At 62.3% G+C, this 54,992-nt stretch carries 51 protein-coding genes and 1 pseudogene (1 of these 52 cut by a window edge); 22 read left to right on the forward strand and 30 right to left on the reverse strand.

The window, feature by feature from the left end:
* The 3 genes from BLV45_RS15650 to BLV45_RS15660 form a co-directional block, all read left to right on the forward strand.
* Positions 1-206, forward strand: the final stretch of a protein-coding gene (locus tag BLV45_RS15650; RefSeq protein WP_090534566.1) for a hypothetical protein. Its footprint begins 343 nt before the window's first position; 206 of the gene's 549 nt are visible here — the last part of the coding sequence; the start codon falls outside the window, past its left edge; its stop codon occupies positions 204-206.
* Positions 207-351: 145 nt separating this feature from the next.
* Positions 352-972: a LysE family translocator gene (locus tag BLV45_RS15655; RefSeq protein ID WP_090534568.1), complete on the forward strand. Its 621-nt coding sequence runs from the start codon at positions 352-354 to the stop codon at positions 970-972.
* A 241-nt stretch (positions 973-1,213) separates the two neighbouring features.
* Entirely contained in the window at positions 1,214-2,191 is a 978-nt protein-coding gene (locus tag BLV45_RS15660; protein ID WP_090534571.1) for a 2-dehydropantoate 2-reductase, read from the forward strand.
* Positions 2,192-2,285: 94 nt separating this feature from the next.
* Here BLV45_RS15660 and BLV45_RS15665 read toward each other — a convergent pair whose 3' ends face one another.
* From BLV45_RS15665 to oxlT, 3 genes are read right to left on the reverse strand one after another with little or no spacing between them, the layout of a single operon-like run.
* Positions 2,286-3,743, reverse strand: coding sequence for an aldehyde dehydrogenase family protein (locus BLV45_RS15665; RefSeq protein WP_090534572.1), 1,458 nt, complete (start codon positions 3,741-3,743; stop codon positions 2,286-2,288).
* Positions 3,744-3,801: 58 nt separating this feature from the next.
* Positions 3,802-4,791 (reverse strand): LysR family transcriptional regulator, encoded by a 990-nt coding sequence (locus tag BLV45_RS15670; RefSeq protein WP_090534574.1) that lies wholly within the window; start codon positions 4,789-4,791, stop codon positions 3,802-3,804.
* Between the two features lie 18 nt (positions 4,792-4,809).
* Positions 4,810-6,138, reverse strand: a complete 1,329-nt coding sequence (gene oxlT, locus BLV45_RS15675) for an oxalate/formate MFS antiporter (protein WP_090534576.1) — start codon at positions 6,136-6,138, stop codon at positions 4,810-4,812.
* Positions 6,139-6,496: 358 nt separating this feature from the next.
* On the opposite strand from oxlT, the gene BLV45_RS15680 reads away from it, so the two are divergent.
* Together BLV45_RS15680 and BLV45_RS15685 are read left to right on the forward strand one after the other, a co-directional pair.
* Entirely contained in the window at positions 6,497-7,444 is a 948-nt protein-coding gene (locus BLV45_RS15680) for a LysR family transcriptional regulator (RefSeq protein WP_090534578.1), read from the forward strand.
* Positions 7,445-7,543: 99 nt separating this feature from the next.
* Complete coding sequence (locus tag BLV45_RS15685) at positions 7,544-7,852, forward strand: HAD family hydrolase (protein ID WP_090534726.1); 309 nt, start codon at positions 7,544-7,546, stop codon at positions 7,850-7,852.
* Positions 7,853-7,920: 68 nt separating this feature from the next.
* Here BLV45_RS15685 and BLV45_RS15690 read toward each other — a convergent pair whose 3' ends face one another.
* The 6 genes from BLV45_RS15690 to BLV45_RS28095 form a co-directional block, all read right to left on the reverse strand.
* Positions 7,921-8,676, reverse strand: coding sequence for an NAD(P)(+) transhydrogenase (Re/Si-specific) subunit beta (locus tag BLV45_RS15690; protein WP_090534580.1), 756 nt, complete (start codon positions 8,674-8,676; stop codon positions 7,921-7,923).
* Positions 8,677-8,717: 41 nt separating this feature from the next.
* A complete protein-coding gene (locus tag BLV45_RS15695) occupies positions 8,718-9,536 on the reverse strand; it encodes a fumarylacetoacetate hydrolase family protein (protein ID WP_090534582.1) in 819 nt (272 codons plus the stop codon).
* A gap of 48 nt (positions 9,537-9,584) precedes the next feature.
* The gene (gene frc / locus BLV45_RS15700; RefSeq protein WP_090534585.1) at positions 9,585-10,832 is read right to left on the reverse strand and encodes a formyl-CoA transferase; all 1,248 of its coding nucleotides are present in this window, start codon (positions 10,830-10,832) and stop codon (positions 9,585-9,587) included.
* 441 nt (positions 10,833-11,273) lie between these two features.
* The gene (locus tag BLV45_RS15705; RefSeq protein ID WP_176954175.1) at positions 11,274-12,017 is read right to left on the reverse strand and encodes a GntR family transcriptional regulator; all 744 of its coding nucleotides are present in this window, start codon (positions 12,015-12,017) and stop codon (positions 11,274-11,276) included.
* The gene (locus BLV45_RS15710) at positions 11,995-12,210 is read right to left on the reverse strand and encodes a hypothetical protein (RefSeq protein WP_090534587.1); all 216 of its coding nucleotides are present in this window, start codon (positions 12,208-12,210) and stop codon (positions 11,995-11,997) included. The genes BLV45_RS15705 and BLV45_RS15710 overlap by 23 nt, the downstream gene beginning before the upstream one ends.
* Positions 12,211-12,429: 219 nt before the next feature.
* The gene (locus BLV45_RS28095; RefSeq protein ID WP_176954176.1) at positions 12,430-13,995 is read right to left on the reverse strand and encodes a methyl-accepting chemotaxis protein; all 1,566 of its coding nucleotides are present in this window, start codon (positions 13,993-13,995) and stop codon (positions 12,430-12,432) included.
* A 346-nt stretch (positions 13,996-14,341) separates the two neighbouring features.
* Between BLV45_RS28095 and BLV45_RS15720 the strand changes: the two genes are divergently transcribed.
* The 6 genes from BLV45_RS15720 (at position 14,342) to BLV45_RS15745 (ending at position 20,657) form a co-directional block, all read left to right on the forward strand.
* Positions 14,342-15,739, forward strand: coding sequence for an L-lactate MFS transporter (locus BLV45_RS15720; protein WP_090534591.1), 1,398 nt, complete (start codon positions 14,342-14,344; stop codon positions 15,737-15,739).
* A gap of 10 nt (positions 15,740-15,749) precedes the next feature.
* A complete protein-coding gene (locus BLV45_RS15725; protein WP_090534593.1) occupies positions 15,750-15,878 on the forward strand; it encodes an MFS transporter small subunit in 129 nt (42 codons plus the stop codon).
* Between the two features lie 580 nt (positions 15,879-16,458).
* Positions 16,459-17,220 (forward strand): hypothetical protein, encoded by a 762-nt coding sequence (locus tag BLV45_RS15730; RefSeq protein ID WP_245753294.1) that lies wholly within the window; start codon positions 16,459-16,461, stop codon positions 17,218-17,220.
* Positions 17,221-17,294: 74 nt separating this feature from the next.
* Entirely contained in the window at positions 17,295-18,686 is a 1,392-nt protein-coding gene (locus tag BLV45_RS15735) for a DUF1254 domain-containing protein (RefSeq protein WP_245753296.1), read from the forward strand.
* A gap of 111 nt (positions 18,687-18,797) precedes the next feature.
* Positions 18,798-19,781 (forward strand): SphA family protein, encoded by a 984-nt coding sequence (locus BLV45_RS15740; RefSeq protein WP_245753298.1) that lies wholly within the window; start codon positions 18,798-18,800, stop codon positions 19,779-19,781.
* Between the two features lie 9 nt (positions 19,782-19,790).
* A complete protein-coding gene (locus BLV45_RS15745) occupies positions 19,791-20,657 on the forward strand; it encodes a DUF2092 domain-containing protein (protein WP_090534597.1) in 867 nt (288 codons plus the stop codon).
* A gap of 56 nt (positions 20,658-20,713) precedes the next feature.
* On the opposite strand, the gene BLV45_RS28100 is transcribed toward BLV45_RS15745, so the two are convergent.
* Complete coding sequence (locus tag BLV45_RS28100; protein WP_281246316.1) at positions 20,714-20,839, reverse strand: hypothetical protein; 126 nt, start codon at positions 20,837-20,839, stop codon at positions 20,714-20,716.
* Between the two features lie 324 nt (positions 20,840-21,163).
* Between BLV45_RS28100 and BLV45_RS27595 the strand changes: the two genes are divergently transcribed.
* From BLV45_RS27595 to BLV45_RS15760, 3 genes are all read left to right on the forward strand, one after another.
* On the forward strand, positions 21,164-21,358 hold the full coding sequence (locus BLV45_RS27595) for a hypothetical protein (protein ID WP_176954177.1): 195 nt from the start codon (positions 21,164-21,166) through the stop codon (positions 21,356-21,358).
* Positions 21,359-21,429: 71 nt separating this feature from the next.
* Positions 21,430-22,605, forward strand: a complete 1,176-nt coding sequence (locus tag BLV45_RS15755) for a BamA/TamA family outer membrane protein (protein ID WP_407671022.1) — start codon at positions 21,430-21,432, stop codon at positions 22,603-22,605.
* Positions 22,606-22,683: 78 nt separating this feature from the next.
* Positions 22,684-23,292 (forward strand): hypothetical protein, encoded by a 609-nt coding sequence (locus tag BLV45_RS15760; RefSeq protein WP_245753302.1) that lies wholly within the window; start codon positions 22,684-22,686, stop codon positions 23,290-23,292.
* Between the two features lie 129 nt (positions 23,293-23,421).
* On the opposite strand, the gene BLV45_RS15765 is transcribed toward BLV45_RS15760, so the two are convergent.
* The 6 genes from BLV45_RS15765 to ugpQ form a co-directional block, all read right to left on the reverse strand.
* The gene (locus tag BLV45_RS15765; RefSeq protein ID WP_176954178.1) at positions 23,422-23,826 is read right to left on the reverse strand and encodes a transposase; all 405 of its coding nucleotides are present in this window, start codon (positions 23,824-23,826) and stop codon (positions 23,422-23,424) included.
* Between the two features lie 418 nt (positions 23,827-24,244).
* Positions 24,245-25,312, reverse strand: a complete 1,068-nt coding sequence (locus BLV45_RS15775) for an ABC transporter ATP-binding protein (protein WP_090534606.1) — start codon at positions 25,310-25,312, stop codon at positions 24,245-24,247.
* 18 nt (positions 25,313-25,330) lie between these two features.
* Positions 25,331-26,140 carry an ABC transporter permease gene (locus tag BLV45_RS15780; protein ID WP_090534608.1) on the reverse strand — a complete coding sequence of 270 codons (810 nt, stop codon included), beginning with the start codon at positions 26,138-26,140 and terminating at the stop codon, positions 25,331-25,333.
* The gene (locus tag BLV45_RS15785; protein ID WP_090534609.1) at positions 26,137-27,075 is read right to left on the reverse strand and encodes an ABC transporter permease; all 939 of its coding nucleotides are present in this window, start codon (positions 27,073-27,075) and stop codon (positions 26,137-26,139) included. The genes BLV45_RS15780 and BLV45_RS15785 overlap by 4 nt, the downstream gene beginning before the upstream one ends.
* A gap of 182 nt (positions 27,076-27,257) precedes the next feature.
* A complete protein-coding gene (locus BLV45_RS15790) occupies positions 27,258-28,337 on the reverse strand; it encodes an ABC transporter substrate-binding protein (protein ID WP_407671023.1) in 1,080 nt (359 codons plus the stop codon).
* A gap of 150 nt (positions 28,338-28,487) precedes the next feature.
* Complete coding sequence (gene ugpQ / locus BLV45_RS15795; protein ID WP_090534613.1) at positions 28,488-29,273, reverse strand: glycerophosphodiester phosphodiesterase; 786 nt, start codon at positions 29,271-29,273, stop codon at positions 28,488-28,490.
* 265 nt (positions 29,274-29,538) lie between these two features.
* Between ugpQ and BLV45_RS15800 the strand changes: the two genes are divergently transcribed.
* Entirely contained in the window at positions 29,539-30,309 is a 771-nt protein-coding gene (locus tag BLV45_RS15800; RefSeq protein ID WP_090534616.1) for a DeoR/GlpR family DNA-binding transcription regulator, read from the forward strand.
* An 18-nt stretch (positions 30,310-30,327) separates the two neighbouring features.
* Here the strand turns inward: BLV45_RS15800 and BLV45_RS15805 are convergent, their stop codons facing one another.
* Positions 30,328-31,998, reverse strand: a complete 1,671-nt coding sequence (locus BLV45_RS15805) for a Na/Pi cotransporter family protein (RefSeq protein ID WP_090534619.1) — start codon at positions 31,996-31,998, stop codon at positions 30,328-30,330.
* A 226-nt stretch (positions 31,999-32,224) separates the two neighbouring features.
* Here BLV45_RS15805 and BLV45_RS15810 point away from each other — a divergent pair, with 226 nt between their 5' ends.
* Complete coding sequence (locus BLV45_RS15810) at positions 32,225-32,455, forward strand: DUF3820 family protein (RefSeq protein WP_090534621.1); 231 nt, start codon at positions 32,225-32,227, stop codon at positions 32,453-32,455.
* A gap of 57 nt (positions 32,456-32,512) precedes the next feature.
* On the opposite strand, the gene BLV45_RS15815 is transcribed toward BLV45_RS15810, so the two are convergent.
* From BLV45_RS15815 to BLV45_RS15835, 5 genes are all read right to left on the reverse strand, one after another.
* Positions 32,513-33,421 (reverse strand): LysR family transcriptional regulator, encoded by a 909-nt coding sequence (locus tag BLV45_RS15815; RefSeq protein WP_090534623.1) that lies wholly within the window; start codon positions 33,419-33,421, stop codon positions 32,513-32,515.
* A gap of 77 nt (positions 33,422-33,498) precedes the next feature.
* The gene (locus BLV45_RS15820; RefSeq protein WP_090534625.1) at positions 33,499-34,260 is read right to left on the reverse strand and encodes an ABC transporter permease; all 762 of its coding nucleotides are present in this window, start codon (positions 34,258-34,260) and stop codon (positions 33,499-33,501) included.
* Positions 34,257-35,183 carry an ABC transporter ATP-binding protein gene (locus tag BLV45_RS15825; RefSeq protein ID WP_090534626.1) on the reverse strand — a complete coding sequence of 309 codons (927 nt, stop codon included), beginning with the start codon at positions 35,181-35,183 and terminating at the stop codon, positions 34,257-34,259. Before BLV45_RS15825 ends, BLV45_RS15820 begins: the two co-directional genes overlap by 4 nt.
* Positions 35,184-35,325: 142 nt before the next feature.
* On the reverse strand, positions 35,326-37,392 hold the full coding sequence (locus BLV45_RS15830; protein WP_090534628.1) for a putative bifunctional diguanylate cyclase/phosphodiesterase: 2,067 nt from the start codon (positions 37,390-37,392) through the stop codon (positions 35,326-35,328).
* 245 nt (positions 37,393-37,637) lie between these two features.
* Complete coding sequence (locus BLV45_RS15835; RefSeq protein WP_090534631.1) at positions 37,638-38,519, reverse strand: DMT family transporter; 882 nt, start codon at positions 38,517-38,519, stop codon at positions 37,638-37,640.
* A gap of 695 nt (positions 38,520-39,214) precedes the next feature.
* Between BLV45_RS15835 and BLV45_RS15840 the strand changes: the two genes are divergently transcribed.
* On the forward strand, positions 39,215-39,658 hold the full coding sequence (locus tag BLV45_RS15840) for a cupin domain-containing protein (protein ID WP_090534632.1): 444 nt from the start codon (positions 39,215-39,217) through the stop codon (positions 39,656-39,658).
* Between the two features lie 480 nt (positions 39,659-40,138).
* Here BLV45_RS15840 and BLV45_RS15845 read toward each other — a convergent pair whose 3' ends face one another.
* The 4 genes and pseudogenes from BLV45_RS15845 to ggt all read right to left on the reverse strand — a co-directional run bounded on the left by BLV45_RS15845 (position 40,139) and on the right by ggt (position 44,802).
* Positions 40,139-41,527: an L-serine ammonia-lyase gene (locus BLV45_RS15845; protein WP_090534740.1), complete on the reverse strand. Its 1,389-nt coding sequence runs from the start codon at positions 41,525-41,527 to the stop codon at positions 40,139-40,141.
* Positions 41,528-41,563: 36 nt separating this feature from the next.
* Positions 41,564-41,763 (reverse strand): annotated as a pseudogene (locus BLV45_RS28250) (hypothetical protein); the annotation flags it as partial.
* 95 nt (positions 41,764-41,858) lie between these two features.
* Positions 41,859-43,160 (reverse strand): MFS transporter, encoded by a 1,302-nt coding sequence (locus tag BLV45_RS15850; RefSeq protein ID WP_090534634.1) that lies wholly within the window; start codon positions 43,158-43,160, stop codon positions 41,859-41,861.
* A 37-nt stretch (positions 43,161-43,197) separates the two neighbouring features.
* Positions 43,198-44,802 carry a gamma-glutamyltransferase gene (gene ggt / locus BLV45_RS15855; RefSeq protein ID WP_090534636.1) on the reverse strand — a complete coding sequence of 535 codons (1,605 nt, stop codon included), beginning with the start codon at positions 44,800-44,802 and terminating at the stop codon, positions 43,198-43,200.
* A gap of 169 nt (positions 44,803-44,971) precedes the next feature.
* Here ggt and BLV45_RS15860 point away from each other — a divergent pair, with 169 nt between their 5' ends.
* Both BLV45_RS15860 and BLV45_RS15865 read left to right on the forward strand, forming a co-directional pair.
* The gene (locus BLV45_RS15860; RefSeq protein ID WP_090534638.1) at positions 44,972-45,847 is read left to right on the forward strand and encodes a LysR family transcriptional regulator; all 876 of its coding nucleotides are present in this window, start codon (positions 44,972-44,974) and stop codon (positions 45,845-45,847) included.
* Between the two features lie 45 nt (positions 45,848-45,892).
* Positions 45,893-46,198, forward strand: coding sequence for a hypothetical protein (locus BLV45_RS15865; protein ID WP_090534640.1), 306 nt, complete (start codon positions 45,893-45,895; stop codon positions 46,196-46,198).
* Positions 46,199-46,535: 337 nt separating this feature from the next.
* Here BLV45_RS15865 and BLV45_RS15870 read toward each other — a convergent pair whose 3' ends face one another.
* The 4 genes from BLV45_RS15870 to BLV45_RS15890 form a co-directional block, all read right to left on the reverse strand.
* The gene (locus BLV45_RS15870; protein WP_090534642.1) at positions 46,536-46,976 is read right to left on the reverse strand and encodes a hypothetical protein; all 441 of its coding nucleotides are present in this window, start codon (positions 46,974-46,976) and stop codon (positions 46,536-46,538) included.
* A gap of 309 nt (positions 46,977-47,285) precedes the next feature.
* Positions 47,286-48,746, reverse strand: coding sequence for a DUF1254 domain-containing protein (locus tag BLV45_RS15875; protein WP_090534643.1), 1,461 nt, complete (start codon positions 48,744-48,746; stop codon positions 47,286-47,288).
* A 445-nt stretch (positions 48,747-49,191) separates the two neighbouring features.
* Positions 49,192-50,256: a DUF1254 domain-containing protein gene (locus BLV45_RS15885; RefSeq protein ID WP_090534647.1), complete on the reverse strand. Its 1,065-nt coding sequence runs from the start codon at positions 50,254-50,256 to the stop codon at positions 49,192-49,194.
* Positions 50,257-50,771: 515 nt separating this feature from the next.
* Complete coding sequence (locus tag BLV45_RS15890) at positions 50,772-51,683, reverse strand: LysR family transcriptional regulator (RefSeq protein WP_090534649.1); 912 nt, start codon at positions 51,681-51,683, stop codon at positions 50,772-50,774.
* Between the two features lie 108 nt (positions 51,684-51,791).
* Here BLV45_RS15890 and BLV45_RS15895 point away from each other — a divergent pair, with 108 nt between their 5' ends.
* Genes BLV45_RS15895 through BLV45_RS15905 form a run of 3 tightly spaced genes read left to right on the forward strand, consistent with a single transcriptional unit; the run spans position 51,792 to position 54,950 of the window.
* On the forward strand, positions 51,792-53,042 hold the full coding sequence (locus BLV45_RS15895; protein WP_090534651.1) for a CaiB/BaiF CoA transferase family protein: 1,251 nt from the start codon (positions 51,792-51,794) through the stop codon (positions 53,040-53,042).
* Positions 53,035-54,174, forward strand: coding sequence for an acyl-CoA dehydrogenase family protein (locus tag BLV45_RS15900; protein WP_090534653.1), 1,140 nt, complete (start codon positions 53,035-53,037; stop codon positions 54,172-54,174). Before BLV45_RS15895 ends, BLV45_RS15900 begins: the two co-directional genes overlap by 8 nt.
* Before the next feature lie 26 nt (positions 54,175-54,200).
* Positions 54,201-54,950 (forward strand): electron transfer flavoprotein subunit beta/FixA family protein, encoded by a 750-nt coding sequence (locus BLV45_RS15905; RefSeq protein ID WP_090534655.1) that lies wholly within the window; start codon positions 54,201-54,203, stop codon positions 54,948-54,950.
* Positions 54,951-54,992 lie beyond the last annotated feature (42 nt).

The raw sequence follows: 54,992 nt of genomic DNA on the forward strand, positions 1-54,992 counted from the left end.
ACGCGCGCTCGCCCGCATGGTGGACGTTGAAGATGCATTACGTGCTGACCGGAACCGACTCGAAACAGGAACTCTATGCGTCGACGAAAACCGTGCGACGCCAGTTCCATACGTTCACCAGCAATACAATCGCGCTCGAGGACACGGTGGCGGCCAACGTGTCCTCGCTGCTCGGCGATCCTGATTTCGTGCGCGTGCTGCATTGATCGAACGTTGATCGCGCATTGACCACGCATTGATCACGCGCGGCTTCGCCACTTCGGTACAATCGGCGAGACCTGTCTTGTGGCCCGTTGCCGGGTCGGTTGCACGGACCGCTCAGGCAACGGGTGCTCATCCTGCGAGCCGCTCATGTCCTTTACCGCCTGGCTTTTCTTCCTGCCCGCCTGCTTTGCGCTGAACATGGCGCCCGGCCCCAACAACCTGCTGTCGATCAATGTCGCGGCGCGTCATGGCTTCTGGATGGCCGGCATCGCGGGCACGGGCCGCCTCGTCGCGTTTGCCGCGATGCTCGCGTTGACCGCCACGGGGCTTGCCGCCGTGCTGCACGCGTCGGCATGGGTGTTTCTCGGCATCAAGCTCGCCGGCGCCGGCTATCTGATCTGGCTCGCGGTCCAGTTGTGGCGCAGCAAGGCCACGACGTTCGAATCAGCAAAACACGACGACGCGTCGCTCTGGCGCCTCGCACGACGCGAATGCCTCGTCGCCGCCGGCAACCCGAAAGCGATTCTGGTGTTCACGGCGTTCCTGCCGCAATTCGTCGACATCACGCAACCGATGGTGCCGCAGTTCACCGTGCTCAGCGCGAGCTTTCTCGTGCTCGAATCGATTGCGATCGTGCTGTATTCCTGCGCGGGCATGTGGCTCGGCCGCTGGCTCACGCGCGCCGATGTGCGCCGCTGGTTCAACCGCTGCTGCGGGACGTTTCTAGGTGCGATCGGCCTCAGCTTCCTGCTCGCGCGTCACACCTGAGCGCCATGCGCGGCAGAGCGCGCGCCGGATGCACGGCACGAACCGCGCGAACCATAAGTTATTGCTAATGCATTCAGTCAATAACTTTAACTATCATCAATCGATGCATCCACTTATTCTCGAAACATCGTCCGGACTCGCCGCATGAAACGCGCAATGCCAACGTAACGGCACATCTCACGCGCGGGCACTGCACTTGCGGCAACGGACAGACAGCTTTCAATCGTCACTGGGGCAAACCATGAAGATCTGTGTCTTCGGAGCAGGTGCAATAGGCGGGCTGATGGGTGTGCAACTGGCACGGGCGGGGGCTGACGTGAGCTTCGTCGCGCGCGGTCCACATCTCGCCGCCATGCGTGAACACGGCGTGCGACTGCAGATGGACGGCGAGGAAGTCTCCGCCAGGGTCCGCTGCACGTCCGATCCGCGAGAGCTGGGCGTGCAGGACTACGTGATCATCACGCTCAAGGCGCACTCACTGCCGGGCGTCGTCGAGTCGATGCAGCCGCTCTTCGGCAAGCACACGGCCATTATCACGGGCACGAACGGCATCCCTTACTGGTACTTCTATCAACACGGCGGCCAGTTCGCGGGCACGCGCCTCGCGAGCGTCGATCCGGATGGCTCGCAATGGTCGCGGCTCGGCCCGGAGCGCGCGATTGGCTGCGTGCTGTACCCCGCCGCCGAAATCGCGGAGCCTGGCGTCATCAAGCACGTGTACGGCAAGAAATTCCCGATCGGTGAACCGAGCGGCGAACGGACCCCGCGTATCCAGCAGTTTCACGAGATGATGCAGGCCGCCGGTTTCGACGCGCCGATCCGCGAGAACATCCGCGACGAAATCTGGCTCAAGCTGTGGGGTAACCTCTGCTTCAACCCGATCAGCGCGCTCACACACGCGACGCTCGACATCATCACGAGCGATCCCGGCACGCGGGCCCTGTCGCGCGCGATGATGATCGAAGGCAAGCAGATCGCCGAACAGTTCGGCGTGCATTTTCGCGTCGACGTCGAGAAGCGGATCGATGGCGCGGGCGCGGTCGGCGCGCACAGAACGTCGATGCTGGTCGACCTGCTGCACAAGCGGCCGATGGAAATCGATCCGCTCCTGACCGTCGTGCAGGAGATGGGACGCCTCGTCAACGCGCCCACGCCGACCATCGATGTCGTGCTCGCCCTCGTCAAGCAGCGCGAAAAGATGGCGCTGCAGGGCGACTGATTTTCACGGCACGGCCTGAGTCACGAAGGGGACCGGATGCGCTGCATCCGGTCCCCTTCGCTTTTGATTCCCGCAAATCAACGCCGCGTGTCGCTCAGTGATCGATCGACAGCCACACGCTTTTCGGCTCCGTGAAGTTCTCGATCGCGACGTCGCCATGCTCGCGCCCGAAGCCCGAATCGCCCGAGCCGCCCCACGGCAGGCGCACGTCGGTATAGCCGTACGTGTTGATCCACACGGTGCCCGCTCTCAGTTCACGCGCGACGCGATGCACGCGGCCAATGTCCCTGCTCCACACGCCGGCCGCGAGGCTGTAGAGCGTGCCGTTCGCGATGCGGATCGCGTCGGCTTCGTCGTCGAAGCGGATCACGCTCGCCACCGGGCCAAAAATTTCCTCCTGCGAGATACGCATCTCATGTTCGACGTTGGCGAACACCGTCGGCTCGACGAAGAAACCGCGCTCGCCGATCCGCGCACCGCCGGTCACGAGCGAAGCGCCCTCGTTCCGGCCGATGTCGACGTAATCGAGCACCGTCTTCATCTGCGTGGCGGAAACGAGCGGGCCCATCGCTGTTTCCCGCAAGGTCGGGTCGCCGACACGGATCGCCTTTGCCCGCCCCGCGAGCCGTTCGACCACTTCGTCGTACACGTTGCGATGCGCGAGAATGCGCGAGCCCGCCGAACACACCTGCCCCGTGTTGAAGAAAATCCCCGACGCGGCGGCACGCACGGCGTTGTCGACATTCGCGTCGTCGAAGATCACGTTCGCCGACTTGCCGCCGAGTTCGAGCGTCACGCGCTTGAAGTTGCCCGCGGCGCCCTGCAGGATGCCGCGTCCCACCGAAGGCGACCCCGTGAACGTGACCTTGTCGACGCCCGGATGCGCGACGAGCGCGTCGCCCACCACGCGCCCCTTGCCCGTGACGATGTTCAGCACGCCGGGCGGCACGCCCGCTTCGAGCGCGAGTTCGCCGATCCGCAATGCCGACAGCGGCGTGATTTCAGCGGGCTTCACGATCATCGTGCAGCCGCATGCGAGCGCCGGCGCGATCTTCCACATGCCGATCATCAGCGGAAAATTCCACGGCACGATCGCGGCCACCACGCCGACCGGCTCGCGCAGCGTGTATGTCAGCGCGTCGGGACGCACCGGCACCACCTGGCCGTTGATCTTGTCGCACCAGCCGGCGTAGTACGCGAGCGTGTCGATCGCGGCGGGCACGTCCTGGCGCATCACCGAGGCGATCGGCTTGCCCGCGTCGAGGCTTTCGAGCGCGGCGATTTCATCCTGATGCGTACGCAGGAGTTCGGCGAAGCGGTTGAGGATGCGCCCGCGTTCCGCGGCGCGCAGCGCGTTCCACACCTTGAGCGCGGCGCGCGCGGCCGCGACCGCCGTGTCGACGTCCGCCGCGCTGCCCTGGGCGACGAGCGCAATCGGTTCCTCTGTGGCGGGGTTCACGTCGACGGAATATTCACCGGTACCCGGCGGCACGCGTTTGCCGCCGATCAGCAGGTCATGGCGTTTGAGGTCGGTCTTCGCTTGAGTGTCCATTGTCGTGCTCCTTGCAAAAGTCATTCATTGCGCGCCCCACAGCACAGGACCGCGCGGGCTACGGCGTTCGTAACACCGTGCCATTGCCGGGTAGCGCCGCGAGCGTGCGCGGACCGACGCCTGGCCACATCGGGGCCGTATCGCTGAGCGGGCCCTGAGGGTGCGCCTCCTTGAAGAACTGCGACCAGACCGCTTCCGCGTTCGGCCGGAGCGAGCGGTTCTTGCGACGCACGAGCATCGTCACCAGCGAGACTTCCGGGACTAGCGGCCGCGTGACGGTGCGAGCCGAATGCGCGGGCCAGTGTGCGTCGACAGGCAGAACGCCAACGCCGAGCCCGAGTTCGATCATGCGCAAAACAGCGGCCACGTGCCCCAGTTCCTGAACCGGACGCGCGCGCGGGCGCAACGCGCCAAGCGCGCGATCGACGCTCGCGCGGCTGCCGGCATCCGCGTTCAGCGTGACGAGCGGCACGTCGTCGAGCGCGTTCCATGCCAGCGTGGGGCGCAGCGCGAGCGGATGGGCCTCGGGTAATACCGCGCACAGCGGCGTGGAAAACAGCACCTGCGCATGCATGCCGGTGTACGCAGCGGGATCGAAATCGGAGACGACGCCAAAGTCGACTTCGCCATGCTCGACGCCCGCCAGCACAGCCGCCTGCGGGACGTCCTTGACGGAGATGATCAGATCGGGGAAAGCGGCCGCGCAGCGCGCGAGACCGCCGGGCAGCCAGCTCGACGACAGCACCGGATTGCTCGCGATCACCACGACGCCCGTGTGGCTCTCGTGCGCGGCACGGCCCTCGCGCAGCGTGATGTCGATTTCGTCGAGCAGACGGCCAATACGGCGCTCGAGACTGGCGCCGGCCGTCGTCAGTTCGACCTGACGCGTCGTGCGGTCGAAGAGCCGGAGCTCGATCGCTTCCTCAAGCTCGCGCACGCAGCGGCTGACCGCCGACTGCGTGAGATCGAATTCGCGCGCCGCGCGGGTAAAGCTCCGCTGGCGCGCGACCGCAACGAACACCTTCAGCTGATGCAGCGAGATATTCATGACGCGAAAGACCGTGGTTTATTCACCCGTCTGCTCCGGCCAGTGGCTCAGTCGGGAGGCACTTTTGGTCTGCACGACCGGATTTTCGCTCGCTTCCACCCAGCGGGTGCGCATCGGCGCGAGGATGAACTTCGCCGAGATGCCGGCCGCGATCGTGATGACCGCCGACACGATGAACACCAGGTTCCATCCGCCCGTCGCCGAGAGCACCGAGGCGATCGGCACGATCAGCGACGCCGTGCCCTTCGCCGTGTACAGCGTGCCCGCATTGGAAGCCGCGTACTTGCTGCCGAACGTGTCCGCGCAGATTGCCGGAAAGATCGAGAAAATCTCGCCCCAGAACAGGAAGATCAGCGCGGCGAACGTCATGAACGCATACGGGTTACTGCCGTACTGCATCAAACCGAGCAGCGCGAGCCCCTCACCGATGAAGATGAAGAACATCGTGTTTTCACGGCCGATCTTGTCGGAGATGAAGCCACAGAAAGGACGCGTGAAGCCGTTGCAGATGTTGTCGATCGAGAGCGTCATCGTGAGCAGCGGCAGCGTCATGCCGAAGAAGCTCATCGGCAGTTTCGCGAGGCCCCAGTCTTTCGCAATCGGGCCGAGCTGCGCGGTGGCCATCAGGCCGCCCGCGGCCACCGCGACGAACGACGCGTAGATCACCCAGAACACCGGCGTCTTGATCATCTGCCCCGGCGTGTAGTCGATCTTGCTCATCGCGAACTTCCTCTTCGCGGTGGACGTCGAACGCAGCGCCGGCTTGTGCAGCAGCAGCGCCAGCACGAAAATGCACACGCCCTGCAGGATGCCAAAGAACAGGAACGTATGTTCGTAACCCGTGCGCGTGATCATGTTGGCGATCGGAATCACCGTAACCGCGGCGCCCGCGCCAAAACCCGCCGCCGTCAGGCCGGCCGCGAGCCCGCGGCGGTCCGGAAACAGTTTCAGCGCATTGCCCACGCACGTGCCATACACGCCGCCCGCGCCGAGACCCGCGATCACGGCCGCCGCGTACAACTCAGGCAAGGTCGTCGCGTATGAATTCATGATCCATGCGACGCCCGCGCACAGCGCGCCGACGGCAACGACCGGTCGTGGACCGAACCTGTCGACCAGCCAGCCCTCAACGGGCACGAGCCACGTCTCGGTCAGGATGAAAATCGAAAAGGCCAGCTGGATCGACGCCTGCCCCCAGTGATGCCGCGCGTTCATCGGTGCGACGAACAGTGTCCACGCATATTGAAGATTGGCGACGAGTGCCATGCACACCATGCCAATGACGAGTTGAGTCCACCGGTTCCCTAGAAAAGAAGGGGCAGGCGGTTGCTGGGTGAGAACGTTCATGTGTCTTGTCTCCGCTATCTATTCAGTGCAACCGGCCCGATCGCCATGCTGCATCCATTCCAGCTTATAGTTAAGACCCGAAAATCAATGCCATCGGGAATATTCGACACCTGCATTGCCTCAATTTAATTCATTTAAAAAAGCAATGCGAAAATCATCAGACTGAAAGAACGGACTTTACTTAACCGGCTTTTACCGGATCAACCCCTTGCTACGCATGCTCCATACCCCTACGCGTTAACCCGGTGCGCCACGTATTTATAACCGCTGTCTTACAGAACCATGCTAGGGTCATTGCTCAATAACTAATAATTAAAGTTTGTTATTATGTAGATTCACTCTTGCTTATACATCGGCCATGACGATGAGAAACGCAACACTTCGCCAGTTGAAGGTCTTCGAAACGGTCGCGCGCCACCTCAGTTTTTCGCGCGCGGCGGAGGAGCTGCATCTCACGCAGCCGGCCGTTTCCACCCAGGTCCGCCAGCTCGAAGACCACGCGGGGCTTCCCCTTTTCGAGCAGCTCGGCAAGAAAATCTACCTGACGCCCGCCGGCACGGAGATGCTTCACTACAGCCGCGCGATCATCCAGCAGTTCCACGAAGTCGACGAAGCGATGGGCCGGCTTAAAGGCGTCTCGGGCGGCACGCTGAACGTGGCGGTGATCAGCGCCGGCGACTACTTCTTTCCGCGCCTGCTCGCCGAATTCACGCGCCGCTATTCGGGTGTGACGCTCAACCTTGCGGTACACAACCGCGAGGAGCTGCTGCACCAGCTGTCGACCAACCAGACCGATCTCGCGGTGATGGTCCGTCCGCCGCACGAAATGGATTCGGTCAACGAATCGTTCGCGCCGCACCCTTATGTCATCGTCGCGTCGCCCAGCCATCCGCTCACCAGAAAGAGCAACATCCGGTTGAGCCAGCTGGCGAACGAGGCGTTCATCGTGCGCGAGCGCGGCTCCGACACGTGGAATTCGATGGAAGAAGGCTTCGCTGGCCGGCTCACGAATCTCAAGGTCGCGATGGAGATCAAGAGCACGGAAACGATCAAGCAGGCGGTCATCGCGGGCATGGGCATCGCGTTTCTGTCCGCGCATACGATCAGCCTCGAACTGCAGGTCGGCAATCTCGCCGTGCTGGATGTCGAAGGCTTTCCGGTCATGCTCAACTGGTACGTGGTGCATCGCAAGAACAAGCGCCTGCCGCCCGTCGCCGAAGCGTTCAAGCGCTTCCTGATGGAAGAAGGCGCGAACCTCATCGAACAGATCACCAACCTGAAGGATTCGGGCGTGTATAAGCGATAGCGTATGGTTTTCCAATAAAACTTTAACTATTGCCGATCGGTGCGCATGCCTATGCTTGAGTCGAGTCATTTCACTCAACCGCCTGGGAGCCCGATGATGATCAATCACGCTTCGGTTCAGTCTCATACCACCTCGCGTGCTGGCCGCGTCATTGCGGACAGTCCTGACGATGCGCACCTGAGCGCATGGAACGCGGCATTCAGCGACCTTGGGTTGCGGTTTCGCTGGGATCGCGACACGCTCGATGCGCTCAATGAGTTCAACTGCGAACTCGCGCGCGTTACCGCGTACATCGAGCAGTTCCACGCCCATCTGCACAAGGCCTACGACGCCGACTTCCTGGCCCAGCTGATCCTGCAGAAGAAGAGCCAGTACTTCGATGCTTTCACGCCGGCACGCGGCGCCTGATCTGCTTCGATACAACCCTGCCTGCACGCGCCTCCTGTAACTGGTTGAGCGTGCACCCTCATTCACGCTCACTTCACGGGCGGTGCGCCCACCGGGTGACGCATCGCGCGATAACGCTGCCTGCCGCGATACCGCCATTCGACGCCGCGCCGGTACGCGCCCGCGCGCTGGACGCCGCATTCGTCGCGCAGGGACCAGCAAGGCGTCGAGAAATCGTCGCCGGGCACAATGTGTGAGGGATCGCCGCGCAATTCGATGCGCTCCAGGATGCCGCGCCGATGCATGACACCGCAGCGCGCATGAACGCGCGCACCGGGTATCGCGAACGCGGGCGCATGGGGCTCGTGATCGGCGGCGGTCATCATGTGCGCGCCGAGCGCGGCGGCGAGCAGGCTCATCGCGAAGAGCGCGGCCACGTCGAAGTTATGCGTGTCTTCCGTCACGAACGCGTAGCCGAGCCACGCACACAGCAGCAGCGCGACGACGTTGACGATCTTGTAGCCGGGAAACGCTGCGTTGCGATCCACGAGCAGGCCGTGCAGCTTGAAAAACGCAATGGCACAGCCGGCAAACACGAGTCCGCCGATAAACACCGCGACGCACGACTCGACGCGTTCGATGCCCACCGGCATCGTGGCAAGCAGATAACGCGCGAAGCCCGCGCCGGTCACCATCAGCCCGACGCCGCTGCCAAGTAGCGTCAGGAAACCGGGCCTGTGCAGCAGATCGCGATGGCGAACCGTCCGCGCGCAAAACGTTGCGCCTGCAACAATCGACAGAACGCCGACAATCGCATAGACGGCGTTGCCCAATTCTTCCGGCATGTCTCCTCCTCCCGCGACGCCGTGGTACGGCGTCGCCCAGATCAGACGGAAATACTCGCGGCCGTGATGGCGGCCTGTTCTGTGCCCTCGCCCGTCAAGGCGAGGATGTTGCTCAACGTGCCAATGCCGTCGATCGAAACCGTCACCGTCGCGCCATCCTTGATCGACCCGACGCCAATCGACGTTCCGCAGGCGATCACGTCGCCCGGTTCCAGTGTCAGGTCGTGAGAAATCATGCTGACCTGCTCAGCCGGCGAAAACACCATGTCCGACAACGGATAGTTCTGTCGCTCCACGCCATCGACCTTCGTCACGACGTGACACGCCTGCCAGTCGAGACCCGACACGATCGCCGGACCGACACAGCAAAACGTATCGAAGCCTTTCGCGCGACACCATTGCGGAAAGTGCGGATTTTCCGTGAGCAACTCGGCAGCCGTCACGTCGTTGACGATCGTGTAGCCGAAGATCGACGCCGCGGCCTCCTCGACGCTCGCCGCGCGGCAGCGTTTGCCGATCACGATGCCCAGTTCGCCTTCGTACGCGATCTTGCCCGCGTAGCTGACCGGCCGCCGGATCGGATCACCAGACCCGATCACGGATTCCGCCGGCTTGATCAGAAAGAGCGGATGTGACGGCACCGGCTTCTCGAGCTTGGCGGCGAGCGCATGGAAGTTGTTCCACAACGCGACGACCTTGCCGGGCGCGCAGGGCGCGATCTGCGTGAGCGCGCGCGTCGACAGCACGGCGCCCGTCGGCACCGGATGATGAAGACCTGCGTATTCGTGCAGATAGCCGTTTTCAACACGGCCGAAGACGATGTTGCCGTCATTCGACTTGAAGCGCATCCAGGTTTCCACGGTCAGTTCCCTGTGAGTGAGATGTGATCTTCTCGCGTATGCGAAGCGTCAGATGGCGCCGGCCACGCGCAACGCGCTGATCTGCTCCAGCGAGTAGCCGAGTTCAGCCATCACCTCGTCGGTGTGTTCGCCGAGCAGCGGCGAGCGCGTCACTTCAGTGGGGCTGTCCGACAGCTTGATCGGATTGCCGACCGTCAGATACTTGCCGCGCGTCGGATGGTCGACTTCGACGATCGTGCCGGTCTTGCGCAGCGACGGCTCCTCCGCGATTTCCTTCATCGAGAGGATCGGACCGCACGGAATGTCGTGCCCGTTGAGGATTTCCATGGCCTCGAACTTGGTCTTGCTCATCGTCCAGCGTTCGATCTCGGCGAAGATTTCCTTCAGACGCGGCAGGCGCGCCGCAGCTGTCGCGTATTCGGGATCGGTGGCCCATTCTTCCTTGCCGATCACGTTGCAGATCTTCGCCCACACGGGCGCCTGCGTGATGAAGTAGATGTAGGCGTTCGGATCCGCTTCCCAGCCCTTGCACTTCAGGATCCAGCCCGGCTGGCCGCCGCCCGACGCGTTGCCCGCGCGCGGCACCGCCTCGCCGAACGTGCCGTTCGGGTACTGCGGATATTCCTTCATGACACCGGTGCGTTCGAGCCGCTGCTGGTCGCGCAGCTTCACGCGGCACAGGTTCAGCACGCCGTCCTGCATCGCCGCCAGCACACGCTGGCCGCGGCCCGTCGAAACGCGCTGAAAGAGCGCCGTGACGATGCCGAGCGCGAGATGCAGCCCCGTGCCGCTATCGCCGATCTGCGCGCCGGTGACGACCGGCGGGCCGTCGTCGAAACCGGTTGTCGAAGCCGCGCCGCCCACGCATTGCGCGACGTTCTCGTAGACCTTGCAGTCTTCGTAGGGACCGGGGCCGAAACCCTTCACGGACGCCACGATCATCTTCGGATTGAGTTCCTGGATGCGCTCCCAGGTGAAGCCCATGCGATCGAGCGCGCCCGGCGCGAAATTCTCGACCAGCACGTCGCATTTCTGGATCAGCGCTTCGAGAACCAGCTTGCCTTCCGGGTTCTTCGTATCGATCGTGACCGAGCGCTTGTTGTGATTGAGCATGGTGAAATACAGGCTGTCGACGTCGGCGATATCGCGCAGCTGCTCGCGCGTGATGTCGCCCGCACCGGCCCGTTCCACCTTGATCACGTCGGCGCCGAACCATGCCAGCAACTGCGTGCATGTTGGACCCGACTGCACATGCGTGAAGTCGAGAATCCTCACGCCGTCGAGCGCTTTACCCATGTCATGTCTCCTTCAATGATGTATGCGTTCTGTGTGTACACCGGTCCGTCGTGCATGACTGCGATCTGCGTCGAGATCGACCTGCCCTGACCGACACGGTATGTGATATATCACATTCATTCAAGCGTAATTTCGCTGCTGTCTTTCTGGTCAAATATCCGCTTTAGCGCCGTCTGGCGTGGATTTCCGGCCGGATGCACGTCACATCACCACGTCTTGACCAGGGGAAAATACCGAGCAGCATTCATTCACGTTTCGTTGTGATATATCACATACTAGATTTCACGAAGCGTCAAGGGAGGGCTTTCCCGGCGTTTGCGAAGATCGCGCGATATGAGATGAAGGGGGCCACTGCATGTGCGGCGCGCACAATGGAAAAAGGGCCAGCGGTGACGCCACCGCTGGCCCTGTTGAGTTGAAGCCGGTCTTCAGTGAAACCGTTCAGTCGAGAAAATCGCAGTTCGCCTCGACGAACGTGGCGAGATCCAGTGAATGCTGGCGCGTCAGACGCTCGGCCAGTTCCGTGTCGCGCTGCTCGAGCGCCTCGATGATCCGCAGATGGTCGACGATGGAACGTGACGCGCGGTCGCTCTGCGAAATCGTCATGCGGCGGATTGCGCGCACGTGGATGAAGATGTTCTTGATCGTGTCGAGGATGATCTGCGACTTCGACAGCTCCACGATCGCCTGGTGGAACGCAATATTCGCGTCCGAGTATTCAGCGATGTGCTCGGCCGGCGTGGCGTCGCGGAAATGATCGAACATGTGCCGTAGACGCGCGATTTCCGCGTCCGTCGCGTTTTGCGTGGCGAGGCGCGCGGCCATGCTTTCGAGCGCGGCCCACATCTGGATCATTTCGACGATTTCACGCTTGCTCTTGCGCACGATATAGATGCCGCGACGCGGCACCATGCGCAAAAAGCCCTCCTGCTCCAGCAGCGTCATCGCCTCGCGAACGGGTGTACGGCTCACGCCGAGCGTTTCGCTCAGCACGCGTTCATCGAGGCGGATTTCCTCGCGCGACTGGTAAATATCCGCGTCGGCAATGGCCTGGCGCAGCATGGTGTAAGCCTGGTCGCGCAGGCTGGCGGTCGCATTGATCGGCTGGAGTGCCAGCGTCAACGATGCGACCGGAAGCGCCGCCGCGGGTGTAGCCACTATTTCAGTTTGAAGTTCTGACGACATTCATCGCCTCTTGTTGAGCGCGCTCACGATGCGGCCTGGCGGCGGGGGCCGCTTCACCGAGGCCGACATAACGGCCGTGCAGCGCGGCGAGCTCAGCAACCGGCTGCGGAATCCATTTTGTCAGCAAAACAGTGGCGGCGGAACCCAGACCAACCACACCGATGGCAAGCAGCGACAGAGAAACAAAATCCATTTGAAGCTCCGAATGAGTGAGTGAATGACTCAATCATATGCTGCATTGCCGCAAAAATCAATATTTCGTATGTGATATATCACTGAGTGTTGCATCTAAAACACAAACACACGGTAGCACGGTGGGAAGGATGCGTGTCCGCGACGCATGCTAATTGACATGCGACTCGACACGCAATGGGGTCGCAACGCGCATGGGCACGCGCCGGAGCCAGCGGCGTCAGGCGATTGCGCCTGTCTCCAGCCGGAACACGGCGACTGCATCTTTCAGCAGCGTCGACTGGGCCCGCAGCGATTCCGCGGCCGCCGCGGCCTGTTCGACGAGCGCGGCGTTCTGCTGCGTCGACTGGTCCATCTGCGTGACCGTGACGTTGATCTGCTCGAGGCCGTGATGCTGTTGTTCCGCAGCGCTCGAAATTTCCGACATGATGAGCGTCACGCGTTGCACGGAAGCGACGACGTCGCTCATCGTGACGCCCGCGCGTTCCACGAGCGCTTCGCCGGAGCGGATCCGCTCGACGGAGCTGCCAATCAGCGAAGCGATTTCCTTCGCTGCCGCCGCCGTGCGTTGCGCGAGGCTGCGCACCTCGGCGGCCACGACGGCGAAGCCCCTTCCCTGCTCGCCCGCACGCGCCGATTCGACGGCCGCGTTGAGCGCGAGGATATTCGTCTGGAACGCGATGCCGTCGATCACGCCGATGATCTCGGCGATGCGCTGCGAGTCGCGCGAAATGTCGCGCATCGTGCTGACCGCTTCATGCACCACGCCGCCGCCCGCGACGGCCGTCTCCGACGCCTTCTGCGCCAGCTCATTGGCCTGCTTCGCGTTGTCGGCGTTCTGGCGCACGGTGACCGTCAGCTCTTCCATGCCGACGGCGGCCTTCTCGAGCGCCGCCGCCTGCTGTTCCGTGCGCGACGACAGATCGGTATTGCCAAGCGCGATTTCCCGCGCGCCCGTGTGGATCACATCCGTGCTGCTGCGCACCGTCACCACGGTACGGCGCAAGCCGTCCTGCATCTGGCTGAGCGCGCCCAGCAATGCGCCCATTTCATTGTTGCGTTCGTTCGGAATCTCGCCCGACAGATCGCCGCCCGCGATCAGGCGGAACTGCGCGATCGCACGTTCGACCGGACGGATGATCGCGCGCATCAACGCCATGCGGCCGGCGATGCTCACGGCGAGCAGCAGCACGGTCACGCCGACCAGCACCTGCACGGTCAGCGAGAAACGGCTTTGCGCCTGCAGGAAACGCCCCTCCTGGCGCTGCATCAGACGTGCTTCGAGTGCGGAGACGGCACGCGCATACTGGCCGGCGATCGCTTCGGTTTCCTTGCCCTGGAGTTGCTTGAACGAGATGAAGTCGTTGGTATCGAGCGCCTTGAACGCCGGCAGCAACGCCTGCGAAACGAGCTTCGCGCGCGTGACGGCAAGACTCTCCACGTCGGCGCGCAGGTTGTCGTCCTGTCTGGCGAGGCCGTCGAAGCGCTTGTACGCCGCATCGGCGACGGTGACCGCGCGATGCGATTCGTCGAGAAGCGCCGGGTCCGGCTCACCCAGGCCATAGAGCGCGTAATAGCTGTTCATCAGCAGGCGCGCACGCAGCACTTCCTCCGAACTCTGATGCAGGGCGACCAGCGCGCCCGTGTCGTCGCTATACATTTTTTGCAGCGCGACATTGCTCATGCGCGTCCCCGCAATGCCCATCGCACCGATGGCGATCGACATGAGCGACAACACGCCAATAACGGCGGTCAACGTCGCCCGGATAGACAGTTTTCTGATCATGCGCTTCCTCACTGGTTTGGTCTTGCACGCCTTGCTAGCGACACACGCCTGGCAATCTGCATGCTCCAAAACCCTAAGCGTCCCGGTATCTGAATCCACCCCTGAAAACAGACCAGAAAACACACTATGTGGGTTGCAAAAACCGCCGTGTGGCGCGCTATCCGCACGGTTTTCATTCATCAGCGGATTACTCCGGGCAAACCCGTTATGCATTCGCGCCTCATATTGCCAACGCGGGCCGCTCCTCATATTGTGGAGCGCGCAACGCACAGGCCTCGAAGACCGCGCTAAAGAAAAGCGCATCAGAGCCGATAACTATCAGTTACCCCCTTAACGGAGACCGACCATGAGCAGCATGACAGACCACCCGGAGAGCCCGGGCTCGTCCGGCTTCTTTTCCAAACAGGCTACCGTCGCAAAACCAGGCTTTTCCCGCTGGATGGTTCCGCCCGCCGCGCTCGCCGTGCATCTGTGTATCGGCCAGGCGTACGCGTTCTCCGTCTTCAACGGCCCGCTCACGAAAGTCATCGGCATCACGCAATCCGCACCGGACGACTGGACGCTCACGACCCTCGGCTGGATCTTCTCGCTCGCCATCGTGTTCCTCGGCCTGTCCGCCGCGTTCGCCGGCAAATGGCTTGAACGTGTCGGGCCGCGCCGCACGATGCTCACGGCGGCATGCTGCTTCGGCGGCGGTTTCATCGTGTCGGCCGTGGGTGTGTGGCTGCATCAGATCGTGCTGCTCTATCTCGGCTACGGCGTGATCGGCGGCATCGGGCTCGGGCTCGGTTATGTGTCGCCGGTGTCGACGCTGATCCGCTGGTTTCCGGACCGCCGCGGCATGGCGACCGGCCTCGCCATCATGGGCTTCGGCGGTGGTGCGATGATCGCGGCGCCGCTGTCGGTGGCGCTGATGAACCACTTCAAGAGCGCAACGAGCATCGGCGTCGCCGAAACGTTCGTGGTGCTCGGCATCGCGTACTTCATCTCGATGACGATCGGCGCCCTCACGATCCGCATTCCGGCGCCCGACTGGAAGCCGGCTGGCTGGACACCACCGGAAACGTCGCACCAGATGATCACGCGCAACCACGTACACATCGATCAGGCGCTGAAGACGCCGCAGTTCTATCTGATCTGGTTCGTGCTGTTCCTGAACGTGACGGCTGGCATCGGCATTCTCGGCCAGGCTTCGGTGATGATCCAGGAGAGCTTCAAGAACACCGTGACAGCGGGCGCCGCTGCCGGCTTCGTCGGGCTGCTCTCGCTCTTCAACATGGGCGGGCGCTTCGTGTGGGCGTCGGCGTCGGACTTCATCGGCCGCAAGAACACGTACTACGTCTTCTTCGTGTTCGGTGCCGTGCTGTACTACTCGGTGCCGGGCTTCGCCGCGTCGGGCAACATCGCGCTCTTCGTGCTGGCGTTCTGCCTGATTATCTCGATGTACGGCGGTGGCTTCTCGACGGTTCCCGCGTATCTCGCGGACATGTTCGGCACCGCGTTCGTCGGCGGCATCCACGGCCGTCTTCTGACGGCGTGGGCAGCGGCTGGCGTGGCGGGCCCGGTGCTGGTCAACTACATCCGCGCCTATCAGGTTGCGCATGGCGTGGCCAAGGCCGATGCGTACACGATGACGGTGCATATCATGACCGTGCTGCTGGTGGTGGGCTTTATCTGCAATCTGCTCGTCAAGCGCGTGGACAACAAACACCACATGAACGAAACACAGCTCGCCAGCCAGTAAGGAGACCGACATGACCGAATTGAACGCCGTGCATCCGACCAGTAAAGCTAAACTGGTGGTCTTCTGGGCCTATGTGCTGATTCCCCTCGCATGGGGTGTCGTGAACACGCTGATTCAGGCAATGAAGCTCTTCAGCTAGATACGTTCTTTTAAGTTATTCACAAAAAGCCGGGCTTGATGCCCGGCTTTTTTTATTCCAGATTTCGCGCCTGGATACCGCCAGAAACATCTTAAATATGCCGACGTCTTCACGCTCACTGAGAAATATCAAGCCAGCATAACCATCGCCTTGACCCAACGTGCAGAAGTCGAAATAATCCTCAAGATCGTCCAGACTTTCAGTGATGTTACAAATTATGTGTGTGCGGTATTTGAACGTTTGCTAATATTTGCGAATCATTGAGACATGCGAACCCATTTTTATCCGCTGCATCAAGTGCTGTCTACCTTTCACGGAGGCTCCCTGCATGTGCGTAAGAACGGTTCCACCTACGCCTCCCTAGCCGGCTGATCGCGAAACCGGTCTGCAATCGGACACTCAGTCGGGAAGATTTTATTCTTCTCGTGTTTCCGGCGGGATTGGCTCATGCACAGCCAATTACTACTTCAGTCGATATGCATATTGTTTAATCCGGTTTGCGAAAGCAAATGGATAGTTGCGTTCGGCGCGTCCGTATTTCTTTATATAAAACATGAATCCTGCTCGCCGATTTGTCCGGGTGTCGTTACTCTCAATCCTCTTTATCGCTCGAGGCACATACGCGCAGACGGCGGACGACGCCAACAAGAGTAACAACCCGCTCAATCTCGCGGCCTCGTTCAACGTACAGAACTTCTATACGCCGAGCGTGTTCGGCAGCAATGTCCATACCAACGATCTGCTGCTACGCCCGACGGTACCAATCGGTCCGGGGCTGATCGGCGTGCCGCAGATTTTCCGCGGCACGCTGCCCATCAGCACACGCCCTGACCCGAGCGGCGGCTACAACACCGGCCTCGGCGACATCAACCTGTTCGACATCTTTCTGCTGAGCCAGGGTGATGTCCAGGTTGGCGTCGGACCGCTTTTGACCATGCCCACCGCAACAGATCCAAGCCTTGGCACGGGCAAATGGCAGGCGGGTCTCGCCGCGGTCGCCGTGAGCGCGACGAAAGCCCGGCTGCTCGGCGCGCTGGTCCAGTGGCAACACTCGTTCGCCGGCCAGAGCGGCCGGCCGGCTACACAGTCGCTCACCGCGCAGCCCTTCGGCATCTTCAACCTGCCGGACGGCTGGTACATCCGCTCGACCGGCACATGGACGTTCGACCTCCAGCACGGCAGCTATTACATCCCGGTTGGCCTCGGCGCCGGCAAGGCATGGAAAGGCGGGTCGACCATCTATAACGCGTTCATCGAACCGCAGTACTCCATCGCCCACTCGGGCGCGGGCGTGCCGCAATTCACGATTTTCGCCGGGCTGAACATGACGTTCGGCAAGTAAGTGACGACGCACACGGGTAACGCGGCGCGACCGCGCCATCCGGCCAGCAAGCCGTTTCGTACAAGGTGATCGATGTGAAGAAGCTTTCGAATTGCATGCGTGCCGCAGCGCTCGGCGTCGGCCTCATGATGGGCGGCGCCGCGCTCTCCCAGACGCAGAACAGCGTTTCGCCGGACGAAGCGCGCGCCATCGCGAAGGACGCGTTCATCTACGCGTATCCGATGCTTTTCAACTACAAGACACTGTACGAGCAGGTTGTCGATCCGGCCTCGAAGTCGTACGTCGGCGGTTTCGGCCGGTTCCGGAATTACTCGCAGCCCTATGGCCCCGAGAACAAGGAAATCGTCACGCCGAACAACGACACGCCCTATTCGTGGGCATGGCTCGACCTGCGTCGCGAGCCATGGGTGCTGACCGTGCCCGAGGTGCCGGACAACCGCTACTACGTGTTCCAGTGGATCGATCTCTTCACGTACAACTTCGCGTATGTCGGATCACGCACCACCGGTAACGGCGCGGGCCATTACCTGTTCGCCGGCCCGAACTGGAAAGGCAAAACGCCTGAGGGAATCGACAAGGTGTTCCGTTCCGAAACCGACCTCGTCGTCACGCTCGGGCGCACCGCGCTCAACGGCCCGGCCGATGTGAAGAACGTGCAGGCCGTCCAGAAAGGCTACAAGCTGACGCCGCTGTCCGCGTTCGAACACACCGCGCCGCCGCCGGCCGTGCCAAAGCCAGACTTCCCGAAATGGGATGAGGCGAAGGCGACATCGATCGATTTCATCGCGTACCTGAATTTCCTGCTGACGTTCACGCAGCCGCCGGCGCCGTCCGAAACGGAACTGCTTGCGCGCTTCGCGAAGATCGGCATCGCGCCGGGCAAGCCGTTCAATGCGGCGGCGTTGCCGGCCGATACGCGCGCGGCGATCGAAGCCGGCGTCGCCGATGGCAAGGCGGCGCTCGCCGACGCGGAGAAGCACACCACCAGCTCGTTCAATCTCTTCGGTTCGCGCGAGGCGCTCAAGGACGACTACACGACACGGGCCGTCGCGGCGGCAATGGGTATCTACGGCAACACGAAGGAAGAGGCCGTCTACGTCGGCACGCGTGTGGATGGCGACCATCAGCAACTGGTCGGGTCACAGCCGTACGTGCTTCATTTCGACAAAAAGGATCTGCCGCCGGCGAAGTTCTTCTGGTCGATGACGATGTACGACCTGCCGGCGCGCCATCTTGTACCCAATCCGATCAAGCGGTATTCGATTGGCGACCGCACCCAGGGCCTGAAGTACAACGCCGACGGCTCGCTCGACATCTACGTCCAGCACGCTTCGCCCGGTGCCGGAAAAGAAGCCAACTGGCTGCCTGCGCCGCCGGGCCCTTATACCATGATCATGCGCATTTACGGCCCTGGGCAGGCCGTGCTCGACGGCGCCTGGAAATTTCCCGAGCCGAAAAAAGAATGATGCCAGCTGGACGGCCTGCCGGGTCTTTCGCGAAGGGCCCGTATGCAGGATCGCAACGATACAGTTCGGTCCCGGGGCGAACACGGAAAAGTTACAGGGAGTAAAACCAGGATGAAAAATATCATTCAATATTTCGGGCACCCGATGCGCGACGCACGACGCGCCGGCATCAACGTCACCCTGGCCGCTGGGATCGCGGGCCTGAGCTTCGCACAGCTGGCCCACGCGACGGAAGGCGGTATCGGCCGGCCGATCACCGGCATGCAGGTGATGCCCTACGCCGGCGTGGTGCCGCCCACGTCGGACTGGATCGTGTCGCTTTCGACGATCTACTACCAGGGCTCGCTCGGCGCGAGCAAGACGCTGCCGGTTGCCGGCACGATCACAGCGGGTCTGAACTACCAGGTCGTGTACAGCATCGCGAATGCGGTCAAGACGTGGGGCATCACCGCGGGCGGGTGGAATTTCGCTTCGTCGTTCGGCGTGCCGGTGCAGTATACGAACGCGTCGTCGTTTCACGGCATTCTGCCTGACGACCACGCCACCCAGTTTGCCGACATCTTCTTCACGCCGGTCGTGGCGGGCTATCACCTGACGAAGACCGACCACGTCGCATTGAGCGTCCAGATCTACGCGCCGACGGGCGCCTACAACCCGAACCGTCTCGCGAACGCCGGCCAGAACACGTGGACGTTCACGCCAACCATCTCGTACACGAAGCTCTTCCCCGCACAGGGAATCGAGCTGTCGGCGAACTACGGCGTCGAGTTCTACACAACCAACAGCGCCACCAGTTACCACAACGCACCGCTCAGCGTGCTCGACCTGCTCGCGCTCAAGCGCTTCAAGGGCGGCTGGGGCGTCGGCGTGGTCGGCGGCTGGATCCAGCAGCTTGGCGACGACACCGGCGGCCTCGCCAACCTGACGGATGGTGCGCGCGGCCATGCGCTCGGTATCGGTCCGATCGTGACGTGGTCCGGCGCGATCGACAAGACGCCCGTCTCGGCGTCGCTGCGCTGGGTCAATGAATTCGAAGTGCAGGCGCGCCCGAAGGGCAACGCGGTCCTGCTTTCCGTCAGCGCAACATTCCAGTAGGAGTGCGGCATGCGTAATCGTCACCTGCCGGCTGCGGCCGGCCTGGGGTTTCGCATCCCATCGCTGCCATCCCTGAGCGCGCTGGGCATCGTCGCCTGCCTGGCGGCGGCCGTACCAGGCGCGTCAGCGCGCGCCCAGACGGCCGACGCACCAGCGGACGCGGCCTCGTCTACAGTCGTTGCGGCGCCCGCCGAACGCCAGCCCGAGGCGCTCGGCGCGTTGACAAAGATGGGAGACTATCTGCGTTCGCTCGCCCGTTTCGAGGTCGACGCGACAAGCGCAACCGACGCCGTGCTCGACAACGGCCAGACGGTCAGCTTCGCGCATCGCACCGAACTGAAGGTCCAGCGGCCGAACCGGCTGCGCGCCGACGTCACCGGCAGTCGCGGTCCGCGAGGCCTCGTGTATGACGGCGCGACGTTCACGATCTTCAATACAAACAAACGCTATTACTCGAAGAATCCGGCGCCCGATTCGATCGACGGACTCGTACGCGAACTCTCGACCACATATGGCATCGAGACGCCGCTCGCGGATCTCTTCTACTGGGGCAACGGCAAGGTCGACGACACCGCGCTGACCTCGGCGCTCTTCATTGGGCTCGAACGGATCGACTCGCGCTGGTGCAATCATTACGCGTACCGGCAGGACGGCGCGGACTGGGAGTTGTGGCTTCAGACAGGTTCTCGTCCGCTGCCCTGCCGGATGATCATTACCGATACGACACAGCCCGCGCGACCGCGTCACGCCGTGACGTATCACTGGACGCTCAATCCTTCGTTTTCCTCTTCGACGTTCATCTACCGGCCGCCAGCGGACGCCCGGGCGATCACACTGCGGCCTGCCCCGCAAGCGCCGCTCGAGGAGAGCGAATGATGAAACGCACACAACGACTCGTGGCAGCCGGTCTTGCCGGCGTGCTCGCCGCTTCGTCATCCGGTGTTTACGCATTCCGCTTCGCCGGCGGTGCGCGAACCAGCATTCATTCGATGTCGCATGGCGGTCAGGGCTTTCAGGGTGGTGGTTTTCATGGTGGTGAAGGTGCTGGTGGTTTTCATGGCGGGCCACCGCCAGGGCCGGGGCCGCAGCCACATCCGCCGGGACCCGGACCGGGGCCCCAGCCGCATCCACCGGGGCCTGGACCGGGGCCCCAGCCGCATCCACCGGGGCCTGGACCTGGACCGCAGCCGCATCCTCCCGGACCTGGGCCTGGACCCGAACCACACCCGCCGGGACCGCCGCCCGGGCCACCACCGGGTCCCGGACCGCATCCGCCAGGGCCACCGCCCGGACCACCCCCGGGCCCAGGCCCCGGACCGCATCCGCCGGGACCACCGCCTCCTCCACCCCCGCCGCCGGGCTGGTGGGGTGGCGGCTGGTACGTGGATCCAGTCGCCGCGGCCGTGACGGTCGGCGTCACAGCGGCCGTGATCGGCGCCGCGTATGCGTCGTTGCCGCCGGGCTGTACGAGCGTCGTCGTAGGTGGCGTCGCGTATCAGCATTGCGGTCCGACCTGGTATCAACCGCAATACGTCGGCACGCAGGTCGAGTACATCGTCGTCGCGCCGCCTCGCTAAGGCGCGGCGTGCCGGCGTAACCGGTCACGCGGAAGACTGTCCGGATCATTCCACTGCGCCCCGGCGCGAAGGTGAGACGATTGGCGATTGCACGCGGGAATCCGAATCACCGATATGCCCGCAGGCTTTACGGCCTGCTTGGCTGCGTCGCGGTCATGGCGCTCTGCGCTTCGCAGGCACGTGCGGACGGCCGCTTCACCGATCCAGCCGACGGTGCGTTCGACCTGAGCGACATGCTGCTTTCGCACAAGGGCGTGTTGCCGGTGCCGACGCTGATCACCGAACCCGCCGTGGGCTACGGCCTCGGGCTCGGCCTGCTGTACTTCACGATGCCGAAACACGAAACGAACGCCGATCCAGACGCCCCGCCCAGTCCCCACGCCGCCGCGCCGCCGAACATCACCGGCGTCGGCGGCTTTGCAACCGGCACACATAGCTGGGGGGTGGGCCTGATGCACTTCCACACCTGGGACGACGACCGCATCCGTTATATGGGCGTCATCGGCAAGGTCAACCTGCATCTGAACTTTTATGGCCCGGAGGGTCTGGCGCACGCCTATCAGCTCGACGGGATCGCGCTCGTCCAGCAACTGCTGTTTCGCATCGGCGATTCGCACTGGTACGTTGGCCCGCGCTACACGTTCTTCGATTCGCATACGCGCTTCGGTCCGGTGCTGCCCAACGGGCTCGGCAATTTCGAGAGCGAGCAGCGGGTCGGCAAAGGCAGCGTCGTCGTCGACTATGACACGCGCGACAACATGTTCTTTCCGGCCACGGGTACGTATGCCGAGTTCGAAGCCGCCATCGCGCGTGGAGGACTCGGCAGTTCGACGGACTTTCAGATGGAGACCGCGAAGGCCTACCGGTGGTTCACGCTGTCGCCCTCGTGGGTTCTCGGGCTGCGCGCGGACACCGGCTTTTCCCAGGGCGACATCCCGTTTTTCGCGCAGCCCTACGTCTCGCTGCGCGGCGTGCCGGACGCGAAATATCAGGACCGCAACCAGCTCACCGGCGAAGTCGAAATCCGCTGGAACGTGACGCCGCGCTGGTCCGTACTTGGGTTCGGCGGGCTCGGCAAGGCGTACGGGAACCAGCATTCGATTTCGGATGCGCCCCTGGCATACGGCTTTGGCACCGGTTTTCGCTATCTGATCGCACGCAAGCTGGGACTCTCGATGGGTATCGACGTCGCGCGCGGGCCAGGCCAGAACGCTTTCTATGTGCAGGTCGGCAGTGCGTGGCGCTGAGCATGCCCACGTATTTCACCCGTGCCTGCCCGCACCTTTTTCCCAGCAACACAACGAAGTAACGCAAAAGGAGTAATCATGAAGTCATCCCTGAAAACCGGCCCGAAACGCACGTCGGCGATCAAGGCAGTCATGCTGTTGTCGGTGGCGCTGGCCTGGCCGGCGTTCGCGCAGAACGCCAGTTCAGCCGATGGACAGAAAGCCGTTGGCGCCGCCGCGCTCGTACACGTTCAGGCAACCGTCATCGGCATCGACGCCGTGACGAACAGCGTCACGCTGCGCGGACCGCGCGGCAACGCGGCGGTGGTCGACGTCGACCCGCAGGTCGGCGACGTGAAGAAGCTGCAGCTCGGCGACAAGGTCGACATCGCGTACAGGAACGCGATCCTGCTGGCCGTCGACAAGGAGAAGTCGGGCGGCATCCGTGAACGCGTCGAGACGCGCGCGGCGATTCCGGCTTCGGATGGCATCGTGGCATCGGCGCGTCGCGTCGAAGTGCTGGCGACCGTGCAGAAGATCGATCACAAGAAGCGTCTCGTGACGCTGCGCGGCCCGAATCGCACGGAAGTGCTCGAAGCGGCACCGGACGTCTCGATCGACAAGCTGAAAGTGGGCGATATGGTGCATGCGGTGTTCGTGTCGGCTACCGCGGCCCAAGTCACGCGTGAAGGCAACGTGGTGAAGTAAGTGCGAGGTCCGGCGCTTCGTCGCCGGATAGCAAACCGCCTGGAAAGGGGCGCGGCTCACGCGCCCCTCGCTTGATCGATATGCCTTATCGCGTCGCTGCTCGCCGATCCTGCAGCGATGCTCAACTAATCAATCGGCCGCCCGGGCCATGGGTCGCGCGCGATTCTGCCAGCGCCCCGACGCCGGTGTTCCGGCCGACGCTCCCTGACCCCCAGGCTGCGGACGATGCATGCGCGCGATCACGGCTTCGCACATCGCGTCGCCGGTCTCGCCGTACAGATCGTGCATCGCACGCTGCAGCACGCCTGAATCGAACCATACCTTGAAGCGCCGATGGCACGTGCGGTAGTCCGGATAGCGCGTGGGCAACGCGGCCCACGCGGCGCCGCTGGCGAGCACCCATAGCACGCCGTTTAGCACCATGCGCGTGTTGCGCGTGGGTCGCCCGCGCGGATCCTTGCGGGCGCGAAACGCGATAAAGAGTCCTTCCACGCTGCTCCATTGCGCGTCGGTGAGGTCGCGGTGCAGTGCCATCTGAACTCCGTATCTGAACAGTTCGGTCACAAGACTGGTAGCTTCACCAGCGTGACATCCGGCAAACACGGTGACTGTGGTCTGGCACGCATTCCACCCCGCGATGTGCGGTCCGGCGAACATTCGCGCATGTACGCCGTCGCATGAAACGCGCCCCGCGGTTCAATTCTTCAGTTTTAATATCGAGGGAAAGCGGATATCGAACGTCGCGCCGAGACCTTCGCGCGACTCGAAGTGAATCGCGCCATCCAGCACGCGGCACACTTCCTTGACGATCCAAAGGCGCGTGACGGTCCTGCTTGCGAGCCAGACATAAAACAGGAACCTCCGGCCGTGGACAACGCGAGCGGCTCCATCCGAACACAGAAAACGGCGGGAAAACACGCTGTGGCGGCCTACCAGGAATCAAGCCCAGGAATCAGGCGCCCTCTTCGAGCACGAGCAGATTCTCGTGCGAGAAACCAAGCGCAACAGGCTGGCCGCGCTCCGGCAGCCTGCGATTCGGGTCGTTGAAGACATCGAGCGAAATGACAGCCTCCTGCACGCGCGCGCGAATCCGCACGACGGCCCCGAGGAAACTGACGTCCTCGACCGTCGCGGCGAGCGTGTTGCGGCCCGGCGCGGGCGCCTCCAGCACGATCGCTTCCGGCCGCAGGGCCAGCATGCGCTTCCTGCCGGCGTCGCCCGGCGCAAGCGTCTGGGTCGTGATCAACTCCTGGCCTTCGACGGCCATCCGGCCCGTCGTCGGGTCCACCACATGCCCGGTCAGAATGTTGAGCGTGCCGACAAACGAAGCCACGAAACGCGTGCGCGGATAGTTATAGATTTCCGACGGCGTGCCGACCTGTTCGACGCGCCCCTCGTTCATCACGACGATCCGGTCGGAGATCGACAACGCCTCTTCCTGATCGTGCGTCACGAAAATCGACGTGATGCCGAGTTCGCGCTGCAGCATGCGAATGTCCTGGCGCAGCGAAATACGGATCTTCGCGTCGAGCGCCGACAGCGGTTCGTCGAGCAGCAGCACCTGCGGCTTGCCGGCAAGCGCGCGCGCCAGCGCGACGCGCTGCTGCTGTCCGCCCGACATCTGCCACGGGTAGCGGTCGCCGAGATGCGGCAGCTTGATCAGCGCCAGCATTTCATCGACACGCTTGCGGATTTCCGCGTCCGGCCGCCCGGCGACACGCAGCCCAAAACCGATGTTGCCCGCCACCGTCATGTTCGGAAACAGCGCATACGACTGGAACACCATGCCGACCTTGCGCTGGCGCGTGCGCAGATGCGTGACGTCGCGTCCATCGAGGCGGATCGTGCCGCGCGTCGGATTCTCGAAGCCCGCGATCATGCGCAGCACCGTCGTCTTGCCGCAACCCGACGGCCCGAGAAACGTGACGAATTCGCCGCGCTCGATCTTCATGTCGAAGTGATGCAGCGCGGTGTTCGATCCAAACGTCTTGTGCAGGTTTTCAATTTCAAGGAATGCCATGACGGGCGCCTTCATTCATCAGGGTTTCTGTTCGGCGAGCGCAGGTGTACGACTCGTCTTGCGGGCGGAGCCAAACACCTGGATCAGGCCCATCGCGGCCCACGTAATCGCGAACGCAATGATCGCGAGCGCCGAAGGTTCATACGCGCGATTCGCGCCGACCAGCTGTAGATAGGGGCCAAACGCCGGCCGGTCGAGCAGGCTCGCGATCGTGAATTCGCCCATCACCACCGCGAACGTCAGGAACGCGCCCGACAGGATGCCCGAGCGGATATTCGGAAAGATCACCTTGAAGAGGATCGTCGGCCAGTTCGCGCCGAGACATTCGGCCGCTTCCGTCAGCGAGCGCACGTCGACCGCGCTCAAACCGGCGTCGACCGCGCGGTACATATACGGCAGCGAAAGCGTCACGTATCCGAAGACGAGCAGCAAATCGGTGGCGCGCTCGTTACCGGTGAGCGGCAAAAACGAACTGCTGTTGTACATGCGCAGGTAGCCGAACACGATCACGATCGCCGGAATCACGAGCGGCAGCAGCGTGATGAATTCGACGACCGGCCGCAGCTTCGGCAGACGCAACCGGACCCAGTACGCCGTCGGTACCACGAGCAGGATGCCGACGACAATCGTCAGCAACGCCATCAGGATCGAGTACCCAAACGACGCCTGAAATTGCGTGTCGCCAAGCACCACCCTGTACGCTTCGAAGCTGTACACACCGCGCTTCATGCGCAGGCTGAACTCGAACGTCGCGATCAGCGGAATCAGGAAATACAGCGAACCAGTGACGATGGCGATCCACGCCCCCGCACGTGACCGGGATTTCATCGACGCCCCCTTTCGGCGCGCGAACGCAGCCAGATATAACCGCCGTTCGAGATGCCCGTCACGAGGATCATGCCAAGCGCAAGCGCGTAACCGAGGTTCGGGTTGTGCAACACGTCGCCGCGAATCTGCGCGTACAGCAGGATCGTCACGATATTGAGCGAGCTGCCGGTGAGCGCATACGCAGTCGCCACTGCGCCGAATGCATTCGCAAACAGCAACAAGGCGGCGCCCAGCACGCTCGGCCACAGCACCGGCAACGCGACATAGCGCCAGTACTGGAACGCGGTGCCGCCAAGACAATCGCAGGCTTCGCGCCATTCGCGCTTGAGACCGTCGAGCGCGGGCGTGACGATCAGCACCATCAACGGAATCTGGAAATACAGATACGTCAGCGTCAAGCCGGTGAAGCTCAGGATGCTGAAGCCGCTCGAATAGAGATTCAGGCCTGTGTATTTTTTAAGCAGGACCGTGACGAGCCCCACGCGCCCCAGCGTGCAGATGAACGCAAACGCCAGCGGCACGCCGGCGAAGTTCGACGCGACGCCGGAAAACGTCATCAGCGTCGGGCGAATCCAGCCGGGCAACTGGCCTTGCACCGCCGCCCACGCAAGGAGCGAACCGATAACCGCGCCGCCAAACGCCGATGCGGCGCTGACCTTGAAGCTGATCCAGTACGCGTCGATCACGCCCGCCGAGAAGAGGTCACGAAAGTTGACGAGCGTGAAATGGCCCTGTGGATCCTGAAACGCGCCGACCACGAGGATGGCCGTCGGCAGAATCAGGAACAGCAGCGCGAACACGAAGAACGGCAACACGCCGATCCACGTCCATAACGATGCGGACTGGTCCGCGCTCTTTGCTGGCGGCGTCGGCGTCGCGGCAAGAGGCGCCTGCAACTCCGGCGGCACGGCGCCTGCATTCGGTGGGCTGCTCATAGGTCAGGAAACCCTTGGACAAAGAAACCGGACACGGATTGCGAAGGTAGCGATCGCGGCCGCCACAGACGCCGCGAAGTCCGGATGCGGCACGGGCGGCGCGCAATGCGCGCCGCCCGCCGGGTCCGTCGTCGCAGTACTGCAATACCGCACTGCCCGGTTAAACCGCGCTTGCGCCTCGATTACTTCACGTTCGCGCCGACAGCGGCATCCCACTGCTTCGAGATCGTTTCCTTGTACGCGTCCTGTTGCTGAAGCGTCGGAAACACGGCGTTTTTGTACAGCGCAGCGGGCGGCAGTTTGTCGAGCAGCGCCTGCGGCACCTTCTTCGCGGCGGTCAGTTCGTTGTAGCGGATCGGATGACAGTAGCCCGTCAGCCAGCCGATCTGGCCTTCGTCGGAATACAGGTACTCCATCCACAGCTTCGCTGCGTTCGGATGCGGCGCGAACGCGCTGATCGCCTGCACGTAGACGCCGGCGACGACGCCCGTCTTCGGCACCACGACCTGAACCTTCGGATTGCCCTTCAGCGTGTCGCGGTCAGCCAGCGCGTTGTAGTCCCAGCGCACGATAATCGGCGTCGTGCCCTGCGCAAGCGATGCCGCCTTGCCGATGACCGGCACGAAGTTGCCGCTCTTGTTCAGATCGGCGAAATACTTGAGACCGGCCTTGTCGGCCTTCGACGCGTCGCCTTTCGAAGCCGACAGACCGGCCGCGAACACGCCCATGATCGCCTGGTTCGCCGAACGCGGATCACCCGCGAGCGAAACCGCGTTCCTGTAGTCCGCCTTCTGCAGATCGGGCCAGTCAGTCGGCACCTTGTCGATCATGTCCGCGTTGACTTCGAACGCGAGCACGCCGTAGTAGTCGCCGTACCAGTAGCCTTCGGCGTCCTTGACCGCGTCGGGAATCGACTTCCACGTCGAGACCTTGTACGGCTGCAGCAGACCCGCCGCCTTCGCCGTCGGACCAAACGACAGGCCGACGTCGATCACGTCAGGCGCCTGCGGACCCTTGTTGCCCTTGTTCGCCTTGATGGCTTCGAGTTCGTCGCCCGAACCCGCGTCAGGGTTCAGCTCGTTGACCTTGATGCCGTACTTTGCCTGAAAGGCCGCGATCATCGGGCCATAGCCGCACCAGTCGTGCGGCAGCGCGATCACCGTCAGCTGGCCTTCCTGCTTTGCCGCCGCGACGAGCGCGTCCGGCGGCGCGGCAGACGCGCTGTTCATGCACGTCGCCGCCGCAGCAGCAATCGCCGACATCGAAACAAAAGAATGTGCCCAGGTCCGGTTCATGTTTTTCCACCCTCAGCCGACATTGCTACGTTGGGAAAACTGCTATTCGATCAGGTCTGCGGTACTGCGCCACGACACGACATTACTGCTCCACGCACGCTGAATTGCGCGTGAAATCTATCGCGTGACCGGCGACGCAGCGCCCGCGCCGGCCCGGATGATATCGATGCGATCTGTACAAATTATGTCAACGCCCCATTCACTGAGCTCATGCGCGCGCAGCGGGTCGTTGACCGTATAGGCCAGCACGCGCAGCCCGGCGGCATGAATATCCGCGACCCGTTGCGCGCTCAGATACTGATGGTCGGCATGCAGCGACACGCAGTCGAGCTCGCGCACGATGCGCAGCCAGTCTTCGGGGACGTCCTCGAACAGCATCCCACGCGGCAGTTCAGGAGCGGCATCGCGCGCGGCAGCAAGCGCTTCGAAAGAAAACGACGAAAGCAGCGGCTGGGTTTGCGTGCGCCAGAGGTCCAGCGCGGCGCGCGCGACGAGATGCCCCGTTTCCGCTTCGCGGCCGGGACACGGCTTGATTTCTATATTGGCGGCAAGCGCTTCGTCACCGCAACGTGCGGCGGTTTCAGCCAGCGTCGGCAGACGCACGCCCGCGAACCGCGGACCAAACCACGCGCCCGCATCGAGTTGCGCGAGTTCCTTCCACGTGCGCTCGACGGCGGCGCCCGTGCCGTTCGTCGTGCGATCGAGCGTGTCGTCGTGCAGCAGATAGATTTCGTCGTCGGCGGAGAGCTTGGCGTCGAATTCGATCATGCGATAACCGTGGTACACGCACGCGTCGATGCCGGCCAGCGTGTTCTCGGGCGCGAGCTTGCCGCCACACCGATGCGCGGCCAGGCGCGGATAAGGCCAGCTTTCAGCACTGACACGATCGTTCGGATTTGCCAAGTTTCCCTGCCTTCGTCTGCCGTCGCCTAAACGTCAACTGTCGTCGAAAATCCCGCCGCGCCGATATCCGGAGATGCACCATGTTCCGGGTTCGGAGCAAGGCTAGAAGCAATTACACAAATTTGCAAGCCGACAAAAAAATGCAATATTGGTCGTGTAAAACCGGTTGATAATCGAGCGCGCGGACGGCCGCTCACCGGTTCCTGACATGCCCTTTACGGGGCGGTGCCGGGCGTCCTGAAAGATTCTATTGCCGGGGAACAGCATGTGGCAGGAAGACCGACATCAGCGCATTCGCGCATTGCTCTCGACGCTGCAACGGGTATCGACCGAACGCATCATGGCCGATCTCGGTGTCTCGCGCGAGACAGTGCGACGCGATCTGCTCGATCTCGAGGCGCTGGGCGAACTGCGGCGTGTACACGGCGGCGCGATCAAACCCGTGGACGAGGCGCCGATCGCCGAACGCGCCCATACGCACGTCAAATCGAAAATCGCGATCGCGCGCGCCGCGACGGGCATTATCAGCAGCGGACAGACACTCTTTATCGATGCGGGCACAACCACCGCGTTACTGGCCGAGGAACTCGCCAGGCTCGCCAACCTCACGATCATCACCAACTCGATCGACGTCGCGCTCAAGCTGCGCGGCGCGAGCGAATCGGGCGAAAGCGCGAACGAAGTGATCCTGCTCGGCGGCACGTTGAGCGATCGCGCGCTCGCCACCATCGGCGGCACGACAATCGCGGAAATCCAGCGCTATCGCGCCGACATCGCGTTGCTCTCGCCTGTCGGCGTCGACCACCGCAGCGGCGCAACCAACTTCGACCACGCCGAAACAGAGGTGGCGCGCGCGATGGTCAACAACGCGGACCGCGTGGCGATTCTCGCCGACTACAGCAAGATCGGACAGCGTAGCCGCATTGCGTACTGCCCGGTCAACCGCATCGATCTGCTGATCACGAACCGCAAGGCCGCTGAAGTTGCCGGATTTTCGACGCTGAAACGAAAACTGGAGCAGGTGATCCTCGCCTGAGCGCGTGTCGCGCGTTCCTTACTCCGCGGCAACGTGGATCGCGTCGAGCGTGCGCTTGCGAAGCCGTGTGTCGTGCAACGCGCCCGCGGCATCGAGCACGGGATACGCGGTCGAGCAGAACAGCGAGTTCAGCCGCTTCATGTCGCTGATCAGGTCCAGATGCAACGCACTGGTTTCGATGCTGCGCACCGTCTGCCCTGCCAGACGGTCCAGGTGCTTGTAGGAATACGCACGTTCGAGATCGCGAAACCGCTCCTTCTCCGCCAGCAGCAATTCCGCGCAATGCAGATCGTTGTTCAGGAACACCGACAGCCCGAGTTGCAGGTTGCTCACGAGACGCGCGTGCAGGTCTTCCAGCTCTCCAATCCCTTCCTCCGAAAACGAAAGACGGTGGGCGATTTTCTTCTCTTCGATGTCCGCGACGATCCGCTCGATGATGTCGCCCGCGTGCTCGAGGTTGATGGTGAGCGAGATGATGTCGGTCCAGCGGCGACTGTCGGTTTCGTCGAGCTGCTCGCGTGAAAGGCGCGACAGGTAGTCTTTCACGGCTGCATAGAGGTAGTCGACGTCGTCGTCCATCCGTGCCGTTTCGCGGGCCTTTTGCAGGTCGTTGCGATGAATGAGGTCGGCGACGTTGTCGAGCATCGTGCGCACGATGTCGCCGATGCGCAGCACTTCGCGGGCCGCGTTGGCGAGCGCGAGCGTGGGGGTGAGCAGCACGGCCGCATCGAGGTGCAGCGCGCGCAACTCGCCATTCGGATCGGGACGGTCCGGCAACAACCGGGAACAGATACGGGCGACCGGATCGATCAGCGGGACGCACGCCAGGCAGCGCAGCGTGTTGTAGATCAGATGGAACCCGACCACCGCTTCACGCGGCAGACTGATCAACATCGGCAGTTCTGCCGCGAGCAGCGAGGTGAACGGCAGAATGAGAAGCGCACCGGCCAGCTTGAACGTAAGGCTGCCAAGCGCCAGACGGCGTGCGGCGGTGTTCTGCGCGAGCGTGCCTGCCAGGGCGAGCAGCCCGCTGCCCAGGTTCGCGCCGATCACGAGGCACAGCGCCACCTTCAGCGAAATCACGCCTGACGACGCCAGCGTTGCAGTGAGCAATACCGTCGCCAGGCTCGAATAAAAAATCATCGCGAACGCCGCGCCAACCAGCGCGTCGAGCAGCGTGTCGCCCGTGAGCGCGCCGAACATGACGCGCACGCCGGCGCCATGCATCATCGGCTGCACGGCTTCGACAATCAGGTGCAGCGCGAGCAGGATCAGCCCGAGACCGATCGCGGTGCGGCCAATCTGACCCGCGCGCGTCTGCTTGCGCGACAGGAACACTGGCACGCCGGCGAGCAGGAGAATCGGGGATAACCATGAGAGGTCGAGCGTCAGGATCCGCACCATCAACGCGGTGCCGACATCGGCACCGAGCATGATCGCAAGACCGCTGGTCAGCGGCAACAGCCCTTGAGCGGCAAAGGATGTCACGATCACGGCTGTCGCGTTGCTGCTCTGCACGAGGCTGGTTACCGCGACACCGGCGCCGAACGCCCTGAACCGTCCGTTGGTGCAGTGGCTCAGCACGCGCCGCAGGTCCGCGCCCAGCACCCGCAGGATGCCCGTGCGCACGATGTGTGAGCCCCAGACCAGCAACGCCACACCCGACAGCAGGTTGAGAAGAATCAGCATAAGGCAGTACGATATTCAGGCAATGCGACGCAGGAACGGCTCCGGTCATGAGCGCTGCCTCTCGCGTCAGCGCGTGCCGGGCGCAGCGCTCATAGCTGCTAGTGTTGCACAAATTTGTCATATTGCAATTTTGTGTAATTTAAACCACGGCCCGGCGACCTGTCCTTCACTGCCCTGCCCTGCTCTGCCCTATTAGCATTGGCGTCCGTTACGGACAAATACGACAATGAAACCTGAACACCTGGAACTGCTCGTCACGCGTGTGATGCCCTATGGCAAATACAAGGGACGGCTGATCGCGGACCTGCCTGGCCCGTATCTCAACTGGTATGCGAACAAGGGTTTTCCGCCGGGCGAGACCGGCCAGTTGCTGGCGCTCATGCAGGAGATCGATCACAACGGGCTTGCGTCGCTGCTGGAACCGCTGCGCAAGCTGCACCCACGGGAAAAACCGTGAGCGTCGCGGCGGTGTCACGGTTTTCCGTACACCGCCGCGTGGGCCGGATGACGGGCGTCAGGTGCGCAGGTCGGGATGATTCCGGGCGATCTCGATCACCCAGTCGGTGAACGCGCGGACCCGCGAGCTCAGATTGCGACGATGCGGATAAACGAGCGACAGCGGCGTGGTCGGCGTCCTGTAGCCTGTCAGGATCTCGCGCAGCTCGCCGCGCCCGATCAGGTCCGCGACCATGAAGCGCGAAGGCTGGATGATGCCGAAGCCGCGCACGCCCGCGCTCACGTAGACGGTGCCATCGTTCACCGCAAGCGGGCCGTCCAGCGAAACCTTGACGATTTCGCCGTCCACTTCGAATTCGAACGGAAAGGTCTTGCCCGAGCGTGCCGACACATAGTTGACCGCTCGATGCGCACGCAGGTCCTCGATCGTCGCGGGCGTGCCATGCTCCTCCAGATAGGCCGGCGAAGCGCACGTGGTGAGCGCCGCGTTGCCGATGCGTCGCGCGACGAGGCTCGATTCCTCGAGCGCGCCCATGCGGATCACGCAGTCGACGCCATCCTGCACGATGTCGATGTTACGGTCCGCAAGGCCGAGGCGGACCTCGATCTCCGGATAACGGCGATAGAAATCGTCGAGCATGGGAAGCAGCAGCGTTCTGGCCAGCGTGCCCGACGTGTCGACGCGGATCATGCCCGAAGGATTCTGGATCTTGTTCGACAGCGACGAATCGGCATCCGCCAGATCGGCCAGAATGCGCACGCAGCGCTCGTAATAGAGTGCGCCGTCGTCGGTGACGCTTACCGAACGTGTGGTGCGATTCAGCAGGCGCACGCCAACGTGCTCCTCGAGCCCCTGAATCAGGTTGCTGACCGAGCCGCGCGGCAGGTCAAGCAGTTCCGCCGCTTTCGAAAAACTGTTGGTCTCAACCACACGGGTAAAGACCTCGATTGCCTGGAGTCGGTCCATGTCGGGGCGCTCCTCGTGAGTAACGGTTAAACGGGGGACGTCATAACCCCGATGCGAACGGCGGACGCAATATCCTGCTACGTCTTGAGCCGGTAGCCGGTCTTGAAGATCCACGCCACGATCGCGAGGAACACCGCGAGAAAGAGGCCAGTCATCGCAAGACTGATGCCCACGCTGACGTCCGCGAGTCCATAAAAGCTCCAGCGAAATCCGCTCACCAGATAGACGATCGGATTGAACAGCGTCACGACTTTCCACACCGGCGGCAGCATGCTGACAGAATAGAAACTGCCGCCCAGAAACGTCAGGGGCGTGATGATCAGAAGCGGCACCAGTTGAAGCTTTTCGAAACTGTTCGCCCAGATGCCGATGATAAATCCGAGCAGGCTGAACGTCAGCGCGGTCAGCACGAGAAACAGGATCATCCAGAACGGATGCTGAACCTGGAGCGGCACGAAGAGCCCCGCGGTCGCGAGAATGATCAGCCCCAGCACGATCGATTTCGTCGCCGCCGCGCCGACATAGCTCACCACGATTTCCAGGTATGACACGGGCGCGGACAGCAACTCGTAGATCGTGCCCGTGAATCTCGGGAAGTAGATGCCGAACGACGCGTTGGAGATGCTTTGCGACAGAAGCGACAACATGATGAGACCCGGCACGATGAACGCGCCATAACTGATGCCGTCCACTTCCTTGATACGGGAGCCGATTGCCGCGCCGAACACCACGAAATAGAGCGACGTCGAAATCACCGGCGCGATGATGCTCTGCATCAACGTGCGCCACGTACGTGCCATTTCGAAGCGGTAGATCGCGCGGATTGCGTAGAGGTTCATTGGTCACCTCGCACGAGGCTCACGAAGATATCTTCAAGCGAACTCTGTGTCGTGTGAAGATCCTTGAAGCAGATGCCGGCATCGTTCACGTCCTTGAGGAGCGCGATGATGCTGCCGCCCTCGCCCTGCGTGTCGTAGGTATAGGTCAATTCGTTTCCATCGCTCGCGCGTTCGAGGTTCCAGCCGGCGAGACTGGCGGGAATGCCGGCAAGCGGATGATCCAGTTGCAGCGTCAACTGCTTCTTGCCCAGCTTGCGCATCAATTCGGTCTTCTCTTCGACGAGCATGATCTCGCCGCCGTTGATCACGCCGATGCGGTCGGCCATTTCTTCCGCTTCGTCGATATAGTGCGTGGTCAGGATGATCGTGACGCCGCTTTCACGCAGCGCGCGCACCAGCTTCCACATGTCGCGCCTGAGCTCGACGTCGACGCCGGCGGTCGGTTCGTCGAGAAACAGCACCTGCGGTTCGTGCGAAAGCGCCTTGGCAATCAGCACGCGCCGTTTCATGCCGCCCGAAAGCGTGATGATCTTGCTGTCGCGCTTGTCCCAAAGCGAGAGATCGCGCAGCACCTTTTCGATGTAAGCGGGGTTCGCGGGCTTGCCAAACAGGCCGCGACTGAACGAAACCGTGGCCCATACGGTTTCGAACGCGTCGGTCGTCAGCTCCTGCGGCACGAGGCCGATCATCGAGCGCGCGGCGCGGTAGCCGGTCGCGATGTCGTGGCCCGCGACCACGACATCGCCTTCGGTCGCCTTGACGATGCCGCAGATGATGCTGATCAGCGTGGTCTTGCCCGCGCCGTTCGGCCCCAGCAGCGCGAAAATCTCGCCCTGGCGTATCTCCAGATTGATGTTCCTGAGCGCCTGGAAGCCCGTGGCGTAGGTTTTGGACAGATGGGTGACGGATAGGATCGGTTGCATGAACGCGACGATAGCAGAAGCCGGGCATTCGCTGTTTTTCCCGAATGATGGGGGCCACCCGGCGCTTCGCTCAGGATTCACTCAGGATTTGCTGCCGCGGGCGCCCATCCGGCGCATGGGGGGCCTTCCACCGGATCGGGCGCTACGCGGCTGCCGTGTGCTGAAGGAGCGTGCCGAACGCATCGGCGGTGAGCGGCTTGCCGAGCAGGAAGCCCTGAATCTCGTCGCACATCATCGTCTTCAGTTTGGCGAGCTGCGAGGGCGTCTCGACGCCTTCGGCCACCACGTCCATTTCAAGCGAGTGCGCGAGCGCGATGATCGCGGAGACGATTGCGTCACCCTCGTGACCATCCGCATCGAGACCGTTCGTGAAGAAGCGGTCGATCTTCAGCTGCTTCACGCGAAAGCGCTGCAGATAGGCAAGGCTCGAGTAGCCCGTGCCGAAATCGTCGATCGCGATCTCGAAGCCGTGGTTCTGGAACGCGTGAATCATCTCGATGGTTTTCGGCGCGTCCTGCATCGCAACGGTTTCGGTGATCTCGAACATGATCTGATGGCATTCCACGTTTTCCGCGCGCACGATTTCCAGCACCGTGTGTACGAGATCGGGCTGCATCAGCTGTCGTGGAGACAGGTTGATCGCGACACGCATCGCCGGGAGGCCCTCCGCCATCCACCGGCGAATCTGTCGGCACGTCTCGCGCACCACCCAATGTCCGATGTACACAATCTGCCCCGAGCGCTCGGCGATCGGGATGAACTCCATTGGCGCAAGCAGGCCCAGTTCAGGATGATTCAGCCGGAGCAGCGCCTCCGCGCCCGCAAGCTCGCCGCTGTCGCCGCGAAACTTGGGCTGGAAATGCAGCGAGAAATGCCCTGACGAAAGCGCCTCGTGCAGCGCGTTTTGAATTTTCAGCGTGCGCGTCGCGGCTTCGTTCATGCCGGCTTCGAAGAACCGATACGTGCCCCGGCCCGCGCGCTTTGCTTCGTACATCGCGGCGTCGGCGTTTTTCAGCAGCGTGTCGACGGTGTCGCCGTCGTCCGGATACAGCGAAATGCCGATACTCGGCGTCACCTGCATCGGCTGGCCGTCGCTCCATGCGCCCTCGCGCATCCGCTCGAGCACGCCTTCGGCCACCGCTTCCGCTTCACGCGGCGCCGCCAGATCTTCGAGCAGCACGACGAATTCGTCGCCGCCCAGACGCGCCACCATATCGCCGCCCCGCACGCAGCGCGACAGTCGCTGCGCGAACGCCTTGAGCACCTCGTCGCCGACGGAATGGCCGAGCGAATCGTTGATCGTCTTGAAGCCGTCGAGATCCATGAACAGGATCGCGAACCGCGTCCTGTTGCGGCGCGACGTCCCGATGGCGGCCACGATGCGCTCGGTGAGCGCCCGGCGGTTCGGCAGGTCGGTAAGCGCGTCGAACGCGGCCATGCGCACGATCTGTCCGTTCAGCCGCGATACCGAACCGGTCAGGAGCGTGGTGCGCGCATCGAAACGGGACATCATCAGCGTAACGATGAGGATGGCAAAGCTGAAGAGCGTGACGGTCGTCGCGAGCCACTCGGAATCGATGCCGTGCGCGGCGCCGCAGATCGCGCCAGCCGGAAATTCGGCGGCTGCGACGCCGGTGTAATGCATGCCCGTGATCGCGAGTCCCATCACCAACGCCGCGACAACCCGCTTTTCGATCACGAGGCGCTGCTTCGAATCGCGCAGTGCGTGCGCGATCCACAGCGCGGCCGTGGCGGCGACAATCGCAATCGCGATCGATGCGCCAAAGAGCACCGGCTCATAGTGAATGCCGGGCTGCATCTGCATCGCGGCCATGCCGGTGTAGTGCATGCCGGCAATGCCGAAGCCCAGCAGGATGCCGGCCGCCACCAGCCGCAATGGCCTGAGCACGCCTTGCGTGACGATAAAGAGCGCGAACCAGGACACGAGTATCGCGATCGCGAGGGAGTATCCGGTCGTGCGCAGATCGTAGCCAAGCGGGATCGGCAGCGAGAACGCGAGCATGCCGATGAAGTGCATCGACCAGATGCCGACGCCCATCGCCGCCGCGCCGCCCGCCAGCCATGCATGGCGCGCGACGGTTCCGCCGAGCAGCGTGATACGCCCCGCCAGATCGAGCGCGGTATAGGAAGCGAGTGTCGCTACGATGAGCGAAAGTGCGACCAGCCAGAAATTGTATATGCCGTGCATGTTTGAGCAGCGTGCTCGAATGAATCGGGTTAGCGGGTTAACGGCCTGCGCGGCGTTTACTTAAACCTGATTTCTGGGGTTTTGCTTCTGGTGCGTTGCCCCGTGTTGCGCAGCAAACGTTTGCTTGTTCGTTGTTGGGATGCTGGCTGGTGTGTCGACGTGCAGCCGGGGAAGGAAGGGGCATTTTTCGGTAAGCCGTAGTCGTAATCTTGCGCCGGACTCGCGGCTCGCCGGCACGATGGACGCTACGTGCGAGGCTTCCGCGACCGGCTGCTCAGCACCATCGCGATGCCCCCAAGAATCGCGGCAGAAGCCGCAACCAGGCGCGGCGTGATCGTTTCTGACAGGAACGCTACTCCACCAAACGCAGCAATCAGCGGCACCGACAACTGTACAGTGGCGGCTCGCATCGCAGTAAGCTTGCTCAGCGCGGCATACCAGATGACATACCCAATGCCGGATGTGAGCGCGCCGGAGACAATCGCCAGAACGACCCCAGCTCCGTTCGCGTAAGTGCGGGCGCTGGCGATGAAAAGCACGCTCAGCAAGAGGGCAAACGGCGCGGCCCGCGCGAAGTTTCCCGCCGTGGCAGCGAGCGGGTCGGCCACTCCGCGGCCGCGCAACGAGTACACGCCCCACGCGACGCCAGCGATTGCCATCGAGGCTGCGCCGAGGGGCGGTGGCGCTGCGATACCCGGCGACACGAGGTAGACAAGCCCTGCGACTGCAACTGCGAGACCGAGCCATGCTGCGGATCCGAACTTTTCACCGGAGCGCAAACCCACGCTGAACATGGTCAATTGAACTGCGCCGAACAGAATCAATGCCCCCGTGCCGGCGGGCAAGGTGAGATACGCGAAGGAGAAGAAGGCGGCATAAACAAACAGCATGGCAGCGGCGAGCCAGTCGACATGACCGGGCGCCGACCGTTCCGACCTGAACCGCACGATGACGGCGAGCGTGATCGCACCGGAAACCAGCCTGATGCAGGCAAAGCTGACAGGATCGATTTGCCCCCGCTGCAGCGCGAGCCGGCACAACAGTGAATTGGCAGCGAAGGCGAACATCGCAACCGCCGTCAGGACGGTCGTCTGCAAGATGAGCAGGCCAGCGCGCGATTCATGCATGGATCACTACCAGAACGACTGCCCACGACAGCAGCGCCACGCCGAGAGGCGTCCCCAGACACGTGCCCCAGCGAACGTTCTTTTTGACAGCCATCACGGATGCCAGCATGACGGGTTGGGGCACAGGCAGTTGCAAACCTCGAGCGGACGACCTTCCAGGCGATAACTCATACGAACTCCTGTTGAAGGCACGTGAACGCCACACTTTGTCGCCGCTGGGCGGAGCTGCAAGGGGCCGCGTGATTTTCCCGCTGCGGGCCGCGCTCAGTCAAGTTCGATGAAGGTCAGGCCAGCGGTTGTGCGAGGTCACTGCGTCGTTCAACCCGGTTGACAAGGGCTCATCGACGTCCGCGCAGCGCCACATCATCGAAAGACGGCATTTTTGTTCGTACGGCGACTATGACCGGCTGCTTGCGAGCCGGCATCCAGGACAATGACCGCGAGAATCCAGCAAGCCGCCGTTGATGTCGTGCAGGCTCCAATCGCGGTAGTGGGTTGATCTGAGCCGGTTGTCGCCGGGCTGTGTGCAACCGATACCTGCCTGTCGCCACTCCCGAACAAAATGCGCTCCTGAGAGGCGCATAATCCAGGTTGAACGGAGTTCCCTTCCGTCGCCGGACGCGCTGCCAGCAGTGCGCCCCTTGCCTGTAACGTTGGTGGATTGACGAGAATCCTCAATCAGAAGGAGTTTGAAAATGACTCTTAGCGGCGCGGCGGCATGCGAACCAATCAATGTTGGTCAATTGCGTATTCAGTACCTGATAGATGGAACTGCGACAGGCGGGATGGGTGTTTTTGAGTTGACCGTGCCCCCTGAATCGCAGGCTCCGCCACCACACAGCCATACACGTAATGAAGAATGCGTCTATGTCCTGGAAGGCACGCTTCGGTACTCGGTCGATGGGATAGTCCGAGACCTGACACCGGGAGAATGGATGTTCACCGCTCGCGGATCGGTCCATCACTTTAGCAATCCGCACAAGGGCACAGCCCGTGCATTGATCGTCCTTACTCCCGACATTGGTGCCCAGTATTTTCGTGACGTCGGAGCAATCGTAAACGCTGGCGGACCGCCCGACCGCGAGAAACTTGTCGATGTCATGTCCAGGTACGGGCTCGTGCCAGCGCCACCACGATAAGCAACGATCGTCCCCAATATCGATAGTCCGCCCCGCTTCGCGGGAGTCCCTGAACCCAGGCGTTGAACGTCGACCCCCGGAAATCTCATCTGACCGCGTAGGGACGTCCCGAGTCGGTCATCGTCGGGCTCAGTGCGGCCACAAACGGCCTTTCGGCATTGCCTCATAGATTGTCAACAAATCGCCTGACGGGTACGCTTCCAGTGGCCAGCGGGTTAATGGCTCGGCTAGTCTAAAATCGGCGTTCACCGCCGATAGGTCACGGTACGTCATGAGTTGCTCCCCGATCGTTCGAATAGCCGTGCGCCGGTGGTCGTGTCGTTCGAAGCTTGAGCAAAATTGGAAACTGAAGCATGCGACATGACGGAAAAGCCTCCTGACTTTTGGTTCGGTTTGCGATCGGCGCCGGACATGCAAGCCGCGACGACGATGACCGCGCAACAGGTTAAACATCCTCATCGCGAGACAACGCGCACCGCATCAGCACTCGACGATATTCACCGCGAGGCCGCCGCGCGACGTCTCCTTGTACTTGGTCTTCATATCGGCGCCGGTCTCGCGCATCGTCTTGATAACGGAATCGAGCGACACGTAGTGACTGCCGTCGCCGCGCAATGCCATGCGCGCCGCGTTCACGGCCTTCACGGAGGCCATCGCATTACGTTCGATGCACGGAATCTGCACCATGCCGCCGACCGGATCGCACGTCAGACCGAGATTGTGCTCCATGCCTATTTCGGCGGCATTTTCGACCTGCGTCGGCGTGCCGCCCATCACGGCGGCGAGCGCGCCCGCGGCCATCGAACACGCGACGCCCACTTCGCCCTGGCAACCCACTTCCGCGCCCGAAATCGACGCATTGAGTTTGTACAGGATGCCGATCGCGGCGGCCGTCATCAGAAAATCGATCACGCCCTGTTCGTTCGAGCCGGGCATGAAGCGCGTGTAGTAATGCAGCGCAGCGGGAATGATGCCCGCGGCGCCGTTGGTCGGCGCGGTGACGACGCGGCCACCCGCCGCGTTTTCTTCGTTGACGGCGATCGCGTACAGGTTGATCCAGTCAATCATCGACAGAGGATCTTGCCGCGCACGCTCAGGGTTGCCGGACAACGAGCGATACAGTTGCGGCGCGCGTCTCTTGACGGTAAACGGGCCCGGCAGGTTACCTTCGGCGTCCGGATTACCAATACCGCAGCCGCGCGCTACGCACGATTGCATCACGTCCCAGATCTTCAACAGACCCGTGCGCGTTTCCTCTTCGGTGTGCCACATGCGCTCGTTTTCCCACATCAACTGCGCGATCGATTTTCCGGTCGACCGGCACAACGCGAGCAGTTCGTCACCGCTGCGAAACGGATGCGGTAGCTGATCGGCCGCCGACAACACCTTCGTGTTCAGCGCGCCCGCTGTCACGACAAAACCGCCGCCCACCGACAGATATGTGGATTCGCGCAAGGTCTCGCCGACTGCATCGAAAGCGCGTAGTTTCAGGCCGTTCGGATGTTCGGGCAGCGCCTGCCGATAGAACGAAATGTGATCTTTCGGCACGAAAGGCACCGAATACGTGCCGAGCAGCGCGAGCGACTTCGACTTGCGGACGGCTTCGAGACGCGCGGCGATCGTGTCGGGATCGACGGTATCGGGCGCGTCGCCAAGCAGGCCGAGCATCACACCGCGATCCGTGCCGTGACCCTTGCCGGTCGCGCCGAGCGAGCCGTACAGATCGACCTTCACCGATGCCGTTGACGGCAGAAGGCCGTCGCGTTCGAGCCCTTGCACGAACATCAGCGCCGCGCGCATAGGCCCGACCGTGTGCGAACTCGAAGGGCCGATACCGATTTTGAACAGATCGAACACGCTGACTGCCATTACTGCTCCTGCTGGATGGTGATGAAAAAGCGATTGCCGCACCGGCAACGGCAGGCACACCGCGAGCCACGCGGGGGCGTCGGAGCGAGCTTGAGCGCGATCGGCGCATAGCGGCCGTCGAGCCGGGCGGCAAGATGAAAGAGTTCCGCCGCGCTAACGTTCGGAAATTGAGCGTTGCAATACAGCAGCCGATCAAGTGCCGGATTGGCGGGAACCCAGACCCATAATTGGCCGGGGTGTCATATCCGTATGCGCTTGAAGTAAGGGTTGCCGGACTTCTCGTGCAATCTCCAGCGGCGTGCTCCTGAGAGGCCGATCAGCGCGGCGTCGCTCAGCCTCGCGCTGTGCGCCTTTTCATTGCCCTCCCGATCACGACGAGCGATATGCTGCTGACCAACGCAGCAAGCAGAACGTAGTAACTGGGTGCGAGTTTGTCGCCTGTTACGCCGATGAAGAATGTGACAATGAAGGGCGCAAACCCACCGAACAGTGTCACACCCAGACTGTAGGCGAGAGACAGGCCGGTAGAGCGTGAGCGGGTCGGGAAGATTTCCGACATCAAAGCCGGCATCGGCCCAGAATAGGCTGCCTTGAAGATGCCCGCCGCAGCCTGCAATGCAAGCAGCCAGCCGAAGGTCGGGTGAAGATTCAGCCAGTAAAACATCGGGTAGATGGTGACGGCCATCAACACCGACGACGTGAGCATGATGCGCACACGCCCGATGCGGTCGGACAACGCGCCCATGACCGGGGACAGCAGGAACTGCAGGCCGCCATTGAGCACGACGACCCCGAACGACTGGGCCGCTGGCAGCCCCAGTTGCTTAACGGCGTACGTTGGCATATAAAGTTGCAGTACGTAAACCAGAACGGTTGACTGTGCTACGACGCCGACCGCCAACAGTATATTTCCCCACTGATTACGAAATAGCGCGTCGCCAGTCGGCGTAGCACGCTTTTTCTCAGCGAGGAATTCCGGCGTTTCATCCAGATGCCGGCGAATGTAATACCCCACCGGACCTACCAGCAGGCCCAACACGAACGGCAGGCGCCACCCCCATCCTTCGATCTGGGCGGACGGCAGCCAGGTGGTGAGAATGCCGCCAACGGCCGAGGCCGTGATGGCGGCAAGCCCCTGGCTGGCAAACTGCCAACTGGCGAAATAGCCGCGCCGGCTCGGGCTGTGCTCGACCATGAAGGCGGTCGCGCTACCGAACTCGCCACCGACCGCGAAACCTTGCACCAGCCGCGCCAGCAGCACCAGAATCGGCGCAGCCAGGCCGATGCGTTCATACGTCGGCATCACAGCGATGACAAGCGTGGCGAGGGTCATCAGCATGATTGATACGGTCAGCGACGCGCGGCGACCTTTCCGGTCGGCATAGATCCCAAGCACGATGGCACCGATTGGGCGTGTGAGAAACGATATGCCAAACGAACCGATAGCCAGCAACAGCGAAATCCACGCGTCGTGCGCTGGAAAAAATAGCTTCGCGATCACCGGCGTGAAAAAGCCGTAGACCAGAAAGTCATACCATTCCAACGCGTTGCCGATCGAGGAAGATACGATAATGCGCCGTATCTGGCTTGCCGAGACGGGGGCGCTTCGTTCCGAAGCGCTGATGCTGATCATGGAAGTCTCCTTAATTTTTTATTGCGTCGGTATCAAGTCAGAAACCCGTCGCCTGCCCATCGCGGCGGCTATCGCTCGCAGCGACGTAGCCGCACCCGGCGTCGTCGGACATGCGCCAGATGAACTGGCCGGATCCGAAATCCATGTAGGGGTCTTCGATCGATCTGAGCATGTGGCCGCGCGCCTGCAAGGCCGCTACCGTCCCAGCCGGCATGGTCGCCTCCACATCCAGGGAAAAATCTCGATTGACCTTCCAGCGTGGCGCATCGCAGGCGGCCTGTGGTTGTTGTCCGTAATCGATCATGCGCGCCAGCGTCTGCACATGACCCTGCGGCTGCATGTCACCGCCCATGACGCCGAAGCTCATGACCGGCTTGCCGTCACGTGTCAGGAAGGCCGGGATGATGGTATGAAACGGCCGCTTGCCGGGCGCCACCACATTGGGCGATGCCGGAACCATCGAGAAGCCGACGCCACGATTCTGCAGGCTAATGCCGGTGCCAGGCACCACCACACCGGAGCCGAAGCCCATATAGTTGGATTGAATGAAGGACACCATCATGCCGTGCTCGTCGGCTGCACTCAGGTAGACCGTTCCGCCCGCTCGCGGCATGCCAAACCCGAACTGCGTGGCGCGACGCATGTCGATTTTTTTGGCGCGTTCGGCCAGATAGGCGTCGTCGAGCATCTCCTCTGGTGTGACTTCCATTGAACGCGGATCGGCAACATAGCGGTACAGATCGGCGAACGCCAGCTTCATGGCTTCAATCTGCAGATGCTGCGAATCGGCCGAATCGACCTTCAGACTGCTGAGATCGAAGTGATCCAAAATGCCGAGTGCGATAAGCGCGGCGATACCTTGGCCGCTAGGCGGCATTTCGTGAACGTCGTAGCCGCGGTAGCGTTTGCTGATCGGCGTTACCCATTCCGGACGGTAGGCAGCCAGGTCGGCTAGCGTCATGCTGCCGCCCGAGGCGGCGCTGTGAGCAGCCATCCGCTGGGCCAACTCCCCTTCGTAAAAAGCGCGCCCCCTCGTTTGTCCAATCAGACGCAGGGTGCGAGCGGCATCTGCCAGCACGAACCTCTCGCCGACCTGAGGCGCCCGCCCGCCCGGCATGAAGGTCTCTGCGAAACCTGGTTGATCCTGAAGGGTTGGTATTGCCGCCGCCCACTTATGGGCCACGACTGGTGACACGCTGTAGCCGCGCTCAGCCAGTTCGGCCGCCGGCTCAAGCAGATCTTCGAACGGCAGCTTGCCGAAGCGCTCATGCAGGGCAGCCCAAGCAGAGATTGCGCCAGGCACCGTGACGGTATCCCAGCCGCGCTGCGGCCGCGATGCGCCGTACTTGCGCTGAAAGTACGCGACATCCCACGCAGCGGGGGCCGTGCCGCACGCACTCAAGCCGTGCATTGAGTGGCCATCCCACAGGATCGCAAATGCATCGCCACCCAGCCCGCACGAGACTGGCTCGACGATGGTCAACGTGGCAGCTGCTGCGATGGCGGCGTCGACCGCATTGCCTCCGCGCAGCAACATTTGCACGCCGGCCTGCGCAGCCACAGGATGAGATGTGGCCACGGCATTGCGTGCGAACAATGGAATGCGCGCGGTTGGGTAAGGGTTTTGCCAATTAAACGTCATATCGCAAGCTCACGAGTTAAGGATTCAGCGCCGTTGCATCGTCGTCATGCAAACATTGTTGGTGGCCGATATTCAAAAAAAAGCTAAAGTTATTTGGTTTTTGTATAAAATTTAATTGTGAAGAACCGTGCACGCACAGTGTGTCAATCGACTGACGACAGGAATTGCAATGAGCAATATTCGATACCTGCGCACCTTTATCGCAGTAGCACGCCATGGTTCGTTTTCCGCGGCCGCCGAACGGGTGGCGCTCACGCAGGCAGCTGTCAGCGTGCAGATGCAGACGCTGGAGTCGGATCTAAAACATGCCTTGTTCGACCGCAGCGGGCGCATTGTTGTCCTCACCAGTACCGGTCGGGCCATGCTGCCGCGCGCAGAGCAACTGGTCGCGCTTTATGACGAGATGCGCGCCCTCGGAGCCGAGGCCAGCGAAGTCATTGGCTCAGTCGCCATCGGTGGGGTCGTTTCCGTAATGGGCGTCCTGGCCGCAACGGTAGCGAGCCTGAAGGTGGCGCATCCACGCCTCGACGTTCGCCTGATCACAGCCCGATCGCTTGAACTGGCCAGGCAGGTGGAGAGCAGTGAAATCGACGCCGCGATTCTGGTCGAAGCGCAGGGAAAGATTGCCGCGAGCCTTGCGTGGGCGCCGCTGTATACCGAACCGCTCGCGCTTCTGGCGAGCAAAATGACTGGCAATGTCAGTGCGTCCGAGCTGATTCGCACTCGTCCTTTCCTGCGCTTCGAGCGCACCCAACGCACTGGTGTGCTGATCGACCGGGCGCTGCGCAAGCAACGGCTGGTCGTGAACGAATTTCTCGAACTCAGTTCAATCGAGGCGATCGTCGAGCTGGTGCGGCAAAACGTTGGAATAGCGATAGTGCCGCTGTTACGTAACTGCAACTGGACCCGCGATACCGCGTTGCGTGTGCTGCCGCTGGCGCAAGGTGTGCCGCATCGGGCAATTGGGATGCTCGAGCGTAAAGCGCATGACCGCTACGTACTGACCAGTGCAATCCGGCAAAGGATCCTGGAGGGCATGACCTGAGGACACTGCGCGTAGCCAACGAGCAAAACCTGCAAGCGGACCGCGATGAGAAAGCGCGCCCCTGACGCACTCCTTCAACACCTGCCCGAGCGCGTGCGCCAGGATGGCCAGCATGCTCGGCCGCTCTGCCTGCGCATTCGTAAGCAATACGATTTCGCGCTCGTAGGGTGCGCCTGCGAGCGGCATCATCCGACAGTCGCCGACGAAACGCTCGATGCCGGATTTGCGCGGCACACGGCTCACGCTCATGTCATGCGTCACCAGCATCGCGATCGCCGTGCATATTTCGTTCAGCAGAAGTCACACTTCGAGCATCTCTTATTGATGTTTCCCGGCACGAATCGGCCGTGACCGTCCGTTAACGAGAAATCTGACGGACCGTTCCGGGTCGACTCCTGTCTTAAGCTTCACTCGCAAACGGCCACGCGTTGAACGCAGGACTCGATGGACTGCTGATGAGCGCTTGGGCCTGCGGACTTGTCGGTACGCCGACAAGTCCGGTTGCGCCCAGGTCGGGCAAAAGACATGCGAGTTACAACCACGCCTCGTGATGGCGATTGAAGGGGCTGGCGTAGTTCATCAAGCGCCGGTTCGGGCTCACACGTGACCCGCCCCTGCCGCGCTGCGAAAGGTATTCGGCGTTTCGGCCTTAACCTTTGATTGAACCACGCCGTTTTTTGCTCAACGTTCAGTCGTGGTGGTGACGTTTGTGATGACGCTTGTCCGGTCGGTAGCCGCGGGCATTGTCGTCCGCGTACGAATTGGACCGCGACATGTTACCGCCAAGTGCTGAACCCGCACCGCCGCCCACGGCCGCGCCGACAAGGCCGCCCGTGCGGCCGCCCATCGCATTGCCTGCCGCTGTGCCGGCACCGCCCCCGAGCGCGCCACCGACGATGGCGCCCGTGCGTTCCCTGCGGTTTGACGTGACTGCGCCGCCGGCGCCGCCGCCGACTGCACCACCAATGACGGAACCCGTGCTGCCGCCTACCGCGCCACCCAGGGCAGCGCCGGCTACGCCGCCGAGCGCGCCGCCAAGCGCATTGTTCATATCGCCCGCCACTGCCGGTAACGACGCTGCAGTGGTGAGCGCTGCAATGGCAACCATCTGGAAGATTCTCTTCGACATAAAAAGGTCTTTAGTTTTTGGGACGGCGCCGAGTATAACTGCTCTCCGAAAGGTTTTCGTAACTTGTCAGTTCGAACCCCGGTAAGAGGTGTAACAAAATGATCCGACGGCTTTTTGGTGAAACGCTTTCCGCACCATTGGCGTCAGGCGGCCACAAGGCGACGTTCGCGACCGCATGCGATGAACGATGTGGGGTGTCCGATTCGCGTCAAAGAGGCGACATTGCCGTTGCAGGGCGGGAGGCCGGCCCTTCGTCGAGGACGTTGCTCCATGAAGCCGCTCGATCCCTGATCCAGGATGATGGCTCATCTACTCTTCGCGCTTGACTGGTGGTGGAGACCACGATCCATCGAGAATCGCCGCCTTGGGCCAGTACGCGCGAATGTAAAGCGAAAATACATCCTTCGGTGCCGGCACCCAGTTTGTCTCCAGGTCCGCACCGGGTGAATCGTTCTGGAAATAGAGTGTCAGTGACCCGTCCTGATTGTATTTGAGGGTTTTGCTCTTGGTACCAAGCGAGAAGCGATTCAATCGATTCGGCTCGAAAAGATGCGCTTTGTTGTAAAGCGTCAAAGACCAGAACCCATTGACGGGTGGAAGTTGTCCTTTTGGGAACGTCACGGTGTAGCGATTAGCGCCGCTCAGGCGTTGCCCGCCGGAGTCGAAGTCCGTATAGATGTATCGAGTTTCCTCGGGCGCGTTGTCGTACATGTTTGACTTGGCGCTCGCTGTTCGTGAAAGGTAGTCCGTTCCCCATCGAGCCCCGTTCGGGGGTGACGTCCATCCTCGCCCCACTGGCCGGCCGTTGTTGTGAAACTCGAAAAAAGGCGCGATCACTTCTGCCTCTGTCGCGATGGCAGCCTGTGTGAGTGACGCCTTCAGTTCGGGGTCGTTCGATGCGGCAGTCAAAACCGAATTGATCATGCCGTAGAGAGCCTCTTCTCCAGGCAGAGGCGGAATCATTTTCATCACGCCCGGCAATTCGTCAAAGAATTTTTCGGGGACAACCCACTTCACCTCGCCCCCGCCTGCCGTATCAGCCGCCGGGAAGGACGGCGTATCTTTCCACTTCGTGGTTTGCATCCTGCCGGTGAACTGACTCAGTGGATATACCATGACCTGATTCAGCGAGGGTTGGATCGCAGCCTTGTCTTCCGGCGTGTCGTCCTGAAAGATCCTCGGCAAGACTGCTGCGATATCCGTCGGCGATCGATAGACCGCATTGATGCCGGCCGGCTTATTGCCCTTCCAATGCGGTCCGACCAGCAGATAAAAGCCAGGTCTCGTGTGATACTGCTTTCCAATGCTCGCGAAAGAGTCAGTGCGTCCATCCGTGATTTGATAAGTGTAAAAGCGATCACCGAAATCCGGCACTTGAACCACGACCGGCGTCACGTCGAGTCGCATGAACCCGGCACCGTAGACCGTGTCCTGATTGGGGCAGGTCACGATGTTTTCGGCAGCATCAATGTAATCGGTCAGCATCGAGATGTGATTGGGCGGAGCGGCGGGCGCGACGCCGCCCACTTTGCCGGGCTCAGGCAAATCCTTCATCGCGAGCGACCGGTTGAAATTATTGACGAGCGGCCAACCCCAGATATACGCGATGCGCCCGACAGCGGCCACATACTCCTTCGTCATGACTGTACCCGCTGGTGTGCCGGGTACGTCGGATGCCGTCCGCGGTGCTACAACCTGTTGGGCTTCGGCGATCGGATTGCCCATGATTGCGAGGACAATCGACACAGTGATACGGGCACGTTTCAGCATCGAATCCACTCCTTATCGTTGACAACCTGCGGAAATGGGTTAATGGAACGTCTCAATCTCCAGCAGCTTCCATGTTTCGTCGAAAAATGGCTTTTTGGGGTCGTAGCGATAACTAATATCAGATTTTTTGGAGTATGGCACCAAGGCGATTCTCAGCCCTTGAGATGAAGTGGGCGCGAGGCAACTCGATTTGATGGGTCGCCGATTCAATGAAGGCATGAAGGACCATTAGTTCTTCGAAACCGTCGTCGACCAGCCCCGAGTGCGAACCGCGGCGGTGGGTCGCGAGCTGGCAGTCGCTAACGCGCAAGTTTCAAGCTACATATAGCCGTGTATGAGTCCGCGCCCGACCACGACGAAACGTTCGAAGTCATATAGCTCCAGACAATGGTGTGACGACTCCGTGCCTGAGAGGAGTCGTTCGGTCACAAAAGCGGAAGTTTCTTTACCGCGCTACCTGAGCGACCTCATGCGCTTCGGGAAACTTCCAGCGACCGTTCAGTACCTCTGGGTTCGGTCGGTACAGGCGAACCATGTAGTTCCAGTTGGGTGGCGTGACCAGACAGTTGGGCACGCCCCCATCGCAACCGCCAAATTGCACCGTCACCGTGCCGTCAGCATCCTGTTTCGCTAAAAGGCTGCTGACCGTGTACGCACTCTGTGCGTTTGGCTCGAAAAAGCCCTTCTCGTTATAGACGCTGATCGACCAGAAACCCTTCACTGGCACATTCGCAACTTTCAGCCGATAAACCGTGTTGCCGTCGTTGCGCGGGGGCACGACGTTGAGGTAGACCGCGTCCTTTTCCGGGTTACCGCCCCAGGCCATGGCCGCGCCTATCAGATGCCGTACGGGCGAGACCGTGCCAGGCATGCCAAACGCGCCATTCAGATCGCCGAGCGAGGCTCCCAGCTTGAGGAGCGCGTCATGCATGCTCTGCTGCGAGGCCCGATCCCAGTCCGGCACCTCGAAGCTTCCCTTCGTCGTCTGCCGCCATGTGATACCGTCCTGCAACGCATGGGCAGCCTGCATGTCAGCGGGGTCACGGACATCAGCGAGCGTTCGTATGCCGATCAGCACGTAGCGCGTGCCGACCGCCTTGCGCGTAAACGTATAAGGCCCGTTCCCGTACGCCACCAGCGGAACATTCTCGTCCTCGTTAATGGCGACAATCGAGCGAAGGCGCTTGCCTGCGTCCGGCAGTGTGATGGTTACAGCGCCAGCGTCGAGATCGAACACGCCAGCGGAATACAGGGTATCGCGGTTCGGCCGTATAACGGCCTGCCGTTCGACGGGCATCAAGTCGCGATAGTGAAGGAGCGTACCGAAGCCGCCGTGTTTCGCGAGCGCCGAAAAGTACATGTCGGTTTCGGCACGCGCGAAGTTGTCTACTGTTACCGCTACACCGCCTGGTCCAGCGGCTGTCTGTGCCGCAGTCGGCAGCCCCGCCATTACAACGGCTACCGCGAGAGAAAACCTGAAGTGATGCAGCAAGCGAACCTTCGACTTCATGCCTCCTCCTATATTTTCTTCAATATCGGGGCCCAGTTGGTCCGATTGACGAATTTATAGGTGGGAATGCGGCGACGCCCCTCTCTTTTTGGGGTGGGATACCGGCGCAACTGCCAGAAGCCGGCGCGAGTGCCGTCGTGGTTCCGAAAACGGTCGTTGCTCAGTTGACCTGCCGTCTGGCCGCTTCGGGTCGGCTTCGGTCCGACGCGCGATGCACAGCCCGCGAGTTCACGCGTGCGAGACATCGGGCAGGGTTCGGCCAGAAACGGCCGGTCGACGTCGTTGTCTAAATTGTTGACGATCCTTATCCCTGCAATTTGCGAAAGAGCCTCTTGATCCCAAGGCGCCTTCACCTGACCAGTCTCGCCATGGATCGCATCTATCCCAGAACTGCTTTCAGGAAAACGTCAGGCTGCGCGACGAAATGCAGTGCGATTTCAATGGCCCGACCGACTTTGGTCACACCGTCGTGATCACCAGCGAGCAAGCTGCTGCGTTCGTTAATGACTCGCCGGTCATTTGCCGACCCGTTCGCCCATTGCTTCAGCCACTGCGTCGCGCACGCAGGCAGTGAGTAGATCTGAGGCCCGTGTGTGCGGCACGCACGCTGGTCGTGCGATCACGAGCGGCTGGATCACAGTGGCTTCACGTATTGGGCGCTCGGCAACGAGCGGTGTCTGCGCGACCGTGGGACTTTGCGTAATCAGTAACGACACGCCAAGTCCACTCGCCACCATCGCGCGCACGAGTTCAATGGACGTTGCCCGATACCGCACGTTGGGCGCGAGACCATGCTGCCAGAACGGTGCCATCAGGAAATCGCGACTTTGGGGCAGGTCGATCTGGATGAAGGGCTGCGCTACAAGTTCGTGCAGCGAGATCGCGCGCCGTCGTTTCGCCAGCGGCGTCGCGCAGGGCACGAGTGCGTAGGGCTTGAGTTCGGCGAGACACTCGCGCTCGATGTCGCTCGGCAAGCCCACGTCGTACATGAGTGCGAGATCGATCTGGCGCTTGTGTAGCCACTCATCGAGTTGCGTCAGGTCACCTTCCCGGAAATGCACGGTGAGGCCGGGAAAGCGCGCCTGCGCGAGCTTAAGCACGCGCGGCAGATAGACGGGCGCGATCGTGCGGAACACGCCGATTTGCACCCGGCCGCTGTTTCCTTCGCCGACGTCGTCGGCGGCGAACGCCGATGCTGAGGCGAGCAGGTGACGCGCCTCGTCCAGCTTTCGTTGGCCGAAATGCGTAAGCGTCATACCGGTGCCCGCGTCGCGTGTGAACAGCTGCACGTCGAATAGCGCTTCCAGTTCACGAATTGCCACGGAGATCGAAGGTTGCGACACGTTGAGGTGCCTGGCCGCAGCGGTCGTGCTGCCGATTTCCGCGGTGGTGACGAAGTAGCGTAGCAGTCTGAGCGACAGTGCCATAGGATTTTCATATAACCGTTAATTTATTCCAGTATTTTATCCTATTGCCTCCGCGGCCCAGAATGTGTCCACCAGCCGAACTGGCCGGCTGTTCTGGAGGGATACCCCGTGACATTGCCCGCGCTGCCGCTCGAAGGCTTTCGTGTGATCGATTTTTCCCGCGTGCTTGCGGGCCCACTGTGCTCCGCGCTGCTCGGTGACCTGGGTGCCGAAGTCATCAAGATCGAGCCGCCCGGCGGCGACGACTATCGCGCAATCGGCCCGTTCTCCGGCGGCGAAAGCGGTCTTTTCAGCGCGATGAACCGCAACAAACAGAGCGTGGTGATAGACCTGAAGTGCGACGAAGGCCGCGAGCTCGCTCAGGCGCTCTGCGCGCGGGCCGATGTCGTCGTCGAGAACTTCCGTCCCGGCGTGGCCGAGCGTCTGGGCATTGGCTACGCACAGCTCGCCGCGCGCAATCCCGCGCTCGTTTATGCGAGCGTCTCCGGTTTCGGTCAGACCGGGCCGGAATCGCATCGACCCGCCTACGACATCATCCTGCAGGCGATGTGCGGGCTCATGGACGCGACTGGTTCACCAGACGGGGCGCCGACGCTTGTCGGCGATTCCGTCTCGGATGTGGTGAGCGGCATCTTTGCATCGTGGGGCGTGCTGGCCGCGTTGCTCGCGCGCGAGCGAACCGGCAAGGGTACGCACGTGGACGTGGCGATGTTCGACGCGACGCTCAGCCTGACCACCGCGCTGGTCGCGCGCTATGCGACGACCGGCATTGCGCCACAGCGGGTGGGGAACCGGCACCCGTCGTCGGCGCCGTTCGGGGCCTATCGCGCGAGGGATGGCTACTTTGTCGTGGCGGTGCTCAACAATCGTCTTTTCGAGCGCCTGGCACACGCAATGGGCCAGCCCGTGCTGATCGACGATGCGCGCTTTGCGAACGATGCGGCGCGATGCGAGAACGAAGCTGCATTGCGCGTCTGCATCGAATCATGGTCTGGGGTTCATAGCATCGCAGAGGTGAATGGGCTGCTGAGCGAGGCCGGTATTCCCGTTGCGCCGATTCAGAACATCAGTGAGGCGCTGAAGAGCGAGCAGGCACGCGAGCGCGGCATTCTGGTCGAGGCGCCGGCTGGCGACGGCGGCATTGTGCGCCTGCCGAGGCAGCCGGTCCAGTTCTCGGCCTGGCCCACCACGCGCACGACGCGCGCACCGCGCCTTGGCGAGCACACGCTGGCAGTGCTGCAACAGCAACTCGGCATCGATACGGCGCACGTCGCCGCGCTGCGTGCCGCCGGTGTGCTGGGTGTGGACGAAACCGCCGGCTTGCGAAACGAAACCAGTCAGGAGACGAACAATGCTTAAACGAATGGGTGTAACCGAGGCCGATCTGGAAATTGCGGAGGCCATCCGGCGCTTCGCGCAAGCAAAGTTGGCACCGCATGCGGCGCAGATAGACCGAGACGAAATTTCCACTACCCGCTATGTACCGGCGCTTGCCGAGTTGGGCGTGATGGGATTGAACCTGCCGGAGCGCTGGGGCGGCATTGACGCTTCGCCCACCGCGATCATTCTCGCCCTGACGGAGATTGCGCGCGCGTGTGCATCGACTTCGTCGATGATCGGCGCGCACTACCTTGCAACCGACTCGATCCTCATCGGCGGCGACGATGCATTACGTGCGCGCTACCTGCCCGACGCCGCGACGGGCGCCAGGCTCGGCGCGTTCGCCTTGACCGAGCCGCAAGCCGGTTCAAATCCGGCGGGCATGACGACCCGGGCCGCGCGCGAGGGCGACGGTTACCGGCTGCGCGGTGTGAAGCACTTCATTTCGAACGCGGCAGCGGCACAGTTCATCGTGGTCTACGCGAAGACCGGGACGGATCTCGGGACACGTGGGATCAGCGCGTTCGTCGTTGATCGCGATACGCCGGGCGTGTCGGTGTCGCCGGCCGAAACGCTGATGGGTATTCGGGGCGCGCCGGCGCACGAGGTCGCGCTCGATTGTCACGTGCCCGCGACAAACCGGCTGGGCGAAGAAGGCACCGGCTTTCGCACGGCGATGAAGGTGCTCGACAACAGCCGCCTGGACGTGGCGGCGACGAGCCTTGGCCTTGCCGAAGCGGCGCTCGGTGACGCGGTGGAGTGGGCGAAGACACGCTGCGTCGGCGGCGAGCCACTCGCGGGCAAGCAGGGACTGCAATGGAAATTCGCCGACATGAAGACGCGGCTGGAAGCTGCCTGGCTTCTGAGCTTGCAGGCTGCGGCGCGGCGCGCGGCAGGCGAGTCGTTCACCGAAGCGGCGTCGATGGCGAAGCTCTACGCGTCGGAGATGGTGGCATTCGTCACCGACGCCGCTTTGCAGATGCATGGCGGCTATGGCTTCACGCGTGAGATGCGCCTGGAGCGGCTCGTGCGCGATGCGCGGATTCTGCGCATTTACGAAGGGTCGTCGGAAATTCAGCGCACGGTGATCGCGCGGTCGGTTCTGGCGTAACGACAGTCAATAGAGGGAGCCCGGAAGTGAAAGTGCTGGTGGCAATCAAACGCGTGGTAGATGCCAACGTGAAAGTGGGTGTGAGGTCCGACAGTACGGGTGTGGACATCGCGAACGTGAAGATGTCGATGAACCCGTTCGACGAGATCGCCGTGGAGGAAGCGGTGCGGCTGCGCGAGGCGGGGGTGGCCACTGAAGTGATCGCGGTGTCGTGCGGCGTGACGCAGTCGCAGGAAACGCTGCGCACGGCGCTGGCGATCGGCGCGGACCGGGCGATCCTGATCGAATCCAGTGAGGAGCTGCAGCCGCTGGCGGTTGCGAAGCTGCTCAAGGCGCTGGTCGACAGGGAACAGCCCTCGCTGGTTATTCTGGGCAAACAGGCGATCGACGACGATTCGAACCAGACCGGCCAGATGCTGGCTGCGCTGGCCAACCTGCCGCAGGCGACGTTCGCGTCGAAGGTGGTGATAGCGGACGGCAAGGCGACGGTGTCGCGCGAAGTGGACGGCGGCGCGGAAACGCTGTCGTTGACGCTGCCGGCGGTGGTCACCACCGATCTGCGCCTGAACGAGCCGCGCTACGTGACGCTGCCCAACATCATGAAGGCGAAGAAGAAGCCGCTGGAGACGCTCAAGCCCGAGGATCTCGGGGTGGACGTCACGCCGCGCCTGAAGACGCTGAAGGTGGTCGAGCCGCCGAAGCGCAGCGCCGGCGTGAAGGTGGCGGATGTGAAGACGCTGGTCGAGAAGCTGAAGACCGAAGCCAGGGTGCTGTAAGGAGACGGACGAAATGACGAATCTTGTAATAGCAGAACACGA

The organism is Paraburkholderia sartisoli, from assembly GCF_900107685.1.
Lineage (GTDB): Bacteria > Pseudomonadota > Gammaproteobacteria > Burkholderiales > Burkholderiaceae > Paraburkholderia > Paraburkholderia sartisoli.

What these genes read in the sequence shown, in the direction of transcription:
- BLV45_RS15820 (WP_090534625.1), bottom strand. Translation starts at nt 34,260, where the DNA reads ATGAACCTCTACGCAATCCGCGCGATCTACCGCTTCGAAATGGCACGT.
- BLV45_RS15720 (WP_090534591.1), top strand. Translation starts at nt 14,342, where the DNA reads ATGAGCAGCATGACAGACCACCCGGAGAGCCCGGGCTCGTCCGGCTTC.
- BLV45_RS15840 (WP_090534632.1), top strand. Translation starts at nt 39,215, where the DNA reads ATGACTCTTAGCGGCGCGGCGGCATGCGAACCAATCAATGTTGGTCAA.
- BLV45_RS28095 (WP_176954176.1), bottom strand. Translation starts at nt 13,995, where the DNA reads ATGATCAGAAAACTGTCTATCCGGGCGACGTTGACCGCCGTTATTGGC.
- BLV45_RS15865 (WP_090534640.1), top strand. Translation starts at nt 45,893, where the DNA reads ATGAGAAAGCGCGCCCCTGACGCACTCCTTCAACACCTGCCCGAGCGC.
- oxlT (WP_090534576.1), bottom strand. Translation starts at nt 6,138, where the DNA reads ATGAACGTTCTCACCCAGCAACCGCCTGCCCCTTCTTTTCTAGGGAAC.
- BLV45_RS15875 (WP_090534643.1), bottom strand. Translation starts at nt 48,746, where the DNA reads ATGCTGAAACGTGCCCGTATCACTGTGTCGATTGTCCTCGCAATCATG.
- frc (WP_090534585.1), bottom strand. Translation starts at nt 10,832, where the DNA reads ATGGGTAAAGCGCTCGACGGCGTGAGGATTCTCGACTTCACGCATGTG.
- BLV45_RS15810 (WP_090534621.1), top strand. Translation starts at nt 32,225, where the DNA reads ATGAAACCTGAACACCTGGAACTGCTCGTCACGCGTGTGATGCCCTAT.
- BLV45_RS15670 (WP_090534574.1), bottom strand. Translation starts at nt 4,791, where the DNA reads ATGAATATCTCGCTGCATCAGCTGAAGGTGTTCGTTGCGGTCGCGCGC.
- BLV45_RS15705 (WP_176954175.1), bottom strand. Translation starts at nt 12,017, where the DNA reads ATGTCGTCAGAACTTCAAACTGAAATAGTGGCTACACCCGCGGCGGCG.
- BLV45_RS15665 (WP_090534572.1), bottom strand. Translation starts at nt 3,743, where the DNA reads ATGGACACTCAAGCGAAGACCGACCTCAAACGCCATGACCTGCTGATC.
- BLV45_RS15805 (WP_090534619.1), bottom strand. Translation starts at nt 31,998, where the DNA reads ATGCTGATTCTTCTCAACCTGCTGTCGGGTGTGGCGTTGCTGGTCTGG.
- BLV45_RS15690 (WP_090534580.1), bottom strand. Translation starts at nt 8,676, where the DNA reads ATGCCGGAAGAATTGGGCAACGCCGTCTATGCGATTGTCGGCGTTCTG.
- BLV45_RS15900 (WP_090534653.1), top strand. Translation starts at nt 53,035, where the DNA reads ATGCTTAAACGAATGGGTGTAACCGAGGCCGATCTGGAAATTGCGGAG.
- BLV45_RS15815 (WP_090534623.1), bottom strand. Translation starts at nt 33,421, where the DNA reads ATGGACCGACTCCAGGCAATCGAGGTCTTTACCCGTGTGGTTGAGACC.
- BLV45_RS15655 (WP_090534568.1), top strand. Translation starts at nt 352, where the DNA reads ATGTCCTTTACCGCCTGGCTTTTCTTCCTGCCCGCCTGCTTTGCGCTG.
- BLV45_RS15870 (WP_090534642.1), bottom strand. Translation starts at nt 46,976, where the DNA reads ATGTCGAAGAGAATCTTCCAGATGGTTGCCATTGCAGCGCTCACCACT.
- BLV45_RS15785 (WP_090534609.1), bottom strand. Translation starts at nt 27,075, where the DNA reads ATGAGCAGCCCACCGAATGCAGGCGCCGTGCCGCCGGAGTTGCAGGCG.
- BLV45_RS15780 (WP_090534608.1), bottom strand. Translation starts at nt 26,140, where the DNA reads ATGAAATCCCGGTCACGTGCGGGGGCGTGGATCGCCATCGTCACTGGT.
- BLV45_RS15860 (WP_090534638.1), top strand. Translation starts at nt 44,972, where the DNA reads ATGAGCAATATTCGATACCTGCGCACCTTTATCGCAGTAGCACGCCAT.
- BLV45_RS15890 (WP_090534649.1), bottom strand. Translation starts at nt 51,683, where the DNA reads ATGGCACTGTCGCTCAGACTGCTACGCTACTTCGTCACCACCGCGGAA.
- BLV45_RS15710 (WP_090534587.1), bottom strand. Translation starts at nt 12,210, where the DNA reads ATGGATTTTGTTTCTCTGTCGCTGCTTGCCATCGGTGTGGTTGGTCTG.
- BLV45_RS15680 (WP_090534578.1), top strand. Translation starts at nt 6,497, where the DNA reads ATGACGATGAGAAACGCAACACTTCGCCAGTTGAAGGTCTTCGAAACG.
- BLV45_RS15660 (WP_090534571.1), top strand. Translation starts at nt 1,214, where the DNA reads ATGAAGATCTGTGTCTTCGGAGCAGGTGCAATAGGCGGGCTGATGGGT.
- BLV45_RS15825 (WP_090534626.1), bottom strand. Translation starts at nt 35,183, where the DNA reads ATGCAACCGATCCTATCCGTCACCCATCTGTCCAAAACCTACGCCACG.
- BLV45_RS15885 (WP_090534647.1), bottom strand. Translation starts at nt 50,256, where the DNA reads ATGAAGTCGAAGGTTCGCTTGCTGCATCACTTCAGGTTTTCTCTCGCG.
- BLV45_RS28100 (WP_281246316.1), bottom strand. Translation starts at nt 20,839, where the DNA reads ATGAAAACCACCAGCACCTTCACCACCATGAAAACCACCACCCTGAAA.
- BLV45_RS15845 (WP_090534740.1), bottom strand. Translation starts at nt 41,527, where the DNA reads ATGGCAGTCAGCGTGTTCGATCTGTTCAAAATCGGTATCGGCCCTTCG.
- BLV45_RS15740 (WP_245753298.1), top strand. Translation starts at nt 18,798, where the DNA reads ATGAAAAATATCATTCAATATTTCGGGCACCCGATGCGCGACGCACGA.
- BLV45_RS15775 (WP_090534606.1), bottom strand. Translation starts at nt 25,312, where the DNA reads ATGGCATTCCTTGAAATTGAAAACCTGCACAAGACGTTTGGATCGAAC.
- ggt (WP_090534636.1), bottom strand. Translation starts at nt 44,802, where the DNA reads ATGACGTTTAATTGGCAAAACCCTTACCCAACCGCGCGCATTCCATTG.
- BLV45_RS15790 (WP_407671023.1), bottom strand. Translation starts at nt 28,337, where the DNA reads ATGTCGGCGATTGCTGCTGCGGCGGCGACGTGCATGAACAGCGCGTCT.
- BLV45_RS15765 (WP_176954178.1), bottom strand. Translation starts at nt 23,826, where the DNA reads ATGGCACTGCACCGCGACCTCACCGACGCGCAATGGAGCAGCGTGGAA.
- BLV45_RS15850 (WP_090534634.1), bottom strand. Translation starts at nt 43,160, where the DNA reads ATGATCAGCATCAGCGCTTCGGAACGAAGCGCCCCCGTCTCGGCAAGC.
- BLV45_RS15745 (WP_090534597.1), top strand. Translation starts at nt 19,791, where the DNA reads ATGCGTAATCGTCACCTGCCGGCTGCGGCCGGCCTGGGGTTTCGCATC.
- BLV45_RS15835 (WP_090534631.1), bottom strand. Translation starts at nt 38,519, where the DNA reads ATGCATGAATCGCGCGCTGGCCTGCTCATCTTGCAGACGACCGTCCTG.
- BLV45_RS15760 (WP_245753302.1), top strand. Translation starts at nt 22,684, where the DNA reads ATGAAGTCATCCCTGAAAACCGGCCCGAAACGCACGTCGGCGATCAAG.
- BLV45_RS15800 (WP_090534616.1), top strand. Translation starts at nt 29,539, where the DNA reads ATGTGGCAGGAAGACCGACATCAGCGCATTCGCGCATTGCTCTCGACG.
- BLV45_RS15830 (WP_090534628.1), bottom strand. Translation starts at nt 37,392, where the DNA reads ATGCACGGCATATACAATTTCTGGCTGGTCGCACTTTCGCTCATCGTA.
- BLV45_RS15725 (WP_090534593.1), top strand. Translation starts at nt 15,750, where the DNA reads ATGACCGAATTGAACGCCGTGCATCCGACCAGTAAAGCTAAACTGGTG.